General features: G+C 70.2%; 51 protein-coding genes (2 of these 51 running past the window's edge). 20 read left to right on the top strand and 31 right to left on the bottom strand.

Annotation, left to right across the window (positions count from 1 at the left end; all coding sequences use genetic code 11):
• The 3 genes in view from sdhA to sdhC are tightly spaced (at most 14 nt apart) and all read right to left on the bottom strand, a layout consistent with a single transcriptional unit that may run on beyond the window.
• On the bottom strand, nt 1–602 hold the 5' portion of the coding sequence (sdhA, locus tag PKE78_RS18335) for a succinate dehydrogenase flavoprotein subunit (protein ID WP_271202368.1). 1,234 nt of this gene lie to the left of the window's left edge; the window shows 602 of its 1,836 coding nt (coding positions 1–602); the start codon lies at nt 600–602; its stop codon lies off the left edge, out of view.
• Nucleotides 603–606: 4 nt separating this feature from the next.
• Nucleotides 607–981, bottom strand: coding sequence for a succinate dehydrogenase, hydrophobic membrane anchor protein (gene sdhD, locus PKE78_RS18330; protein WP_271202367.1), 375 nt, complete (start codon nt 979–981; stop codon nt 607–609).
• 14 nt (nt 982–995) lie between these two features.
• The gene (gene sdhC / locus PKE78_RS18325; RefSeq protein WP_271202366.1) at nt 996–1,397 is read right to left on the bottom strand and encodes a succinate dehydrogenase, cytochrome b556 subunit; all 402 of its coding nucleotides are present in this window, start codon (nt 1,395–1,397) and stop codon (nt 996–998) included.
• Between the two features lie 406 nt (nt 1,398–1,803).
• On the opposite strand from sdhC, the gene PKE78_RS18320 reads away from it, so the two are divergent.
• Nucleotides 1,804–2,523 carry a TetR/AcrR family transcriptional regulator gene (locus PKE78_RS18320; RefSeq protein WP_271202365.1) on the top strand — a complete coding sequence of 240 codons (720 nt, stop codon included), beginning with the start codon at nt 1,804–1,806 and terminating at the stop codon, nt 2,521–2,523.
• An 11-nt stretch (nt 2,524–2,534) separates the two neighbouring features.
• Here PKE78_RS18320 and PKE78_RS18315 read toward each other — a convergent pair whose 3' ends face one another.
• Together PKE78_RS18315 and PKE78_RS18310 are read right to left on the bottom strand one after the other, a co-directional pair.
• A complete protein-coding gene (locus PKE78_RS18315) occupies nt 2,535–3,527 on the bottom strand; it encodes a diacylglycerol/lipid kinase family protein (RefSeq protein WP_271202364.1) in 993 nt (330 codons plus the stop codon).
• A gap of 95 nt (nt 3,528–3,622) precedes the next feature.
• Nucleotides 3,623–4,339, bottom strand: a complete 717-nt coding sequence (locus PKE78_RS18310) for an RluA family pseudouridine synthase (RefSeq protein ID WP_271202363.1) — start codon at nt 4,337–4,339, stop codon at nt 3,623–3,625.
• Here PKE78_RS18310 and PKE78_RS18305 point away from each other — a divergent pair.
• The 5 genes from PKE78_RS18305 to PKE78_RS18285 all read left to right on the top strand — a co-directional run bounded on the left by PKE78_RS18305 (nt 4,338) and on the right by PKE78_RS18285 (nt 10,105).
• On the top strand, nt 4,338–4,667 hold the full coding sequence (locus PKE78_RS18305) for an antibiotic biosynthesis monooxygenase (RefSeq protein WP_271202362.1): 330 nt from the start codon (nt 4,338–4,340) through the stop codon (nt 4,665–4,667). The genes PKE78_RS18310 and PKE78_RS18305 overlap by 2 nt on opposite strands.
• Before the next feature lie 26 nt (nt 4,668–4,693).
• Complete coding sequence (gene glk / locus PKE78_RS18300) at nt 4,694–5,665, top strand: glucokinase (RefSeq protein ID WP_271202361.1); 972 nt, start codon at nt 4,694–4,696, stop codon at nt 5,663–5,665.
• Nucleotides 5,666–6,096: 431 nt separating this feature from the next.
• Entirely contained in the window at nt 6,097–7,650 is a 1,554-nt protein-coding gene (locus PKE78_RS18295) for a GumC family protein (RefSeq protein WP_271202360.1), read from the top strand.
• On the top strand, nt 7,647–9,122 hold the full coding sequence (locus PKE78_RS18290) for an oligosaccharide flippase family protein (RefSeq protein WP_271202359.1): 1,476 nt from the start codon (nt 7,647–7,649) through the stop codon (nt 9,120–9,122). The genes PKE78_RS18295 and PKE78_RS18290 overlap by 4 nt, the downstream gene beginning before the upstream one ends.
• Complete coding sequence (locus PKE78_RS18285; RefSeq protein ID WP_271202358.1) at nt 9,119–10,105, top strand: NAD-dependent epimerase/dehydratase family protein; 987 nt, start codon at nt 9,119–9,121, stop codon at nt 10,103–10,105. The genes PKE78_RS18290 and PKE78_RS18285 overlap by 4 nt, the downstream gene beginning before the upstream one ends.
• 184 nt (nt 10,106–10,289) lie before the next feature.
• Here the strand turns inward: PKE78_RS18285 and PKE78_RS18280 are convergent, their stop codons facing one another.
• Both PKE78_RS18280 and PKE78_RS18275 read right to left on the bottom strand, forming a co-directional pair.
• Nucleotides 10,290–11,825, bottom strand: coding sequence for a glycoside hydrolase family 44 protein (locus PKE78_RS18280; protein WP_271202357.1), 1,536 nt, complete (start codon nt 11,823–11,825; stop codon nt 10,290–10,292).
• Between the two features lie 98 nt (nt 11,826–11,923).
• Entirely contained in the window at nt 11,924–12,853 is a 930-nt protein-coding gene (locus tag PKE78_RS18275; RefSeq protein ID WP_271202356.1) for a glycosyltransferase family 2 protein, read from the bottom strand.
• Between the two features lie 123 nt (nt 12,854–12,976).
• On the opposite strand from PKE78_RS18275, the gene PKE78_RS18270 reads away from it, so the two are divergent.
• From PKE78_RS18270 to PKE78_RS18260, 3 genes are all read left to right on the top strand, one after another.
• Nucleotides 12,977–14,308, top strand: a complete 1,332-nt coding sequence (locus tag PKE78_RS18270; protein ID WP_271202355.1) for an O-antigen ligase family protein — start codon at nt 12,977–12,979, stop codon at nt 14,306–14,308.
• An 81-nt stretch (nt 14,309–14,389) separates the two neighbouring features.
• Nucleotides 14,390–15,145, top strand: coding sequence for a WecB/TagA/CpsF family glycosyltransferase (locus tag PKE78_RS18265; RefSeq protein ID WP_271202354.1), 756 nt, complete (start codon nt 14,390–14,392; stop codon nt 15,143–15,145).
• A gap of 82 nt (nt 15,146–15,227) precedes the next feature.
• Entirely contained in the window at nt 15,228–16,190 is a 963-nt protein-coding gene (locus PKE78_RS18260) for a glycosyltransferase family 2 protein (RefSeq protein WP_271202353.1), read from the top strand.
• Nucleotides 16,191–16,197: 7 nt separating this feature from the next.
• Here the strand turns inward: PKE78_RS18260 and PKE78_RS18255 are convergent, their stop codons facing one another.
• The 3 genes from PKE78_RS18255 to PKE78_RS18245 form a co-directional block, all read right to left on the bottom strand.
• Nucleotides 16,198–17,139, bottom strand: coding sequence for a DUF6492 family protein (locus PKE78_RS18255; protein ID WP_271202352.1), 942 nt, complete (start codon nt 17,137–17,139; stop codon nt 16,198–16,200).
• A complete protein-coding gene (locus PKE78_RS18250) occupies nt 17,136–18,296 on the bottom strand; it encodes a Gfo/Idh/MocA family protein (RefSeq protein ID WP_271202351.1) in 1,161 nt (386 codons plus the stop codon). The genes PKE78_RS18255 and PKE78_RS18250 overlap by 4 nt, the downstream gene beginning before the upstream one ends.
• A gap of 91 nt (nt 18,297–18,387) precedes the next feature.
• Nucleotides 18,388–19,170 (bottom strand): 3-hydroxybutyrate dehydrogenase, encoded by a 783-nt coding sequence (locus tag PKE78_RS18245; RefSeq protein ID WP_271202350.1) that lies wholly within the window; start codon nt 19,168–19,170, stop codon nt 18,388–18,390.
• Nucleotides 19,171–19,294: 124 nt separating this feature from the next.
• On the opposite strand from PKE78_RS18245, the gene PKE78_RS18240 reads away from it, so the two are divergent.
• Together PKE78_RS18240 and ispG are read left to right on the top strand one after the other, a co-directional pair.
• Nucleotides 19,295–19,831, top strand: a complete 537-nt coding sequence (locus PKE78_RS18240) for a transcriptional repressor (RefSeq protein ID WP_271202349.1) — start codon at nt 19,295–19,297, stop codon at nt 19,829–19,831.
• A gap of 12 nt (nt 19,832–19,843) precedes the next feature.
• Entirely contained in the window at nt 19,844–21,136 is a 1,293-nt protein-coding gene (gene ispG / locus PKE78_RS18235; protein WP_271202348.1) for a flavodoxin-dependent (E)-4-hydroxy-3-methylbut-2-enyl-diphosphate synthase, read from the top strand.
• A 13-nt stretch (nt 21,137–21,149) separates the two neighbouring features.
• On the opposite strand, the gene PKE78_RS18230 is transcribed toward ispG, so the two are convergent.
• Together PKE78_RS18230 and PKE78_RS18225 are read right to left on the bottom strand one after the other, a co-directional pair.
• Nucleotides 21,150–21,953 carry an exodeoxyribonuclease III gene (locus tag PKE78_RS18230; protein ID WP_271202347.1) on the bottom strand — a complete coding sequence of 268 codons (804 nt, stop codon included), beginning with the start codon at nt 21,951–21,953 and terminating at the stop codon, nt 21,150–21,152.
• Between the two features lie 292 nt (nt 21,954–22,245).
• Nucleotides 22,246–22,956 (bottom strand): outer-membrane lipoprotein carrier protein LolA, encoded by a 711-nt coding sequence (locus PKE78_RS18225; RefSeq protein WP_271202346.1) that lies wholly within the window; start codon nt 22,954–22,956, stop codon nt 22,246–22,248.
• 185 nt (nt 22,957–23,141) lie between these two features.
• Between PKE78_RS18225 and PKE78_RS18220 the strand changes: the two genes are divergently transcribed.
• Complete coding sequence (locus PKE78_RS18220; RefSeq protein ID WP_271202345.1) at nt 23,142–23,855, top strand: AAA family ATPase; 714 nt, start codon at nt 23,142–23,144, stop codon at nt 23,853–23,855.
• Nucleotides 23,856–24,039: 184 nt separating this feature from the next.
• On the opposite strand, the gene PKE78_RS18215 is transcribed toward PKE78_RS18220, so the two are convergent.
• The 4 genes from PKE78_RS18215 to tesB form a co-directional block, all read right to left on the bottom strand.
• The gene (locus tag PKE78_RS18215; protein ID WP_271202392.1) at nt 24,040–26,682 is read right to left on the bottom strand and encodes an FtsK/SpoIIIE family DNA translocase; all 2,643 of its coding nucleotides are present in this window, start codon (nt 26,680–26,682) and stop codon (nt 24,040–24,042) included.
• A gap of 322 nt (nt 26,683–27,004) precedes the next feature.
• On the bottom strand, nt 27,005–28,456 hold the full coding sequence (locus PKE78_RS18210) for an ammonium transporter (RefSeq protein WP_271202344.1): 1,452 nt from the start codon (nt 28,454–28,456) through the stop codon (nt 27,005–27,007).
• A 50-nt stretch (nt 28,457–28,506) separates the two neighbouring features.
• Entirely contained in the window at nt 28,507–28,845 is a 339-nt protein-coding gene (locus tag PKE78_RS18205; RefSeq protein ID WP_271202343.1) for a P-II family nitrogen regulator, read from the bottom strand.
• A gap of 319 nt (nt 28,846–29,164) precedes the next feature.
• Nucleotides 29,165–30,025, bottom strand: a complete 861-nt coding sequence (gene tesB, locus PKE78_RS18200; RefSeq protein WP_271202342.1) for an acyl-CoA thioesterase II — start codon at nt 30,023–30,025, stop codon at nt 29,165–29,167.
• Nucleotides 30,026–30,256: 231 nt separating this feature from the next.
• Here tesB and PKE78_RS18195 point away from each other — a divergent pair, with 231 nt between their 5' ends.
• The gene (locus tag PKE78_RS18195; protein ID WP_271202341.1) at nt 30,257–31,432 is read left to right on the top strand and encodes an FAD-dependent monooxygenase; all 1,176 of its coding nucleotides are present in this window, start codon (nt 30,257–30,259) and stop codon (nt 31,430–31,432) included.
• Nucleotides 31,433–31,594: 162 nt separating this feature from the next.
• Here the strand turns inward: PKE78_RS18195 and PKE78_RS18190 are convergent, their stop codons facing one another.
• Genes PKE78_RS18190 through trxA form a run of 3 tightly spaced genes read right to left on the bottom strand, consistent with a single transcriptional unit; the run spans nt 31,595 to nt 33,389 of the window.
• Complete coding sequence (locus PKE78_RS18190) at nt 31,595–31,801, bottom strand: Trm112 family protein (protein ID WP_271202340.1); 207 nt, start codon at nt 31,799–31,801, stop codon at nt 31,595–31,597.
• Entirely contained in the window at nt 31,798–32,469 is a 672-nt protein-coding gene (locus PKE78_RS18185) for an LON peptidase substrate-binding domain-containing protein (RefSeq protein ID WP_271202339.1), read from the bottom strand. Before PKE78_RS18185 ends, PKE78_RS18190 begins: the two co-directional genes overlap by 4 nt.
• Nucleotides 32,470–32,480: 11 nt before the next feature.
• Nucleotides 32,481–33,389 (bottom strand): thioredoxin, encoded by a 909-nt coding sequence (gene trxA, locus PKE78_RS18180; protein ID WP_271202338.1) that lies wholly within the window; start codon nt 33,387–33,389, stop codon nt 32,481–32,483.
• A 174-nt stretch (nt 33,390–33,563) separates the two neighbouring features.
• Here trxA and PKE78_RS18175 point away from each other — a divergent pair, with 174 nt between their 5' ends.
• Nucleotides 33,564–34,850: an NAD(P)/FAD-dependent oxidoreductase gene (locus PKE78_RS18175; RefSeq protein ID WP_271202337.1), complete on the top strand. Its 1,287-nt coding sequence runs from the start codon at nt 33,564–33,566 to the stop codon at nt 34,848–34,850.
• Between the two features lie 16 nt (nt 34,851–34,866).
• A complete protein-coding gene (locus tag PKE78_RS18170; protein ID WP_271202336.1) occupies nt 34,867–35,007 on the top strand; it encodes a hypothetical protein in 141 nt (46 codons plus the stop codon).
• 64 nt (nt 35,008–35,071) lie between these two features.
• Here PKE78_RS18170 and putA read toward each other — a convergent pair whose 3' ends face one another.
• The 3 genes from putA to PKE78_RS18155 all read right to left on the bottom strand — a co-directional run bounded on the left by putA (nt 35,072) and on the right by PKE78_RS18155 (nt 42,058).
• The gene (gene putA, locus PKE78_RS18165; protein WP_271202335.1) at nt 35,072–38,716 is read right to left on the bottom strand and encodes a bifunctional proline dehydrogenase/L-glutamate gamma-semialdehyde dehydrogenase PutA; all 3,645 of its coding nucleotides are present in this window, start codon (nt 38,714–38,716) and stop codon (nt 35,072–35,074) included.
• 73 nt (nt 38,717–38,789) lie between these two features.
• Nucleotides 38,790–41,378 carry an ABC transporter permease gene (locus PKE78_RS18160; RefSeq protein ID WP_271202334.1) on the bottom strand — a complete coding sequence of 863 codons (2,589 nt, stop codon included), beginning with the start codon at nt 41,376–41,378 and terminating at the stop codon, nt 38,790–38,792.
• Entirely contained in the window at nt 41,375–42,058 is a 684-nt protein-coding gene (locus tag PKE78_RS18155; RefSeq protein ID WP_271202333.1) for an ABC transporter ATP-binding protein, read from the bottom strand. The genes PKE78_RS18160 and PKE78_RS18155 overlap by 4 nt, the downstream gene beginning before the upstream one ends.
• A 94-nt stretch (nt 42,059–42,152) precedes the next feature.
• Here PKE78_RS18155 and PKE78_RS18150 point away from each other — a divergent pair, with 94 nt between their 5' ends.
• The 3 genes from PKE78_RS18150 to thpR are packed head-to-tail and all read left to right on the top strand — an operon-like array spanning nt 42,153 to nt 44,432.
• Entirely contained in the window at nt 42,153–42,791 is a 639-nt protein-coding gene (locus PKE78_RS18150; RefSeq protein ID WP_271202332.1) for an arylesterase, read from the top strand.
• A 14-nt stretch (nt 42,792–42,805) separates the two neighbouring features.
• Nucleotides 42,806–43,855, top strand: coding sequence for an aldo/keto reductase (locus tag PKE78_RS18145; protein WP_271202331.1), 1,050 nt, complete (start codon nt 42,806–42,808; stop codon nt 43,853–43,855).
• Between the two features lie 43 nt (nt 43,856–43,898).
• A complete protein-coding gene (thpR, locus tag PKE78_RS18140) occupies nt 43,899–44,432 on the top strand; it encodes an RNA 2',3'-cyclic phosphodiesterase (protein WP_271202330.1) in 534 nt (177 codons plus the stop codon).
• 16 nt (nt 44,433–44,448) lie between these two features.
• Here the strand turns inward: thpR and PKE78_RS18135 are convergent, their stop codons facing one another.
• Nucleotides 44,449–45,180, bottom strand: a complete 732-nt coding sequence (locus PKE78_RS18135; RefSeq protein WP_271202329.1) for a sulfotransferase family protein — start codon at nt 45,178–45,180, stop codon at nt 44,449–44,451.
• A 130-nt stretch (nt 45,181–45,310) separates the two neighbouring features.
• Between PKE78_RS18135 and leuD the strand changes: the two genes are divergently transcribed.
• Both leuD and PKE78_RS18125 read left to right on the top strand, forming a co-directional pair.
• Nucleotides 45,311–45,916, top strand: a complete 606-nt coding sequence (gene leuD, locus PKE78_RS18130; RefSeq protein ID WP_271202328.1) for a 3-isopropylmalate dehydratase small subunit — start codon at nt 45,311–45,313, stop codon at nt 45,914–45,916.
• Between the two features lie 178 nt (nt 45,917–46,094).
• Nucleotides 46,095–46,481 (top strand): RidA family protein, encoded by a 387-nt coding sequence (locus PKE78_RS18125; protein WP_271202327.1) that lies wholly within the window; start codon nt 46,095–46,097, stop codon nt 46,479–46,481.
• A gap of 27 nt (nt 46,482–46,508) precedes the next feature.
• On the opposite strand, the gene PKE78_RS18120 is transcribed toward PKE78_RS18125, so the two are convergent.
• The 8 genes from PKE78_RS18120 to acnA form a co-directional block, all read right to left on the bottom strand.
• Nucleotides 46,509–46,898 carry a DUF2794 domain-containing protein gene (locus PKE78_RS18120; RefSeq protein WP_271202326.1) on the bottom strand — a complete coding sequence of 130 codons (390 nt, stop codon included), beginning with the start codon at nt 46,896–46,898 and terminating at the stop codon, nt 46,509–46,511.
• 454 nt (nt 46,899–47,352) lie between these two features.
• A complete protein-coding gene (locus PKE78_RS18115; protein WP_271202325.1) occupies nt 47,353–48,438 on the bottom strand; it encodes an XRE family transcriptional regulator in 1,086 nt (361 codons plus the stop codon).
• 7 nt (nt 48,439–48,445) lie between these two features.
• The gene (locus PKE78_RS18110; protein ID WP_271202324.1) at nt 48,446–49,048 is read right to left on the bottom strand and encodes a hypothetical protein; all 603 of its coding nucleotides are present in this window, start codon (nt 49,046–49,048) and stop codon (nt 48,446–48,448) included.
• A 334-nt stretch (nt 49,049–49,382) separates the two neighbouring features.
• Nucleotides 49,383–50,216: an SAM-dependent methyltransferase gene (locus PKE78_RS18105; RefSeq protein WP_271202323.1), complete on the bottom strand. Its 834-nt coding sequence runs from the start codon at nt 50,214–50,216 to the stop codon at nt 49,383–49,385.
• A gap of 24 nt (nt 50,217–50,240) precedes the next feature.
• On the bottom strand, nt 50,241–51,611 hold the full coding sequence (locus tag PKE78_RS18100) for an APC family permease (protein WP_271202322.1): 1,371 nt from the start codon (nt 51,609–51,611) through the stop codon (nt 50,241–50,243).
• Nucleotides 51,612–52,152: 541 nt separating this feature from the next.
• Nucleotides 52,153–53,148: an alpha/beta fold hydrolase gene (locus PKE78_RS18095; protein ID WP_428981296.1), complete on the bottom strand. Its 996-nt coding sequence runs from the start codon at nt 53,146–53,148 to the stop codon at nt 52,153–52,155.
• Entirely contained in the window at nt 53,148–53,945 is a 798-nt protein-coding gene (locus tag PKE78_RS18090) for a DUF1223 domain-containing protein (RefSeq protein WP_271202321.1), read from the bottom strand. Before PKE78_RS18090 ends, PKE78_RS18095 begins: the two co-directional genes overlap by 1 nt.
• 212 nt (nt 53,946–54,157) lie before the next feature.
• A protein-coding gene (gene acnA / locus PKE78_RS18085) for an aconitate hydratase AcnA (protein WP_271202320.1) crosses the window boundary here: on the bottom strand, nt 54,158–56,286 show its 3' portion. Its footprint extends 553 nt past the window's final position; 2,129 of the gene's 2,682 nt are visible here — the last part of the coding sequence; its start codon lies off the right edge, out of view — the gene reads right to left on this strand; it ends in the stop codon at nt 54,158–54,160.

Below are 56,286 nucleotides of genomic sequence, written 5' to 3'. Positions count from 1 at the left end.
AGCGCGACCACGCCGATGCAGGCGCCGTCCTCGTCCATCATCAGGTCGATGGCGAAATACTCGATGAAGAACTCGGCCTTGGCCTTCAGCGCCGCGCCGTAGAGCGTGTGCAGGATGGCGTGGCCCGTGCGGTCGGCCGCGGCGCAGGTGCGCTGGGCGGTGCCCTTGCCGTAATGGGTGGTCATGCCGCCGAACGGCCGCTGGTAGATCTTGCCTTCCTCCGTGCGGGAGAACGGCACGCCCCAGTGCTCGAGCTCGTAGACCGCGGCCGGCGCGTTGCGCACGAGGTACTCGATCGCGTCCTGGTCGCCGAGCCAGTCGGAGCCCTTGACGGTGTCGTACATGTGGAAGCGCCAGTCGTCCTCGCCCATGTTGCCGAGCGAGGCGGAGATGCCGCCCTGCGCCGCGACCGTGTGGCTGCGGGTGGGGAATACCTTGGTGATGCAGGCGGTCTTGAGGCCGGCCTCCGAGCAGCCGACCACAGCGCGCAGGCCGGCGCCGCCCGCGCCCACCACGACCACGTCGAAGGTGTGGTCGACGAAGGTGTAGGCGCGGCCGTTGACGCCGGGCGCCGATCCGCTGGGCTTCGCTCCGTCGGCCATGGCCTCAGACTCCGAAACTGATCTTCAGCAGCGCGAACACGGCGGAAAGGCCCATCGCGATGGCGAAGAAGGTGTTGGCCATCAGCGCGAGCAGCTTGGGCAGCTCGGCGTGGACGTAGTCTTCGATGATGACCTGCATGCCGATACGCATGTGGACGGTCGCCGAGATCACGAACAGCAGCATCAGGATCGCGATCACCGGATTCGAAAGCGTCGCGGTGACCGCGGCGTGGCTGTCGCCGGCGAGCGAAATCAGCACGCTCACGAACACGATCGACAGCAGGAGGTTCGACACGGCGGTGAGGCGCTGCAGCCAGAAATGGCCGGTGCCGGAGCGCGCGGCGCCCAGGCCGCGCACCTGGCCGAGGGGGGTTCTCATCGGCTTCATCTCCCTCAGGCCGCTACGACGTAGCCGACGATCCAGATCAGGACGGTGAGCATGATGGAGCCGACGAGGCCCGCCTTCACCAGCAGCTCGCGCGAGGCGTGGTCGAAGCCGCGGCCGACGTCCCAGATGAAATGCCGGACGCCGCCGAGCGCGTGATGGATCAGCGCCCAAGTATAGCCGAACAGAACGAGCTGGCCGAGGAAGGAGCCGTAGATCGCTTGGACGTTGGCGAAGGCCGAGGGCCCCGACGCTGCGGCGACCAGCCAGATCACAAGCAGCACCGTGCCGAAATAGAGCGCGGCGCCGGTGATGCGATGCACGATCGACATCATCATCGACAGCATCGGCCGGTAGATCTGGATATGCGGGGAGAGCGGCCGGGCCGCATCCGCCTTCGGTGGCGCCATCGGTTTCTTTTGACCTCTTCGAATGTCGCTCGGATGGGTTATCCGATGGTGCGCTGCAGCGCAATGTCGCAACCGGGCCCCGGTCGTCTTCTTTCGTCATAGCGCGCATGCGCGCTCGGGCGACCGCCCTTGGCGCCCTTAACGCGACGCGTGGTCGCACACCGTTGTGGCTCGATCATTGCTTCCCTTCACATCTGCGCGATTTCGCCGGCGATGAGAGTTTGACCTGCGTACGGCGGCGTACCGACGACACAGAGAAAAGCGCGGTCGATGACGACAATTGCGCGACAAAACGTCTCTACGCGTTTCCCCGCCTGTCGCGGCCGCGGCCTCGGGGAGCATTGTGCCCGCGGAAAGACGCGGCGCGCGGCGACGCTTCGCGGACGCAAAATTAAAGGGGCCGGGCATGTCGGTGACGCAACTCGCTTCGTCTGGCCGGAGGCGCGCGCCGCGGCTGGCGGGCGACGCACGGCGCGCCCAGATCATCGGCGCGGCCTGCACCTTTTTCGCCGAGAACGGCTTCGGCGGTCCGACCCGCGACCTCGCGGCCTCGATCGGCGTCACTCAAGCTCTGCTCTACCGCTACTTCGACAGCAAGACCGACCTGATCGAGGCTGTGTTCACGGAGGTCTTCCGTGATCACTGGAGCGACGGGGCGACCGACATCTTCGCGGCGTCCGCCGGCCGGCCGATGGTCGACCGCCTGACGGAGCTTTACGAGGCGATGCTGGCGAAAGTCTCGGGCGTGGCGACCCGCCTGTTCTTCCGCGCGGGCCTCGACTCCTACCCCGACCCGATCACGCGCAGCGCCGAACGGAGCTGGCCGCTCTGGCTCGCGCTGCTGGAGCAGTGGCGCCGCGAGGAAGGGCTGCCGACGCTCGGCGATCTGCCCATGATGGAGGGCGAGCGCGCGATGGTGCTGTCGCTCCACAACGCCATGACCATGGTGCGGGTGCGCGAGCACGTGTTTCACGCGCAGCGCTTCATGAGCGACGCCGAGGAAGCGCGCCAGATCGCCGAGATCTACGACGTTGGGGCGCGCGCGCTGCTTCGCGCGCTGCATGGGGGATCGATCTCCGGCCCCCGCGTCGAGCCGGCGGGCACGGCCGCCGCCGCAGCGGCCTGACGTCGACGACCTCAGACGGCGCTCGGCCGCGGCTCGGCCGCAGGATGCTCCGCGCCCACCGCGCCCGATGCGAGAGTTTCCCCGATCGCGGAGGCCGGCACGTCCGGCTTCAGCATGCGCGCCGCCTTCGGCATGGTCTCGAAGATGATCGGCGTGTTCTCACGGGTGAGCTCGCCGTCGGTCGCAAGCCAGACCCGCCGGCGCAGCGACTTCTCGACCTTGACGTGCCGGGCGCGGAACGACTCTACCAGCGGGTTCGACCGCCAGCCGCCCGCCACCACGTCGACGCCCAGGCGCAGACGCTCGCGGACCGTGCCGGCGTGGGCGACGATCACCTCGAGTTCGCCGCCGTCGAGCCGCGGCCGGCGCCAGGCTCCGTCGCCGAGGGCGTTGTTGGTCACGAGCACCGCGGTCGCCTCGACTGTGATCGGCGCGCCGTCGATGACGAGCTGGTAGCGCGAGCGTCCCGAGCGGAAAAAGGCGCGCAGCGCCGCGAGCGAGAAGGCCGCGTAGCGCCCGAGCCCCTTGAAGCCCCGCGTCGCCTCGCGGGCGCGCGCCATCTGGGCGAAAAAGCCGAGCCCCGAGATCGAATGGAACGGCCGGCCATTGACCGAGGCGAGGTCGATCTCGGCCGGCTTCGCGCGCGCAAGCGCCGCGATCGCATCGTCCAGCTCCTGCGGCACGCCGAGGTCGCGCGCGAGCAGGTTCATGGTGCCGAGCGGCAGCACGCCGAAGGTCTTGCCCGACGACAACAGCCGGCCGAGCGAGCGCGACAACGAGCCGTCGCCGCCGCCGACGATGATCTCGTCATGCGAGTCGCCGCGGCCGATCTCGGCGAGCACGCCGCCAAGGTCCCGTGGCGGGACCATGCGCACGTCGACGTCCTTGCCGGCGGCGGAGAACGCCTGCCGCACGCGCTCCGCCGGCGGCAGCGACCCGGACGAGGCGGCGAGGTCCTTGAGCGTGCCCGCTCGCGGGTTCAGCAGAACGAGGCAGCGCGCCATGGGGACTCCGTCGGGTCTGGCGCGGTCCACGCCGCGGCTGTCCGGCATATAGCGTCCTTATTGGCGGACGACATGGCAAGCGACGCCGGCGCCGCTCAGGCGCTCCAGCCCATCGCGGCGAATGTGGCCGCCATGTGCGGCGGCGGCGGGGCTTCGGCGACCACGGGCGGCTGGCCCTCGCGCATCGGCACCGAAACCGAGCGCGCATGGAGGTGAAGCCGGGCCCCGGCCGGACCGCCGGCGGCGCCGTAGATCGGATCGCCCAGCAGAGGCATGCCGACATGAGCGGCGTGGGCGCGGATCTGGTGGGTGCGGCCGGTGAGCGGGGTGAACTCCACGAAGGCGAGGCCCGCCGCCCGCGCCAGCACCCGCCACTCCGTCACCGAGGGCAGGCCCGCCGGGTCGACCGCCATCCACCAGCCGCGCTCGGGGTCGCGCTTGGCGAGCGGGGCGTCGATCCGGCCGGCGTCCGCGTCCGGCGCGCCGCGCGTCACGGCCCAGTAGGTCTTGCCCACGCGCCCGTTCGAGAACAGCTTGCCGAGCCGCGCCAGCGCCTTGCGGTGGCGGCCGAGGACGAGGCAGCCGCTGGTGTCCTTGTCGAGGCGATGGGCCAGCGCCGGGTCGCGCGGCAGCCCGAAGCGCAGGGCGCCGAACATCTGTTCGAGATTGACGCCGCCCTTGGGACCGGCGTGGACGGGAAGGCCGGCGGGCTTGTCGACGATCAGCATCAGGCCGTCCCGGTGCAGCACGCGGGCGGCGAGATCGTCGGCGTCGAACGGTACGTTTTCGCGCATTTTCAGGATGAGGGGCATGGCTCGGTATGGGCGGGGCAGGCGCCCGCACTATGTCGCGTTCATGAAGCTTGTCGCCACCGTTTTCGAGGTCGAACCGGAGAACGTCGCCGCGTTCCGCGCGGCCGTCTTCACCGGCGCGCGCGAGATGGAGCGACGGGACCCGGCCTGCCGCGGCGTCGCGATCGCCGAGGATCCGGAGGCGCCCGGCTTCTTCCTGACGTCAGCGCTCTACGCCGACGCGGCGGCGGCCGAGGGCCGCGACGACAGCGCGGCCGTGCGCGCCTTCGAAGAGGCGGTCCGCCCGTATATCAAGCTCCGGCGCGTGCGCCTGTTCGATCTCGGCTGATTCCGCGCGCCAGAACCGGGGATCTCGTGACGCTACTCGTCGGTGACATCGGAGGAACGAACGGACGCTTCGGCCTCGTCTCGGGCGAAGATCTGCGGCCGGACGCCGTAGCGTCGCTCGCCAATGCCGATCACGACTCGTTCGAGGACGAGGTCGCGGCCTATCTCGACGGGCTCGACGACCGCCCCGACCACGCCGTGTTCGCGCTCGCGGGCCCCGTGGCCGGACGCTCCATGCGCCTGACGAACCTCGACTGGACCATCGACGCCGACGCGATCGCGCGCCGTTTCGGCTTAGCGCGGGTCACGCTCGTGAACGACTTCGCGGCGCAGGCCGCGGCGCTGCCGCACTACCGCGCGGATGAACTTTTCCCGATCGGCGCGGCGCAGGCCTCCGCCGAAGGCGCCAAGGTCGCGCTCGGGCCCGGCACCGGGCTCGGCGTCGCCGGGCTGTTGCGGACCGGGACCGGCTGGACGCCCGTGCCGAGCGAAGGCGGGCACATCGAGCTCGCCGCCGTCGACGAGCGGGAGGCCGCCGTCCTCGCCGTGCTGCGGCGCGACTTTGGCCGGGTGTCCGCCGAGCGGGCGCTGTCCGGGCCGGGCATCGCGCGCCTCCACGCGGCGCTCACCGAGATCGACGGCCGCGGCGACGTGCTCGACGAGGCGTCCGACGTCGCCGCCCGCGCGCAGGACGGCGACGCGCTGGCGATCGAGGCGATCGAGACCTTCCTGAGGCTGTTCGCCCGTTTCGCCGGCGACATGGCGCTCACCTTCGGCGCGCAGGGCGGCGCGTACATCTGCGGCGGCGTCGTGCCAAAGCTCCGCCATCTGATCGACGACGCCGCGTTCCGGACCGCTTTCGAGGCCAAGCGGCCGCATGAGGGATTGATGCGGCGAACCGCGACGCTGGTCGTCCTCTCCGAGATCTCGGGACTGCTCGGCTGCGCAGCCCTTGCGGCCAGCGCAGGCGCCTCGAAACGGGACGCCGTGCCAGCCTGACGCGCCGGCCGCCTCAGATCGGGGCAGCGCGAAGTAATCTTGCGAGAAAATTCTTCAATCTTTAACTAGTATACAAGCCGTTTCAGGCTGGATTATCGATTTGCGTCTTATTTGATGGAAACCGAACCAAGTCAGGCGTAAGTTGTCGTTGCTTCGATGAAGGACAACGCCCGTCAGCGGGCGGCCCGGCTTCGATCGTGTCATCGCTTCGGTCTCGCCATTCCCGGCCGAAGTGATCGAGCGAGACGGCGCCGCCACCCTGCGGCGTCGTCTCGCCACGGTCGCCCCTGTTCCGACGGCGCACGAAATATTAAGCTTGTTTGCGGAGTCTGGCGGACGCGGGACCGAAGTCCGTCCGACCGTCGGCGTCGCTCCGGCGACGCGCCTCCCGCCGGAATGAGGCATGACGCATCGAGCGAAGCGGGCGGATCATGGGTGACGAGGCGATCGACGGCAGGACGAGCGGCGCGCCGGCCGGCTCCGCGGTCTGGCCCTACGCCTTCGCCGTCCTGCTCGCCCATGTTCGGCGCGCGCTTTGGATCATCGTCGCGGTGGTCCTGCTCGGCGTCCTCATCGGCGTCGCGGTCAAGGCGACGCTGCCGAAGCGCTACGCCGCCACCGCGCAGCTTCTGATCGACCCTCGCGCCCTGCAGGTGTTCCCCAACGAGATGGTCAACAACCAGCTCGACGCGAACGCCGCGATCAATTTCGTCGAAAGCCAGATGCAGATGCTGACGTCGGAGCGCGTGCTCGCGCGCCTCGTCCGGGACGAAGGGCTCGACAAGGAGCCCGGCTTCGTGGCCGACGGCGAGCCCTCCGACGCAGGCCTGCGCGGACCGCTGGGTCCCGACGCGCCGCTGGTCGACAGCGCCACGCTGACGGCGCTGCGCAAGGCGCTGACCGTCAAGCGCGGCGAACGCAGCTATCTCGTCGACGTCACCGCCACGGCGAGCTCGCCCGACCTCGCGACCCGGATCGCGAACGGAACCGTCAAGGCCTTCATGGCCGAGGACGCCGAGAGCCGGGCCGATTCCGGACGCCGCCTCACCAAGGAGCTGACCGGCCGGCTCGAGACGCTGCGCGCGCGCCTCGGCGCCTCCGAGGCCAAGGCCGAAGCGTTCCGGCGCGACAACGGCCTGACCGCCTCCGGCGACAAGCTCGTCATCGAGCAGCGGCTCGAGGAGGCCGTGACCGAGGCCGGCGCCGCGCAGGCCCGCCTCGCCCGGGCTGAATCCCGCGCCCAGCAGCTCGACCGCGCCAACCGCGACCTCGGCTCGCTCGGGTCGCTGACCGCGACCGAGGACATGCGCACGGTCTCCTACCTGATCGAACGCTTAAGCGCCGCGCGCGAGAACATGGCCGAGCTCAATCTCAACCTCGGGCCGCGCCACCCGGCGCTCACCAGCGCCCGCAGCCGCGTCGACGAGATCGAGCGCCGCATCCGCGGCGAGCTCGATCGCATCCGGCAGGCGGCGCAAGCCGATCTCGTGCGCGCGCGGGCCGAGCAGGACGACGTGACGAAGCGCGTCGCGAGCCTGACCGCCGACCTCGGCAAGGCGCGGCAGGCGCAGATCGAGCTCGGCGCGCTCGAACAGGAGGTCAAGGCCAACCGCGACCTGCTCACCTCGTTCGAGACCCGTTCGCGCGAGGCGGACGAGTTCGGCCGCATCTCCGCCGTCAACCTGCGGGTCGCGTCCGGGGCGGTGCCCGCCCGCGCCGGCTCGCAGATCGTGGCCACGGCGGCCTGGGCCATCCTCGGCGGCGCGCTCGGACTGCTGGTCGCGCTCGGCGGCGTGGCGCTCTGGGCGATGATCTCGGTCGGACGCGTCGCGAAACGGCGGGGCGGCGCGGCAGCGACCCCGACCGCCGCGGCCTCGGGACCGGCGCAGGCGCCGGCGAACCCCGTCCGCGCCGCGGCCGCCGCCGCCAAGGCCGGAGCGAACCCGCCCGGACGCGGCGGCCGGGACCTGTTGCAGGCCGGGTGACCCGCGCGCAGTCCACCGCCGGCCCCGCGGCGCGGGTCTTCGGCTGGATCGGCTGGGCTGGCGCGGACGCGGTCGGCCGCATCCTGCTGCTCACCGTCAGCACCGCCGTGCTGTCCCGCCTCGCGAGCCCGCGCGAGTTCGGCGTCACCGCGCTCGTGCTGACGGTCGTCGCGGTGATGTCGGTGTTCGTCGGCGCCCCGTTCGAGGAGGCGCTGGCGCAGCGGCGCGGCCTGCGCCGCGGCCATCTCGAGGCGGCGCTCGCCGCCTCATGGGCCGCCGGCCTCGCCCTGCTCGCCCTGACGATCCCCGGCGGCTACGCGCTCGGCGCGTTCTATGACGCGCCCGAGATCGGACTGCTGCTGCCGATCGCCTCGCTGGCCATGTTTTTCAGCGGCCACACCGACATCGCGACCGCGCTCGCCCGACGGCGGCGGCGCTTCAACGACGTCGCCTACGCCAATCTCGTGGGCCATGCGATCGGCGTCGGCGTCGCGCTTGTGGTCGCGTTCCTGGGGCACCCGGCCTGGGCGCTGATCGGCGTGCGGCTGTTCGTGATGATCGCGCGCGCGATTCTGCTGCAGGCGCGGCTCGGCGCGCTGATCCGCCCGCGCTGGTCGGGCGCGCGGCTGCGCGAGCTCGGCCGCTTCGCGGGCTTCTCCTTCCTGGAGCGGCTCGCCGACAACCTCACCTATCTCGCCTTCAACAACGTGGTCGGCGCGGTCTACGGCGTCACCACGCTCGGCTACGTCAACATGGCGATGCGGCTGATCGAGCCGATCCGCGGCGCGGTGATCGCGACCGCCCACAACCTCGCCTTCTCGTTCTTCGCCGCCGCCAACGCCGACCGCGCCAGCCTGACCGCGAGCGCCGAGACGGTGGCGGCGCGCGCGGCCTACGTCATCACGCCGATCTTCGTCGGGCTCGCGGCGGTAGCGCCCGCGCTGCTGCCCGCCGTCGCCGGCCCCGGCTGGGATCAGGCCGCAGAGATCGCGGTGTTCCTCGCGCTCGGCGGCGCGCTCGCGGTGCCGGCGCGGCTGGTGTTCACCGCGCTGTCGGCGAGCGCGCGGCCGGAGTTCGGCCTCGCCTCCAGCGTGCTCGGCTTCGTCGCCACCGTCGTGACGCTGGTCGGCGCGATCGCGCTCGGGCCGCTCGCGGTGGGTCTCGCGCGGCTCGTCGGCGACGGCGTGCAGGCGGCGATCGCGATCGGCCTGCCGACGCGGCTGCTGGGCTGGTCGCGGACGGCGCGGCTCAAGGCGTTCCTGCCGCCCTGGGCGCTTGCCGGCCTGATGGGGCTCGCCGTCGCCGCCGCGACCGCGGCGCTGCGGCCGTTCGGCGACGTGTCGGCGCTGGCGATCGCGACGCCGGCCGGAGTCGCGACCTATATGGCGCTGCTCGCCCTGTTCGCCCGCCCGACGCTGCACGCGCTCGCGGGCGGCGTGCTGAAGCGCAAGTCGAAAAGGACGGGGACATGAGCGAACACGGCGTCGCGCTCGTCACAGGGGCGGGCGGCTTCATCGGCTCAGCCGTCGCGACGCGGCTGGCGGACGTCGGCTATCAGGTGCGCGCCGGCCTGCGCAGCTCCGCGCTGCCGGAGACGCTGCGTCGGCGGGAGGGCCTCGTCGCCACCCCGTGCGACCTCGACCAGCCTGGCGACCTGCGCGCCGCGGTCGACGGCGCCGACGTCGTGGTGCATGCGGCCTACGGCCCGGACGCCGAGATGGAGCCGCAGTGCCGGCGCCTGCTCGCCGCGATGGCCGAGGCCGGCTGCGGCGCGCTGGTCCACTTCTCCTCGATCGCCGTCTATGGCGAGCGCGAGGGCGCGATCGTGGAGAGCGACGGACCGGTCGGATCGCCGGGCGGCTACGGCGACGCCAAGATCGCCTGCGAGGCCGCGATCGCGGCCTGGGCCGGCGAACGACCGGCAGACCGGCGCGCGCTGCTGCTGCGCCCCGGCGCTGTCTACGGACGCGGCAGCCGGTTCTGGGTCGACAAGACCCGCGCGCGCCTCGAGGCCGGCGCGCTGGGCGACCTCGGTCCGGCCGGCGACGGCGTCGCGCCGCTGATCCATGTGGACGACGTCGCCGAGATGACCTTCGCCGCCGTGCGCCGGCTCACCGACGTCGCGCCGTTCGAGGGCGTCGCCGCGCTCAATCTGGTCGGCCCCGAGACCCCGAGCTGGAACCGTTACTTCGCCGACCTCGCCGCCGCCGCAGGCCTGCTCGCGCCCCGCAGCATCGGCGCCGTCGAACGGGCCTTTCGCGCCGCCCTGCTCCGCCCCGCCCAGATCGGACGGCGCCTCGGCCTGCCGGGCCTCGCCGGCCTCGCGCTCTCGCCGGCGCCGGGCGAGCGCGCGCTGTTCGCGCGCCGCGCCGCCTTCTCGACCGAGGCGGCCGAGCGGGTGCTGCTGACGTCGGCGGTGATTGGCCTCAAGGACGGCCTCGCGCGAAGCGTGTGAGACCCGGACTGTCCGCTCGTCCTGGTCAAACGCGCCGTCATGGTCCGGCTTGACCGGACCATCCATGCCCGGCGTAGAGCTCGACGTCGGCGATGGGTCCTCCGGTCAAGCCGGAGGACGACGAGCGGAAAGGGCGGCGCTCTCTCGAACACCACGCGTCCCAGTTCACTGGGGCGGCGGCGCTTTAACGGCTCTCGCCGAAGGCGAAGCGACGGGCGGAGCGGGGCGGCAGCTCGATCCGCCCGCCGCCGTCGATGCGCTCCGGCAGCCGCTCGACCGGGCCCACGGCGCGGCCGGCGTCGAAGCCCAGTCCCGCGAGCGCGGTCCGCTCAGCCCTGGCGAAGGCGATGTCGACCACGGTCGGCGTCTCGGCCTTGTTGATCAGCACGATCCGCACCGGACCGCCCTCCCCTGACCGTGCGGCGTAGGCGGCGAGCCCCGGACCGGCGCCCTCAAGCCCGAGCGCTGCGTCGCCGAAAGCGCCGCCCGCGCCGTCCGTCGCCCGGTACAGGCGGTAGGCCTCGCCGAGCGCGCCCGAGAGCGCGCCCCAGTGGCTCGCGCACCAGACCCCGCCGGCCCCGAGCCGCCCGAGCGCGTCGGCGAGCGCGAGCCCTGCGGCGGGCAGCACGCCGGCGCCGTAGTTGAACTCGGTGACGGCGACGCGCACGCCCGGAAACCAGCGCGCGACGATCCGCTCCAGGCTTGGCAGCAGCGGCAGCGTCACCGCAGCGTCGGCCGCGTCGTCGACCCCGAGGACGTCCGTGACCCAGCTCCGCTCGCGAAAGCCCGACTCCGACAGCGAACGCGGCGCGTCGAGCAGCGCGGGACCGAGCGCCGGATCCTTGGCGTGCAGCAGATCGCCTGCGCGGGAATAGGGATACCAGTGCACGTCGAGCGCATCGATCAGGCGGACGCCCGCCTCTTCCGACGCGCGGCGGAAGGCGTCGAGATAGGCCGCGAGGAAGCTGCCGTAGCGGCGGAAGGCGCTCCAGTCCGGCGCGTCCTGAAAGGTCGCGAACTCGGTCGCGCCCCAGCTCGCCGGACCGAACACCTGCGCCTTCGGATCGAGCGCCTTCACCGCGCGCGCCGCGGCGATCGAGCGCTCGATCAGCGCGGCGACGGTGGGATTGGCGCGCACCACCCGCGGATGGGTCTCGGGCCACAGGCCGGGCTCGTTGTCGAGGGAATAGCCGAAGATACCGTCGGCGGAGCCGGCGTCGCCGTAGCGCTCCAGCAGTTTCGCCAGGAGATGGGGGACGTCGCAGACGGCAGGGTCGATCGGGGCGCCGGCCGGGGTTCGGCCGTCCCAGCGCACCGGCTTGAAGCGGCGCGAGGGCGCAGCGTCGGCTGGCGCGACGTCGCCATCCGCGTCGGCCGCCACGTAGCCCGCGAGCGGCAGCGTCACGAGGCTCTTCGCGCCCATTGCGAGCGAGGCGCGGTGCATGACGTCGATGACCGAGAACGGCTCGGAGCGGCGTTCGCCCTCCATGCGCAGGGCGTCCGGCAGGAACAAGAGGTTGGCGTGCCGCCAGTCTTTGCCCGCGTTCGAGGCGTTGCTGGCCCAGTCGTAGGTCGTCATGAGGTTGCCGCCAAGGCGGCGGAAGGCGACGCCGGCCGCCCGGTCGAGATCGGCCGAGAGCGCGCCGCCCTCCATCGCGCCGATCTCGTTGGAGCCGTAGACCAGCGGACTGATCGCCCGGCCGGGAAGATCGTCGCGCACGCGCAACGTCGCCCGCGACGCAGACCGCGCGAGGGCCGGGGGACCTGCGAGCGCGGCGGCCAACCCGCCGGCGAGCGCCGCGCGGCGGGTCGGCCCGGTCACGACACGAGGCCCGGCCCGTAGAGCGAGGGCCGGAAGCGCTCGGCCCACAGCACCTTGCCGAGCCCGCCATAGGCCGCGGCGAGCGCCTTCTGTGAACGGTCGCGGTCGATCGGCGCGAAGGCGGCCGCCGCGGCGCCGGCGGCGAGGCTCTGGGCCGCGCCCGCCGCCATCCAGAACGCGATCCGCCCCCATTGCGGCGGCGAAACCATGTGGTGGGTGAAGGTGCGGACCTGACCGCTCAGGAACTTGCGCTTGCGCACATAGGCCCAGGTCAGCCGCCGTTCCGGCGTCCACTCGATCACCGTCGCGCCGGCCGCCCAGCCGAAGCGGCGACCCGCGAGCGTCAGCCGCTTCAGCAGCAGGCTGTCCTCGCCGCCGCTCTCGTTCAGGCGCGGATCGAACGGCGGCTCGTCCGACAGGCAGCGCGCGCGGTCGAACATGGAGTTGTTGGTGCCGAGATAGGCGGCGATCGCGGTCACGTCGTCGGCGTCCGGCCGCTCGATCCGGCGCGAGAAATAGGGCTCGAAAGGCCCCATCGACGCCCCGTCCTCGGCGCGGCCCTCCACGGGGCCGAAGGTGGCGTCGGCTCCGCTCGCCCGCGCGGCGGCGACATGGGCGGCGACCCACCCGACCGACGCCTCCTGGTCATCGTCGAGGAACGCGACCCAGCGCCCCGCGGCCGCGGCGACGCCGGCGTTGCGGGCGTTGGCGACGCCCGGCCGAGGGGCGGCGAGATAGCGCACCGGCCGGTCGGCCGGCCCCGTCAGGCCCGCGACCACGGCCGCCGCGTTGCCGTCGGCCGAGTTGTCGACCACGAGCACCTCGACGCCCACGTCCGCGCCCTGCTGCGCCAGCGCGCTCGCGACCGCGCGCCTCAGCGGCTCCGGCCGGTTCAGGGTCGGGATCACGATCGAGACGAGGTCCACGGGCGGCGGCTCCCAAGCGAATTCCCACAACCGGACGAGCCCGCTTAATTTGACATTAAAATCCCTGCGGCGAGTGTGCGCTCAGGCGCCGCGCGAGCCCGGCGGCAGCCACCGGAGACCGGTATGGTCGACGCCCCGATGACCGCGACGCAGGCGGATCGCGCGCACGCCCTCGCCGGCTGGCGCGACCGGCTGCACGCGGCGCTGCTCTACGCCTTCCTGTTCTATGTGCTGATCGGCGCGCAGCCCTTCGCCGATCCGAGCGCCGCTCAGCGCGTCGAGGGCAACGTGGTGGACCGCTTCGGCGTGCTCGCGCTGTTCGGCCTCGCGCTCATCGTGCTCTGGACCAACCGCCGCGCGATCCCCGGCATGATCCTGCCGGGGCTCGGGCTCGCGACGATCGTCGGGATCTGCCTCGCGAGCCTGCTCTGGTCGGATTTCCCCGCCCTGACGGCGCGCCGCTCGCTGCTGCTGTTCTTCCTCACGACGATCGCGTTCGCCTGCGCCGCGGGCCTGCCGAGCCTCAGGCGGCTGCACACCGCCATGTTCGTCGCCTGCGCCGTGGTGATCGCGCTCAACCTCGTCGGCACGGCGCTGCTGCCCGGGATCGCGATCACCGAGCTCGGCGTCCGCGGCATGTATTCGCAGAAGAACGTGGCCGGCATCGCCTCCATGGTCGCGGTGATCGTCACCGTCACCTGGATGCTCGGCGCGCGGCGGGGCCGCGACGTGGCGATCGGGCTCGCGGCGCTCATGCCCGCGCTGCTGTTCCTCATGCTGACGCGCAGCAAGACCTCGATCGCGCTCACAGCGCTCGCGCTCGCCGTCGTCGCGGCCTTCGCGTTGTCGGAGCGGCTCGGCGCGCGTTTCGTGCTGCTGCTGGTCGGCGTCGGCCTGCTCGGGCTGGTGGGGGTCCTCGTCCTGTTCGCGGCCTATGATTTCGACCTCGCGCAGTTCTCGGCGCTTTTCACCGGCGACGCCTCCTTCACCGGGCGCGACGAGCTCTGGGCCTTCGCGCTCGGCGCCGCGCAGGAGCGGCCCTGGCTCGGTCACGGCTACGGCGCGTTCTGGGACGTCGGCGCCGACAACGATCCGCTCAACCGCCTCGATCCCGGCACCTGGCTCGGCGACGTCGAAGTCGGCACGATCAACCAGGCCCACAACGGCTATCTCGAGCTCTGGCTGCACATCGGGCTGCCGGCGACGGCGCTCGCGAGCCTCGTCGTCGTCGGGCACCTGCTGCGGGGGACGCGCTGGGCGGTCTCGGCGCTGCCGCGCCCGGAGCGGGCCGCGGCCGGCGCCTTCGGGCTGATCCTGCTGATCTACCTGCTGCACAACCTCACGGAAGCGACGCTGTTCGTGCGGGGCATCCCCTTCTGCAACATCGCGATCTTGTGCATGGCGGGCCTGACGCGCGCCCGGTCTTTTGCGATTGCGAAGACGCCGGTCGGATGATGTAGCTGTGAGCGTGACCGTCCGACCTGATCACCCCACGCGGCTCACGCCGGCCGCGCCGCGCGAGCGGCGGCGCGCCGCATGACGCTGACGCCGAACGATCCGCCGCGCACCCGCTTCCTCGGCGTCGACTACGATCCGCTGGAGATGGACGCGGTCGTGAGCCGGCTGCTGGAGCGGCCCGCGGAGGCGCCCTTCGCCGCTCTGGTCACGCCCAACTCCGCTCACGTGGTGCGGCTCGCCGAGGGCGACCCCGCGATCGCGCGCGCCTATTCCCAGGCGTGGCTCTGCGTCAACGACAGCCGGGTGGTCCACTTCCTGGCGAAGTCGCGCCGCGTCGAGCTTCCGGCGACCCCCGGCGCGGATCTCGTGATCGAGCTGCTCGGCGATCCGCGGTTCGACAGAAGCTCCCCAGTGCTGCTGGTCGGCGGCGACACCGAAACGTTCGACGCGCTGGTGACGAAAGCCTGCCTGACCGCCGCGCGGCATTTCGAGGCGCCCATGCGGCTGCTCTCGGACCGCCTCGCCTTCGACCAGACCGTCGCCTTCGTCGAATCCAACCCGTCGCGCTACGTGTTCCTCGCCGTCGGCTCGCCCCAGCAGGAGCTCCTCGCCGAGGACCTGCGCCGCCGCGGCGAGGCGACGGGCGTCGGGCTCTGCATCGGCGCGGGCGTCGAGTTCCTCACCGGCCGCCGGAAGCGCGCGCCGGCCTGGCTGTCCCGCATCGGCATGGAGTGGCTGTTCCGCCTCGCCAGCGAGCCGCGCCGGCTGTGGCGCCGCTACCTGGTGGACAGTCCCCGGATTTTGAGACTCTATCTCAAGGAATTCACGCGCTGATCCGCCGGGTCTGCAGCGAACCCTGGCGCGCGAAGGGCTCGGGCGTCGGCGCCCCTCCCGATCGAGCACAGACCGCCAGAGCATGACCGCCGATCTTTCGATCATCGTCTGCACCTACAGGCGCGCCGAGCCCCTGCGCCGCGCCCTCGACAGCGTCATCGCCCAGCGCGCGCCGGACGGCGTCCGCGTCGAGCTGATCGTGGTCGACAACAGCGACGACCGCTCCGCCGAGGCGATCGTCGCGGCCGAGGCGGCGCGGAGCCCGTTCCCGATCGTCTACATCGAGGCCCATCCGCCGAACATCTCGGTGGCGCGCAACGCTGGCGTCGCGGCCGCGACGGGTCCCGTCATCGCCTTCCTCGACGACGACCAGCAGGTCGACAGCGACTGGCTGGCGCAGGCGCTGCACGGCGTCGCGACCCATGACCACGACGTGCTGTTCGGGCCCGTGACGCCGGTGTTCGAGGCGCCGGAGCGCACCACGGCCGCGATCCGCGCGCTGTTCTCGCGCGGGCTCGCCGCGCCGGCGGGCGCGGAGCTGTTCGCCATGGGGCCGCGCAAGACGCCCGGCATCACGCTCGCGACCAACAACTCGTTCTTCCGCACCGCGGCGTTCCGCGAAGCTCGCTTCGACGAGGCCTTCGGCAACGCCGGCGGCGAGGACTACGACCTGCTGTGCCAGCTTCAGGCGCAGGGGTTCCGTTTCGGATGGCTGCCGAGCGCGCGGGTGTCGGAGGAGGTGCCGGCGCGGCGCTGCGACGTCGGCTATCTCAGGCGCAGGCTCTACGCCGGCGGCCAGGCCTTCGCCGCGGCCGTCGCGCGCGCCTCGCCGTCGCCGTTCGCGACGCGCTGGGCGATCCGCGCCAAGGCCGCCGTGCAGGCGGTCCTGATGGCTCTCGCGACGCCGGTCGCGGCGCTGCGCGGTCGGGAGGCCTGGACCGACCACGGCTTCCGCTTCGCCGGCGTGCTCGGCAAGCTGTCCTTCGGACGCCTCTATCCGATCTACCGCCACGAGAACGACGGCGGGAAGCGGGCGCGAGGTTGAACGCCGCTCAGGCCAGTCCGGCCCGGTCCTGACGTGCCGCCTCCGCCTCGACCCGGCGGTAGATGTCGAGCCGGCGGTCGAGCGACAGGTCGATGGTGGACTGGATCAGGCACGAGACGTGGGCCGGCCGGACGCCGCGCACGAAGGCGGCCTCGTCGGCCGGCCCCGCGAAGTCGCCGGTCCAGCGCGAGTGGCACAGCGAGCGCGGCTCGGGGTAAACGCCGGCCGCGTCGAACCCCGTCACCTTGTCGGCGTGCACCCCGTAGAGGACGTACTCCGCGAAGTGCGGCGTACGGGAGAGCGCGACCTGCCACGACACGCCCATGGTCGCCTCGATCCGCCGGGTCATCGCGACGAGCGCCGAGCGCCGCCACACCACCAGCGCGTCGATGTATTCGGCGTCGTAGAAGTCGCTCGGCGGCAGGCCGAGCAGGCGCCCCGCCGCCGCGTGCCACAGCCTGTGGCCTTCGCTCGCGGCCGGCTCGGGGTCGCGGTAGAGCCGCACGCGGCCGTCGCGGGCGAGATGCCCGAGGGTCAGCGGGCGGATGAAGGCGTTGTCGCTGTCGACATGCACCACGATGTCCGTGGTCGCCGCGGCGGTGGCGGCGATCTTCATCATCTGCTGCGCGATCCAGCCGCGCACCGGCGGGCTGAACGGCGTGAGATAGACGTTGCGGCGCGGCAGCCTCAGAATCCGACGATAGCGCTGCGGCGGCATCGGCGCCTTGAAGAAGCCGCGCGGCAGGAAGGCGTCCTCGGCCACGACGCGCCGGCGGCCGCCCGCGAGCGGCGCGAACAGCGGCATGTCTTTCTTCGGCACGATCAGCCAGTGCTCGATCGCCTCCGGCACGAAGCGGTCGACGCTCTCGCACAGGGCGCGGCAGGCCTCGACGTCGCCGCGGAACGAACAGGTGCTCAATCTGGCGGACAGCGGGGCCGGCTCGCTCATCCCGCCCAATCCATCGGCGCGATCGGCGCGAAGCTCGACCGCACCGTCGCCGGCCGCTCGAACCGCTCGGGGTGCTGCAGCATCTCGGTGACCTCGGTGACGTGAACCGCGAAATCCTCGTCGAGCCGCGGATTGCGGCCGGACGCCACCGCGGAGGCGAGCTCCGCGACACCACGCATGAAGTCCATCGTCGGCTTGCCGCGGCCGCCGCGGAACGGCGTCGCGCGCACCGGGGCGATGCGGCTGGCGAGCGCGCCGCCGAAGCGGCGCTCCATGAGCCGCCCGAGGCGCCCCTGCGCCGCCTTGCGAAGGCGCACGGGCGAAGCGTAATCCCAGGGCTCCTTGATTTCGAGCGTCCCATCTTCGCCGATGATCCGCATGCGGTGGTCGTAAGGCGCGACGATCGAGTTGGTGATCCGGGCGACCACGCCACCGTCGAACTCGAGGCAGCCGACCGAGAAGTCCGGCGCCGGATGCGGCAGCGGCGGATCGGTGCGCTTGTCCGCGATCAGCAGCGAGGAGAACGCCGTCACCCGCCTGACCGGGCCGAACATCGCCGCGAACACCGTGATCGCGTAGCCGGCGTGCTCGAAGGTGCAGCCGGTCTCGAACTCCCCGCGAGCAGGCCAGGGACGCCCGCTGCGGCTGATCCAGCTCCGGTAGTCGGCGCGGTGGATCATGCCGTCGTCGAGCTCGGCGTAGGCCAGCGCGACGCGCCCCACGGCGCCCCGGCGCACCGCCGACCACGCCGTCTGCGCGCTTTCGCCCAGCACGTTGCACGGCGCGGCGGAGAGCCGCACCCCGGCCTCGCGGGCCGCCGCGCGCATGCGCTCGGCCTCGGCGAGCGTCATGCCGAGCGGCTTCTCGGAATAGACGTGACGGCCGGCGGCGATCGCCTGCGCGGTGACCTCGGCGTGGCTCTCGGGCGTCGTCAGGTTGACGACGAGCGCGCAGCTCCGGTCGTCCAGCAGATCGTCCATCGAGCGGTAGGCGCGGTCGCCCCAGCACGACGAGAAGGCTGTGAGCCGCGCCGGATCATGGTCCCAGACCCCGGTGAGACGCAGCACGCCGTCGTGCAGGCCGAGGCACTGGCGGTAATAGTCCGCCACATAGCCGCAGCCGACGATCGCAATGCCCGTCGCTTCGCCTGTCGCCACCCGCTCCGTCCCCCGCCTCGACGCCGCGGGAAGCATCCGCTCGCCGGGTTTCGGAAGGGCTAAGAGCCGGGCGGAAAACCGCTTCCGGACGTCACGCCGCGGTCCAGCCGCCGTCCATGGACAGCACCGCGCCGGTGATGTTCGCGGCGGCGTCCGAGCACAGGAACAGCGCGAAGGCGGCGACCTGGTCGACCGTCACGAACTCCTTGGTCGGCTGGGCCGCGAGCAGCACGTCGCGCTTGACCTCTTCCTCGGTCATGCCCCGCGCCTTCATGGTGTCGGGGATCTGCGCCTCGACCAGCGGCGTCCAGACATAGCCCGGACAGATCGCGTTGACGGTGATCTTCGCCTGCGCGACCTCGAGCGCGGCCGACTTGGTGAAGCCGGCGATCCCGTGCTTCGCGGCGACATAGGCCGACTTGTAGGGCGAAGCCACCAGCGCGTGCGCCGAGGCGGTGTTGATCACCCGCCCCCAGCCCTTGCGCTTCATGCCGGGCAGCGCCGCCTTGGTGGCGTGGAAGGCCGACGACAGGTTGATCGCGATGATCTGGTCCCACTTGTCGTCCGGGAACTCGTCGACCGGCGCCACATACTGGATGCCGGCGTTGTTGACGAGGATGTCGACCGCGCCGAAGCGCTCCTCCGCGCCGCGGATCATGCCGGCGATCTCGGCGGGCTTCAGCATGTCGGCGGGATCGTAGGCGACCTCGACGCCGAACTCGTCGGCGACGCTCGCCCGCGTCGCCTCGATCGCGTCCTTGTCGCCGAGGCCGTTGATCACGACCTTGGCTCCGGAGGACGCGAACGCGCGCGCGATCGCAAGCCCGATTCCGCTGGTGGAGCCGGTGACGACCGCAGTCTTGCCCTCGAGCATGCTTCTGCCTCCCTGCGACGCCGCCGCGGCGCCGCGACCACAATTGGCGCAGGCCCGGCGGCTCCGCAACGGTGCGTCATACGTCGCGCGAACGTCGGCCAATCGTGCTAAGAGGAGCGCGCCGATGACCCATTCGCATTCCCACGCCGAGCCTTTCGCCGCGCCGGGCCACGACCATGACGCCTGCGCGCAGGACGTGATCGCGCGCGCCGAACGGCTGTGCTCGGCGCGCGGGGCGCGGCTGACCGACATGCGCCGCCGCGTGCTCGAGGCGCTGGCCGCGGACCACGCGCCGGCCGGGGCCTACGAGGTGATCGAGCGGGTGACGCGCGCCGGCGAGCGGGCGCCGGCCCCGATCACCGTCTACCGCGCGCTCGACTTCCTGCTGGCGCACGGCCTCGCCCACCGCATCGAGAGCCGCAACGCCTTCGTCGCCTGCAACCACGAGCACGGCGCGGGCGGCTCCGAGCCGGTGGTGTTCCTGATCTGCGAGCGCTGCGGCGCCGTGGGCGAGGCGTCGTCGCCCGGCTTCTCCGCGGCGCTCGAGGCGCTGGCGCGCGCCGCCGGCTTCCACGCCCGCGCGCCCGTGATCGAGATCGCCGGCGACTGCGCGCACTGCCAAACCGAAGCCAAGAACGAAGCCAAGACCGCCGTGTCCTGAGGACATCCTGAGATGAACGCCCCCGCCGCCGCCGTCCCGGTCTCCTGCCCGTCCGCGCTCTCCGGACGGCGGGCGTCGCACGCGGTGCGGGTCGGCGAGGTCGCCGTCGGCGGCGGCGCGCCGGTCGTCGTGCAGTCGATGACCAACACCGACACCGCCGACATCGACGGCACCGTCGCCCAGGTCGCGGCGCTGGCGCGCGCGGGCTCGGAGCTGGTGCGCATCACGGTTGACCGCGCGGAATCGGCCGCCGCCGTGCCGCACATCCGCGACCGGCTCGCCGCGCGCGGGATAACGACGCCGCTCGTCGGCGACTTCCACTACATCGGCCACACGCTGCTCTCGGAGCACCCGGCCTGCGCCGAGGCGCTGGCGAAGTACCGCATCAACCCTGGCAACGTCGGGTTCGGCGCCAAGAAGGACAAGCACTTCGCCCAGATCATCGAGATCGCGGCGAAAAACGACAAGCCGGTCCGCATCGGCGGCAACTGGGGTTCGCTCGACGGCGAGCTGATGACCGCGCTGATGGACGAGAACGCCGCCGCGGCCCAGCCGAAGGACGCGCGCGAGGTGACCCGCGAGGCGCTGATCCGCTCGGTGCTGCTCTCCGCCGCCCGCGCCGAGGAGCTGGGGCTCGGCCGCGACAGGATCATCCTGTCGGCGAAGGTCTCGGCGGTGCAGGACCTGATCGCGGTCTATCTCGAGCTCGCGCGCCGCTCGTCCTACGCGCTCCATCTCGGCCTCACCGAGGCGGGCATGGGCTCGAAAGGCATCGTGGCCTCTTCGGCCGCGCTCGGCGTCCTGCTGCAGCAGGGCGTCGGCGACACGATCCGGATCTCGCTGACGCCCGAGCCCGGCGGCGATCGCACGCTTGAGGTCAAGGTCGCGCAGGAAATCCTGCAGACCATGGGCTTCCGCACCTTCGTGCCGCTCGTGGCCGCCTGCCCCGGCTGCGGCCGCACCACCTCGACGGTGTTCCAGGAGCTCGCCCAGGACGTGCAGAGCTACATCGTCGAGCGCATGCCGGAGTGGAAGACGCGCTACCCCGGCGCGGAGGCGCTGAACGTCGCGGTCATGGGCTGCATCGTGAACGGGCCGGGCGAATCCAAGCACGCCGACATCGGCATCTCGCTGCCCGGCACCGGCGAGGTCCCGACCGCGCCGGTGTTCATCGACGGCAAGAAGGTCAAGACGCTCCGCGGCCCGAACCTCGTCGCCGAGTTCAAGGCGATCGTCGAGGACTACGTCGCCCGTCGCTTCGGGGGGGCCGGGCAGGGCGCGGCCGGTCAGGACGCCGCGGAGTAGGCGTCCGCGCCTCTCAGGCGATCGTGACGATCACCGGCACATGGTCGGACGGACGCTCCCAGCCGCGGGCGTCGCGCAGCGTCTCGACCGAGGTGGTGCGGGCGGCGACGTCCGCGCTCGCCCAGATGTGGTCCAGCCGGCGCCCCTTGTCGGCGGCGTTCCAGTCCGCGGCCCGGTAGCTCCACCAGGAATAGAGCTTCTCGGGGTAGGGCACGTGGGCGCGTACCGCGTCCACCCAGCGGCCGGCGAGGCGCATCGCGTCCATGCCCTCGGTCTCGACCGGGGTGTGGCTGACGATCTTGAGCAGCTGCTTGTGGCTCCAGACGTCGTCCGGATGCGGCGCGATGTTGAGGTCGCCGACGAGGATCCGGCCGCCGGTGTCGGCGATCCGCGCGGACCAGTCGGTCAGCTCCTTCAGGAACTGCAGCTTGTGCGCGAATTTCGGGTTGATGATCGGATCGGGCTCGTCGCCGCCGGCCGGCACATAGAAGTTGTGCAGCGTGACGCCCTCCAGCGGCCCGGCCGCGAAGGTGGTGGCGAGGTGCCGGGCGTCGTCCTTGTCCGCCCAGCGCTCGCGCGCCGTCGTTACGAACGGCAGCCGCGAGAAGGTGGCGACGCCGTGGTAGCCCTTCTGCCCGTGCATCGCGACGTGCTCATAGCCGAGCTTGCGCACGTCGGAGAGCGGGAACTTGTCGTCGGGGCACTTGGTCTCCTGCAGGCACAGCACGTCCGGCGCATGCTCGCGTACGAGCTTCTCGACCAGCCCGATGCGCAGGCGCACGGAGTTGATGTTCCAGGTGGCGATGCGGATGGGCATGGGGACTGGCGCCGAACAGCGGAGGAGAGAGCCGTCCGTGTAGGCGATCCGGGCCGTCGGCACGACAAAAAAAGGCGTCCGACCCCGGGGGAAAGGTCGGACGCCCGCGCTTGACGCGCTTTACACCGGCGCAGTTGGCCGGCGCCACGAGACCCCGCGAAAGGCGCGACGGGGGGAACGCGACCTGTGTCGCAGAAGCCTCGCTCAAGCACCGAAATGGCCCCGCAGCGGGCGACCGTCAAGGGCACGTATGCGTGATATTACGGACCCGCGAAATCTTTTCGTTCCGGGTTCACTTCGGCCCGCCGCGGCTCACGCCCTGGCGGTTGATGCGGAAAATCCGCGGGTCCGGCTTGCGGCCAGTGTCGAGGTCGGAGAGCGCGACCGTCGTCTCTCCACCCTGCGCGTCGGTCACCGTCCAGCTCTGAAGCTGGTAGTTCGGGCCGCCGAACATGAGCTGGAGCTGCGCCTTGCCGCCGATGGCGCGCTTTTCCTCCAAGATCACCGAGACGAGCTCCGGCTCCTGGAACACGCCGAGCACGTTGGCGTCGGTCAGCAGGTTGATGCGGTCCTGCAGCAGGAAGCGCAGCGGCGTCTGGCTGAGGGGATAGAGGTCCTGCGTGTTCAGCTTGCTGTTGCGCACCGCGACCGAGTTGCCGTCGGCGATGATCTCGAGCGGGCTCGGCCGGTCGTACTGGAACCGGATCTTGCCGGGCTTGTCGACATAGACCGTGCCGGTGGTGCGCCGGCCGTCCGGCCCGACCTGCTCGAACTTCGCCACCAGCGTCTGGATCGCGTTGAAATACTCGTTAACGCGGGAGAGCGTCGCGCGCTGGGCGGCGTCGAGCCGGCCTACGGGCACCCCGCGATTGGCGGCGGCCGGCTGCGCGCCGGAAAGGCCGGGCGGCGGCAGCGCGTCCACCGGAGCCGCCTGCTGCTGCGCAAGCGCCGGCGCGGCGAAGGAGGCGGCGGCCAGAAGGGCGGCGAACAGGCGGGCTGTCATCGGCGAAAGGCACCTCGTCAGGGACGCGCTCCGGACCGCGCGCGTCGGCAGATAATCGGGTCAGGCGTCGATCCCGGGCTCACGCCCGGTCGCGCCGGCTCGCCGGACGATGTAGGGCGCGTTCGTGGCGGTTTGAGGTTTCGGCGCCGCGGCTTCGCGTTCACTCTGCGGGCCGGGAGGCGTTCATGCTGCTTTCGCTGCGCATCGACTGGGACCGCGTCGTGGACCGCGACGTCTACCCGTTCAACCTGCCGGCGATCGCCGGCGTCGACGAGATCGACCTCGACGCGCCCGTGGTGACGTTCGTCGGCGCGAACGGCTCGGGCAAGTCCACGTTGATGGAGGCGATCGCGGCGCAGATCGGCTGCAATCCGGAGGGCGGCTCGCCGAACTTCCAGTTCGACGCCACGAACACCCTGTCAGACCTCCACAAGGCCATGCGGCTCCCCCGCCGCATCCGCCGCAACACCCCGCGCTATTTCTATCGAGCCGACGCCTTCCACGCGCTCGCGACCGAAATCCGCCGCCTTGAAATTTCCGACCTCTACGGCGATCGCGACCTGCACGAGATGTCTCACGGGCAGTCGGTGATCCATCTCATAGACATGCGCTTCCGTCCGGGCGGAATCTATCTGATGGACGAGCCGGAGGCCGCGCTCGCCCCGGAAACCCAGCTCGAGGTGATCGCGCGGATCATCGCGCTGGCCCGCGACGGCGCCCGCTTCGTGATCGCCACCCATTCGCCGCTGCTGATGGCGATCCCCGGCGCCCTGATCTACGAGCTCGGACCGGACGGACCCGTGCGGCGCGCCTACCACGAGCTCAACCATGTGCGGCTCTACAAGCGGTTTCTGAGCGATCCGCAGTCGGTGATGTCGAGGCTGACGGAGGACGAGTAGGGCCGCTAAGGACGCGGCCGCGCCACCCTCCACCGTCGTCCTCCGGCTCGACCGGAGGACCCATAGGCGAGGCCAAGCTCGAGGCCGCATGGGTGGTCCGGTCAAGCCGGACCACGACGCCGCGGGCGTAGGGATGATGGCGAAGGCTCTGTGGACGCGCCGGCGGGGCGGCGCGCTCCGCCGCTCACGCCGCGTCGTCGTCGCGGTCGGCGCCTTCCAGCAGGATCTCGCGCTTGCCGGCGTGGTTGGCGGGGCCGACCACGCCCTCCTTCTCCATCCGCTCCACCAGCGAGGCGGCGCGGTTGTAGCCGATCTGCAGCCGGCGCTGGATGTAGGAGGTCGAGCACTTCTTGTCGCGCAGCACAACGGCGACCGCCTGGTCGTAGACGTCCGCGCTCTCGTCGCCGAACGCGCCCTTGTCGAACACCGCGCCGTCCTCGCCCAGGGCGTCCTCGTCGTCCTCGGCCAGCACCGCGTCGAGATAGTCGGGCTGCCCCTGCGCCTTCAGATGCGCGACGATGTCCTCGACCTCGCCGTCCGAGCAGAACGGGCCGTGGACGCGGCTGATGCGGCCGCCGCCGGCCATGTGCAGCATGTCGCCCTGACCGAGCAGCTGCTCCGCGCCCATCTCGCCGAGGATGGTGCGGCTGTCGATCTTGGACGTCACCTGGAAGGAGATGCGGGTCGGGAAGTTCGCCTTGATCGTGCCGGTGATCACGTCGACGGACGGCCGCTGCGTCGCCATAACTATGTGGATGCCGGCGGCGCGCGCCATCTGCGCCAGGCGCTGGATCGCGCCCTCGATCTCTTTGCCCGCGACCATCATCAGGTCGGCCATCTCGTCGACGATGACGACGATGTAGGGCAGCTTCCCGATCTCCATCACCTCCTGCTCGTAGATCGCCTCGCCGGTGTCCTTGTCGAAGCCGGTCTGGACCGTGCGGGTGATGGCCTCGCCCTTGGCGAGGGCCTGCTCGGCGCGGGCGTTGAAGCCGTCGATGTTGCGGACGCCGAGCTTCGACATCTTGCGGTAGCGGTCCTCCATCTCCCGGACCGCCCATTTCAGCGCGACCACCGCCTTCTTCGGATCGGTGACGACGGGCGTCAGCAGATGGGGGATGCCGTCATAGATCGACAGCTCCAGCATCTTGGGGTCGATCATGATCAGGCGGCACTCCTCCGGCTTCAGCCGGTAGAGCAGCGACAGGATCATGGTGTTGATGGCGACCGACTTGCCCGAGCCGGTGGTGCCGGCGATGAGCAGATGCGGCATGCGCGCGAGCTCGGCGATCACCGGCTCGCCGCCGATCGTCTTGCCGAGGCAGAGCGGCAGCCGCATCTTGGCCTTCTCGAAGTCGGCCGAGGCCAGCAGTTCGCGCAGATACACGGTCTCGCGGCGCGCGTTCGGCAGCTCGATGCCGATGGCGTTGCGGCCGGGGATGACGGCGACGCGGGCCGCGACCGCGCTCATGGAGCGGGCGATGTCGTCGGCGAGGCCGATGACGCGGCTCGACTTGATGCCGGGCGCAGGCTCGAGCTCGTAGAGCGTGACCACCGGGCCCGGCTTCACGTTGATGATCTGGCCGCGGACGCCGTAGTCCTGCAGCACCTCCTCCAGCATGCGGGCGTTCTGCTCCAGCGCCTCCGCGCTGACCTGCGGCGCGACGCCTTTCTTCGGCTCCGCGAGCAGCGTGAGCGGCGGCAGTTCGTAGCCGTCGCGGTCGAGCAGCGAGGGCTGCGCCTCGCGGGCGAGACGGCGGCCGGGCCGAGGGGCCGTCGGCGCCGGGGCGACGCGGCCGGCCGGCCGCTCCGCGACAAGCTGCTGCGGCGCGCCGCCGAGCACGCCGGGGCCAAGCGCAGGCTCGCGGCGCATGCGGTCTCCGGCTTCCGCCCCCGCGAAAGCGGGCTCCCGCCGCGCCGGGATCGGGCCGTCGCCGTCGTCCTCCGCCGCGCGGGCGAGGATGCGCGACAGCGCGCGTTCGTCGTCGGCGTCGTCCGAAGAGCGGCGCGCGAAGGTCCGGCCGACCGCGGCCTTGGCCGAGAGCGCCCAATGCGTCAGCAGGCCGAGCGAGATCAGCCGGCGATCGTCGTCCTCCTCGTCGTCGTCACCTACCTCGTCGCGGTCGGCCGTCACGGGCGGGGCCTGGCGGCGCGGCTCGCGCGACATCACCGGCTCCGCGCGCTCGAGCGAGCCCTGCTTCGCGGCGCGGCGGGCGGCGTCCGTCGCCGGCAGGCCGTCGTCGTCGCGCGGCGCGAGCAGGCCGATCGCGACCGCGAAGGTCCCGGCGCCCGCAAGCGCCAGCACGCCGGCGGCGGCCCAGCGGCCGACGCCCGCGGTCATGCCCAGCGAATCGGCGGCGAGCGCGAACAGGTCGCCGAGCACCCCGCCGAGGCCGGCCGGCAACGGCCAGCCCGCGGTGGTCGGCATCAGGCCGCAGAAGCCGGCGAGCAGCATGGCCGCGACCGGCCAGGCCGCGAGCTTCAGCCGCTCGCGGGCGATGGCGCGGTGGGTGAGCAACCGCCAGCCCCAGATCGCGACCGGCAGCACGAAGGCCGCGGCGGCGAGGCCGAACAGCTGCGTCAGGAGATCGGCGACGACGGCGCCGGCCGCTCCGAGGGCGTTGTGGACCGGGGCGTCGGTGGCGTGGCTCAGGCTGGGATCGAGCGCCGACCAGGTGGCGAGCGCCACCGCCGCCAGCGCGCCGAGGGCGACCAGAAGAAGGCCGCCGAGCTCGGTCGCCCGCCGCAGCAGCGTCTCGCGCAGGCTCTCGGGCAGCACCGCGACCGGCTGGAAGCCGCGCGGCCGGGTCGTCCTCAGCGTCCGCATCGTCACCGCGGCCTCCGGCCGCCGGAGACGCGCGACGCGATCGCGCGGGCGGCCTGGACCGCCGCGTCACCGTTCCCGCTTCGCACCGGCATGAACGACGCAACCCTCATGAACGCTCGACCGACAAGGCGTCGATCCTTTCCCCAAAGGTTAAGAGCGGAGGGTTAAGGGGGCCTTACCCGCAACGCGGAAAGACGATCCGGACGCGCAGCGGAGCGGGTTAAACCGCTGGTCCGTAACCGCAAACGAAAAGGGGCCCCGGCGAACCGGGACCCCCTGAAGATTGACGTCGGGGGTTCCGCGTGGAGCCCCGGCGCCAGGATCACATGTTGTAGGCGCGCTCGCCGTGCTCGGTGACGTCGAGGCCTTCGCGCTCCTTCTCCTGCGTGACCCGCAGACCGACGATCAGGTCCACGATCTTGTAGATGATGAAGGAGCCGATGCCGGACCACAGGATCGTGACGCCCACGCCCTTGAGCTGGGCGATGATCTGGGCGCCGAAGACGTAGGCGCCTGCGGTGCCGGCGCCGTTGTCGAGCGTGTAGTCGACGATGCCGGCGCCGCCGAGGGCCGGGTTCACCAGGATACCGGTCGCGATCGCCCCGACGATGCCGCCGACGCAGTGCACGCCAAAGACGTCCAGGCTGTCGTCGTAGCCGAGCGCGTTCTTAACGCTGGTGCAGGCGATAAAGCAGATGATGCCTGCGGCCGCGCCGAGCACGAGGGATCCCATCGGGCCGGCGAAACCGGCGGCCGGGGTGACGGCCACGAGGCCGGCGATCGCGCCCGAGACCGCGCCGAGCAGGCTCGGATGTCCCTTGGTCATCCACTCCACGAACATCCAGCCGAGCACAGCCGCGGCGGTGGCAGCGAAGGTGTTCAGCATCGCGAGGGCGGCGTAGCCGTTGGCCTCGAGGTTCGACCCGGCGTTGAAGCCGAACCAGCCGACCCACAGGAGCGAGGCGCCGACGAGCGTGAGCGTCAGCGAGTGAGGCGGCATCGCCTCCTTGCCGAAGCCGATGCGGGGGCCGAGGACCAGCGCGCCGACAAGCGCGGTGATGCCGGCGTTGATGTGCACGACGGTGCCGCCGGCGAAGTCGATCGCGCCGAAGGACCAGATCAGGCCGGCGCCGGCGACGGTCGCCTCAGCGGGGTTCGTCGCGGCGAACTCCGGTCCAGGCCACCACCAGACCATGTGGGCCATCGGGAAGTAGATGAACGTCACCCAGAGCACCGTGAACAGGAGCAGGGCCGAGAACTTGATGCGCTCGGCGAAGGCGCCGACGATCAGGGCCGGCGTGATCGCCGCGAAGGTCATCTGGAAGCAGACGAACACGATTTCAGGAATCACGACGCCGCGCGAGAAGCTCTCGACGGTGGTGGTCACGTCGACGCCCGACAGGAACGCCTTCGAGAAACCGCCGACGAAGGAGTTCAGCGATCCGCCGTCGGTGAAGGCGAGGCTGTAGCCGTAGACGAGCCAGATCACCATCACGAGCGAGGTGATGACGAACACCTGCATCAGCACCGACAGCATGTTCTTGGTGCGCACGAGACCGCCGTAGAACAGCGCGAGGCCAGGAACGGTCATCAGCAGCACGAGGACGGTGGACAGCAGCATCCACACCGTATCGCCCTTGTTGGGCGTCGGCGCCGCCGGCGCGGCGGCCTCGGCGGCGGGCGCCGCGGCGTCCTGCGCGTAGGCCGCGACGGCCATCATCAATCCGGCGGTCAGGGCTGGCGCTCCCCAGCGGAGCACGGAACCGAGTTTCATCGAGCAAACTCCCGAAGACATCGTGAAAGGATTAGGGCGTCGACCGCGGCTCAGAGCGCGTCGCCGTCGGTCTCGCCGGTGCGGATGCGCACCGCCTGGTCGATCGAGTAGACGAAGATCTTTCCGTCGCCGATCTGGCCGGTCTTCGCGGCGGCGGCGATCGCCTCCACGACCTTGTCGACCGAGCCCGCGGCGACCGCGACCTCGATCTTCAGCTTCGGCAGAAAGCTCACGGCGTACTCCGCGCCGCGATAGATTTCGGTGTGCCCCTTCTGGCGTCCGTAACCCTTCACTTCGGTGACGGTCAGGCCGTGAACGCCGATGCCGGTGAGGGCGTCGCGCACCTCGTCCAGCTTGAACGGCTTGATGATGGCCATCACGAGTTTCATGCGTCGCTTCCCCGTTGGCCCACCGACCTCTCGCGCCTTCCAGAAAGGCCCATTCGGTCGATCGACAGTTGCGTGGTTCGAGACGCGGAAAAAACGGATACGCCGCCGCCGGGCCTCGCCGGCGCCATGAATTCAAGGGTCGTGCCAACTCGCGGCGAAGCCCGGAACAGCTTGATTCCGAACGCGAAGCAGGCGTGCGCCGCTCGCGTGCCGTGCGCGCCGCTGCATCAATGATTATTTTTTGGACTGAATGTATATTTTCTGAGCATTCAATTTGGGCCGTCACATGGCCACGCATAGGAAATAAGCAAGTTAGCGCTCAATCTGGCCTGCGCCGGCGGATCAGCCCCTCTTGAGCCACCGACGCCACCAGCTCCCCGGCCTCCGTGTAGATGCGGCCCCGGGTGAACCCGCGCGCCCCGCCGGCGAAGGGGCTGTCCTGGGTGTAAAGAAGCCACTGGTCCGCCCGGAACGGCCGATGAAACCACAGCGCGTGGTCGAGGCTCGCCGCCTGGATCTCGCCGGAGAACACCGTGCCGCCATGGGCGACCAGCGCGGTGTCGAGCAGCGTCATGTCGGAGGCGTAGGCGAGCACGCACTGGTGGATCGCGGCGGCGTCCGGCAGCGGCCCGGTGGTCCGGATCCACACGCTCTGGAACGGCGGCCGCGGCTTGCCGTCGAGAAAGCGCATTGGGTCCACATGCCGCAGCTCGATCGGACGCTCGCGTTCGAAGTAAAGCCGGATCGCCTCCGGCATCGTCGGCATCAGCCGCTCCTTGAGCGTCTGCTCGCTCGGCAACTGGTCCGGCCGGGGCACGTCGGGCATGTCCATCTGATGCTCGAAGCCCTCCTCGTCGAGGTGGTACGAGGCGGCCATGGAGAAGATCGCCTTGCCGTGCTGGATGGCGTTGACCCGGCGCGTCACGAAGCTGCGGCCGTCGCGGATCGGATCGACCTCGTAGATGATCGGCGCCTTCGGATCGCCCGGCCGCATGAAGTAGCCGTGCAGCGAATGCGGCGGCCGGCCGTCCACCGTGCGGGTCGCGGCGACCAGCGCCTGCCCGACCACCTGCCCGCCGAACACGCGCTGCCAGTTCGTCTGCGGGCTCCGGCCGCGGAACAGGTTGCGCTCCAGCGTTTCGAGATCGAGGATCGTGAGCAGTTCGTCGACGGCGGACATGCGGACTCCCTTGGCGTGCGGTCGAGCATCGCCGCCCCGCCCCGCGCGTCAACCCGGCAGATCGGTCCGCCGCGCGACCGGACGGGACAAAGGTGTGCATCGCCACGTCCTTTCCCTCCACCGCAGCCCAGAGCGCGGGTTTTCTGCGCGGTGGTGGCGCGGCGAGTGGGACGACCTGCATCCGCCACCAAGGCGGTTCAGCTTCGCCGGACGACGCGCTAGAGATAGGCAATGATCAACCGCCCCTCCCCGCCGTTCGATGTCGCGATCGCCGGCGCCGGCGTCGCCGGCCTCGCGCTGGCGCTCGCTCTCGTCGACGAACTGGGGCCGCGCCTGCGGGTCGTCGTCGTCGATCCCGCGCTCGACCGCCCGGTCCGGGACGACGGCCGCGCCTCGATGATCGCGGCCGACGGCCGCCGCCTGTTCGAGCGGCTCGGCGCCTGGCCTGCCTCCGCCGCGCCGGTCGCGGGGCTCCGCATCACCGACAGCCGCCTCGACGACGCCATCCGCCCGACGTTCCTCGAACTCGGGGAGCGCGCCGACGACGAGCCCTTCGCGCATATGGCGTTCGACGCCGAGCTGCGCGCGGCGCTGCGGTCCCGGGCGGAGGTCGCCGGAATCGCGCTGGCGCCGCTGGCCCTGCGCGCGCACGCGGCGTCGGCGGGCGGCGTGACGCTCGCGTTCGACGGCCATGAGCCCGTCCGGGCGGCCGTCCTGATCGGGGCCGACGGGGCCGCCTCGGCCGTCAGGACGCGGGCGCGCATCGCCGCCCACGCCTTCCCCTACGATCACGTCGCGCTCGTCGCGACGCTGGAGCACGACGCGCCGCACGGCGGCGTCGCGGTTCAGCATTTCCTGCCCGGCGGGCCCTTCGCCATGCTGCCGCTTGGCGGAAACCGCTCCTCGCTGGTGTGGAGCGAGCGCCGGGACGCGGCGCGCACCGTGGCCGCGTCAGACGACGCGAGCTTCCTGCGCGAGGTCGAACGCCGGGCGGGACCGGACTACGGCGCGATCCGGCTCGCCGGTTCCCGCGGCGCCTTCCCCCTGCGCTTCCTGCTCGCGCGCAGCTTCGTCGGCGACCGCGTGGCGCTGGTCGGCGACGCCGGCCATGTGGTGCATCCGCTCGCCGGTCAGGGGCTCAACATCGGCCTGCGCGACGTCATGGCCCTGACGACGATCCTGGCGACGGCGGCGCGGGCGGGCGAAGACCTCGGCTCGCCGGCGACGCTCGCCCGCTACGAAGGCGCGCGCCGCTTCGACGTCGCGAGCGTCGCCGCCACGACGGATGCGCTCTACCGCCTGTTCGGACACGAGGCGACCCGCGCGGCCCGCGACGTCGGGATGGGGCTGGTCGACCGCGCCCCCGGCCTCAAGCGCCGGATCGTGGAGGCGGCCTCAGGGCTCTGACGCCCACGGTCTTGACTCACAGTGAGGCTCGCCGAAGGAACCTCGTCGTCCTCCGGCTTGACCGGAGGACCCATCGTGGGCGTCGAGCTTGACGCCAGACATGGATGGTCCGGTCAAGCCGGACCATGACGAAAGCCGCAGGCATGATGTCCCCGCCGAACGTCAATCCTCGATCGGGCGCGCCTCGTCGGGCAGCATGATCGGGATGCCGTCGCGGATCGGATAGGCGAGCTTGGCCGGCTTCGAGATCAGCTCCTGCCGCTCGGCGTCGTAGGTCAGGGTCGCCTTGGTCAGCGGGCAGACCAGGATCTCGAGCAGCTTCGGATCGACCCCGCTCGGGCGGCGGGCGTCTTCGGTCGCGTCGGTCATTGCAGGGACGAGCTCGCGTCGCCGCGCGCACGGGCCAGCTCCATCTCGGTCACGGCGACCAGGATCTCAGCGCGGGCCTTGAGATCCGAAGCTTCAAGCAGCGCCTGCTTCTCGCGCGGCCCGAACGGGCTCATCATCGCGAGCGCGTTGACCAGCGCCTCGTTGGGGGCGCGGCGGATGCCGTCCCAGTCCGCCTCGAGATTGTTGGCGGCCAGATAGTCCTTCAGCGTCTTGAGCAACGCCTCGCGGTCGACGTCCTCCTGGCCTTCGCCCGGCGCGAGGTCGATCGCAAACTCCTCGAACGCCGCGCGCACCTGACGGTAGGGCGTCTTGACCTTCAGCTCTTCGGCCAGGCGGAAGCGCGCGACCCCGGTCAAGGTCACGAGGTAGCGACCGTCGCCGGTCTCGGCGAAGGCGGTCAGCCGCCCGGCGCAGCCGACCTGCACCAGCAGGGGCCGCTCGGCGTCCTCGGCCTCCTCGGGATCGGGCTGGATCAGCCCGATGATGCGGCCGCCGCGGAGGGCGTCCTCGATCATGGCGAGGTAGCGCGGCTCGAAGACGTTGAGCGGCATCTCGCCCCGCGGCAGCAGCAGCGCGGCGCGCAGGGGGAACACCGGGATCACGCCCGGCAGTTCGTCGATCTTGTGGTAGATGACGTTGGAGGCCATGGCCTAACCTGTCACGAGAACAGCAGCGACGACAGGCGCTTTCGGCCCGCGATCGTGTGCTCGTCCTTCGGCCCCCAGGCCTCGAACAGCCCGACGAGCTCCTTGCGCGCGCCGTCGTCGTTCCAGGCGCGGTCCTTGCGGACGATCTCCAGCAGGTGGGCGACGGCCTCCTTGCGGTAGCCGGCGGCGGCGAGACCGACCGCGAGGTCGAAGCGGGCCTGGTGGTCGAGCGGATCGGCGGCGATCCGCGCCTCGAGCGGAGCGAGGTCGCCGACGGCGGCGGCCTTCTCGGCGAGATCGATCTGGGCCTGCACGCCGGCGATCGCGGGATCGGAGGCCTTGGCGGGCGGGACCGCGGCGAGCATGCCCTTGGCGCCTTCGAGATCGCCCATGGCGAGCCGGACTTTGGCGAGGCCGGCAAGCGCCGCGAGGTTGTCCGGCTCCTCGGCGAGGATGGCGGCGAAGGCCTCGGCGGCGAAGGCGGAGTCGCCGGCCTCGAGCGCGGCCTCGGCCTCCGCAAGCACGTCGGCCTCTTCGTCGCCGACCGCGCCGCCCACGAGACGCTCGACGAAGGCCTTCACCTGCGCTTCGGGAAGCGCGCCCATGAAGCCGTCGACCGGCTGGCCGCGGGTGAAGGCGATGACGGCCGGGATCGACTGGATGCCGAGCTGGCCCGCGATCGCCGGGTGCTCGTCGATGTTCATTGTCGCAAGCTTAACCTTGCCTTGCGCGGCCTTAACCACCTTTTCCAGCACGGGGGTCAACTGCCGGCACGGCCCGCACCACGGCGCCCAGAAGTCCACGAGCACCGGCACGGCGTTCGAGGCCTGCACCACGTCGGTCATGAAGCTCTGCGTGGTGGTGGCGACGATCAGGCCGTCAGTGGCGGCGGCGGGCGTAGCCCCGGCTGCGAACGTCATGCGATTGTCCTCGATGCGGCGGCGCTGTCGGCGTCACAGATGGGGGAAGGCGAGCGCGATTGCAAATCGCGGCCGGCCCCCGAGACGTCACATGGTCGCGGCGCCGGGACGGCCGGCGCGAACTGGAAGCGTGCTAGACAAGCAGCCAGACCAGTCGAAAAGGATGCGCTCCTCATGACCGACACGACTCCCGTTCCCGAAACCCCGAAGCGCCGCCGCAAGGTGGTGATCGTCGGCGCCGGTTTCGGCGGCCTGACGGTCGCCCGCGGGCTCGCCAAGGCGGACGTGGACGTGACCGTGCTCGACCGGCACAACTACCACTGCTTCCAGCCGCTGCTGTACCAGGTCGCGACCGCCGAGCTGTCGCCGGCCGACATCGCGTGGCCGATCCGCCATGTGCTGAAGGACCAGGCCAACGCCCGCGTTCTGCTCGGCGCCGTCACGAGCGTCGACGTCGCGAACCGGAAGGTCGTCGCGGACACCGTCACGCTGCCCTACGACGAGTTGGTGCTCGCGACCGGCGCGACACATTCCTATTTCGGCCGCGACGACTGGGCCCCGGTCGCGCCGGGCATGAAGCGGATCGAGGACGCGACCGTCATCCGCCGGCGGTTGCTGATGGCTTTCGAGCGCGCCGAGCTCGCCGCCGACCCGGCCGAGCGCGAGCGGCTGCTGACCTTCGCGATCGTCGGCGCCGGACCGACCGGCGTGGAGCTGGCGGGCGCGATCGTCGAGGTGGCGAAGAAGGTGATGCCGGCCGATTTCCGGCTGATCGATCCGCGTACCGCCAAGGTCATCCTGATCGAGGCCGGCCCGCGCGTGCTGCCAGCCTTCCCCGAGGATCTGTCGAACTACACCAAGACGGCGCTCGAGAAGATGGGCGTCGACGTGCGCGTGAACACACGCGTCACCAACTGCGACGCCGCCGGCGTCGACCTCGAAAGCGGCCGGCTCGACGCCGCGACGATCGTCTGGGCGGCCGGCGTCGTCGCCTCGCCGGCGGGCGAGTGGATCAGCGCGGAGCGCGACCGCGCCGGCCGCGTCGTCGTGGGCCCCGACCTGTCCGTGCCCGGCCAACCCGATATCTTCGTCATCGGCGACACCGCCGCTGTGATGCGTCCAAACGGCCAGCCCGTGCCCGGCGTCGCGCCCGCCGCCAAGCAGATGGGCGCCTACGTCGCGGACGTCATCGCCTGCCGGGCCCGAGAGGCCGTTCCGCCGCCGCCGTTCGCCTACAAGCATCAGGGCGACTTCGCCACGATCGGGCGCAAGGCCGCCGTGGTGCAGTTGCCGTTCATGAACATGCGCGGCTTCGCGGCCTGGCTGCTGTGGTGCGTCGCCCACATCTACTTCCTCATCGGAGCGCGGCACCGCATCGCCGTCGCCTTCAAGTGGGCGTGGGACTTCGCCACCTTCCAGCGCGGCGCCCGCCTGATCACCGACCAGAAGGACCAGCTTTGAGCCAGGCCTTGCCGGGATGGAACCTCGCGTTCGCGCCGCGGGTTACTCCGCTGCGCGACTGCAGGAGGACACCATGTTCAAAGGCGGATTGCTCTGGCTGATCGGAATCCCGCTGCCGATCATCCTGATCCTCTGGTTTCTGGGCTATCTGAGCTGAGTTCGACCGAACCGTCGGGGCCGGCGCTTGTGGGTCCCGGCGGTCGCGTCGACCACGCGAAGCGTCAGGCTCGCGCCATAAGTTCCGCGTTTCCGCCGGCCGCGGCCGTGTTGATCGAAACCGAACGCTCCCGCAGCAGGGCCGTCACGTCGTAACGAAGCTTCCCATCGGCCGCACCGGCGGTCGCCACATGGACCGTCGTGACCGCGCCCGGCAGCTCGGAAAGCTCGCTCTGCAGCTTTGTCAGCGCGTCATCTCTGCCCTGAAACAGGGCCGAGGCGATCTCGGCCTTCCGCCATTCCTCGACGATGCGCACGCTGGGCGCGAGGCCGTCCGGTAGCCCCGCCAGCCGCGCCGCAGCCGGTGACCGGACCTCCACGATCGCGACGCCGCCGGCGGCCAGCACGGCCGCCACCTGCGCGAGTTGCTCGCTCTCGTCTTCCGCCCGGGTCAGCGCATGGCCGCAAGCCGCCATCTCGTATCGATTGCACTCGCCGACGGGCCCCGGCAGGTCGCCCATGGCTCCAATCGGGACGTCCAGCCCCCGCACACGAGCGAGGATCGCCGACGGGTCCAGTCCCTCGATCGCGAGCCAGTCCGAGTAGGCGTTGACTGCTCCTCCCGTGACCGCGGAGGCGGCGGGGACGGGATCGGAAGCGAAGGCGCAAAGCCGGCGCAGGTAATGCGGGCCTCCCGCCTTGGGACCCGTTCCCGAGAGGCCCGAGCCGCCGAAAGGCTGCGAGCCGACGACGGCGCCGACGATGTTGCGGTTTACGTAGACGTTGCCGGCCGCCGCCCGCTCGACCACCCGCGCCGCCGTTTCGTCGATACGGCTGTGCAGCCCGAAGGTTAGCGCGTAACCGGTGGCGTTGACGGCGTCGACGACGCGGTCGAGATCGCGGGCGTCGTAGCGCAGCACGTGCAGGACCGGTCCGAACACCTCGCGCTCCAGATCGGCGAGGCGCGCGATCTCGATGATCGTCGGCGCGACGAAGCGGCCGTCCTTCGCTGCGGCGGGAAGAGGCAGCCGGTCGATCCGCGCGCCCCGCGCCCGCATCGCCGCCACATGCGCCTCGATCCGTTCGCGCGCCTCTTGCGTGATGACCGGGCCGATGTCGGTCGACAGCCTGTCGGGCCGGCCCACCTCGAGTTCTTGGAAGGCGCCCTTCAGCATCCGCAGTGTGCGGTCTGCGATCTCGTCCTGCAGGAACAGCGCCCTCAGCGCCGAACAGCGCTGTCCCGACGAATCGAAGGCCGACTGAAGGACGTCCGCCACCACCTGTTCGGGCAGAGCGGTCGAATCGACGACCATCGCGTTCTGCCCGCCGGTTTCGGCGATGAACGGAGCCGGCCGGCCGTCGCGCGTCCGGCGCCCCACGAGCGCGCGCTGAATGCTGCGCGCGGCCTCGATCGAGCCCGTGAACACGACCGCCTCCACGCGCGCGTCCGAAACCAGCGCCGCGCCGACCTTGCCATCCCCGGTGACGAGATGAAGCGCGTCCTCGGGCACGCCGGCCTCGTGCAACAAGCGCGTGGCCCAAGCTGCGGTCAGCGGCGTCTCCTCCGCGGGTTTCGCGACCACCGCGTTCCCCGCGGCGAGCGCCGCCGCCACCTGCCCGGTGAAGATCGCGAGCGGAAAGTTCCACGGGCTGACGCAGGCCCCGACCCCGATGGGCTCCGCATCGCGAAGACGGCGCTCGGCCTCGACAGCGTAGTAACGGAGGAAGTCGACCGCCTCGCGGACCTCGGCGACCGCGTTCGGGACCGTCTTGCCCGCCTCCCGCACGATCAGGCCCGCCAGCCCCGGAAGCTCGCGCTCCATCGCGTCGGCGGCCGCGCGCAGGCGCGCGGCCCTCTCGGACACGGGCGTTCGACGCCAGCCCGTCGACGACGCCAGCGCCAGAGCGCGCTCAATGTCGGCGGGCGCCGCGTCCGCCACGTAGCCCACGACGTCCCTTCGATCCGCGGGGTTCACGACCGGCCTGCAAGTCGCCGCCTCCGTTGCGCCCGTTGGCTTCGCGCGCAAAGGAGCGGCGGCGCCTTTCCGTGCGGCCGCCGCAAAATCATCGAGAGCGCGATCGTCGACGAGATCGACTCCCCGGGCGTTTCGCCGCTCCGGCTCAAACAGGTCGAGCGGAGCGACGATGCGCTCGTGCGGAGCTCCGAGCGGCTCGCGCGCCCACACCGCGGCGACGGGATCGGCGACGAGGCCTTCGATCGTCTCCGTTTCATCGGCGACGCGGTTGAGGAAGGACGAGTTCGCGCCGTTTTCCAACAGCCTTCGAACGAGATAGGCGAGGAGCGCCTCATGCGGGCCGACCGGCGCATAGATGCGGACCGGCCGTTTCTCTCCCTCCTGCGAAAGCGCGGCGTAGACGGGATCGGCCATCGCGTGGAGCGCCTGAAACTCGTAATCGCCGTCCCGGAATCCGGGGCCGGCCATAGCGAGCACCGCCGCCACCGTCTGAGCGTTGTGGGTGGCGAACTGAGGGAACAGCCGCTCGGTCGCGCTTAGAAGCTTGCGGGCGCAGGCGAGGTAGCTGAGTTCCGTGTGCTCCTTGCGGGTGAACACCTTGAACCCGTCCAGACCGGCGATCTGGGCGCGTTTGATTTCGGCGTCCCAGTAGGCGCCCTTCACCAGCCGGACCATCAGCCGCCGCTGCGAGCGCCCGGCGAGGTCACCCAGCCAGTCGACCAGCCGCGAGGCCCGTTTGCCGTAGGCCTGAACGACGAAGCCGAGCCCCTGCCAGTCCGCGAGCGCCGGGTCGAGTGCCAGCGCCTCGAACAGGTCCAGCGACAGGTCCAGCCGGTCGGCCTCCTCGGCGTCGACATTGAGCCCGATGTCGTAGGCTTTCGCGAGACCGGCGAGCCTCGCCGCGCGCGGCAGCAGCTCGGCCATGACGCGCCCGCGCTTGGCGCGTTCGTATCGCGGATGAAGCGCCGACAGCTTGATCGAGACGCCCGGGCCCGCATAGGGGCCCCGGCCCGCCGACGCCTTGCCGATCGCGTGGATGGCGGTCTCGTAGGTCGCGAGATGGCGCGTGGCGTCCTCAGCGGTCATCGCGGCTTCGCCCAGCATGTCGTAGGAGTGGAGGTACCCCTTCGCCTCGCTCGCCCGTCCCCGCTCCAACGCCTCGTCGATGGCGCGTCCCGCGACGAAATGGTCGCCGACGCGCCGGACCGCATGGACGACGCCGAAGCGGATCAGCGGCCGCGCAAGCCCGGCGGCCGCGCGGATGAGGGACGGGGTCCTCCCGGAGCCGGCGGCGGCGGAAATCGCGGCCGCCGTCATCAGGCCGAGCGTCGCGGCGTTTACCGACCAGGGGCGGCCGCGGCCGAGATGCGCCCGCCAGTCGCGCCCCCTGAGCTTGTCCTGAATCAGCAGGTCGCGGGTCGGGGCGTCCGGCACGCGCAGCAGCGCCTCGGCGAGTTGCATCAGCGCGAGGCCTTCCGGCGTCGACAGGTCGTATGCGCGCAGCAATCCGGCGACGCCGCCGGGCGGCGTTTGCGCGCGCATCCTCGTCACGAGCCGCAGCGCGAGCGCGCGGGTCCGCCCCGCCTCGTCCGGCGTCCAGCGCAGTTGATCGAACAGCGCCGGAACGAGCTCCTGCTCCGGACGCAGGCCGTCCGCCGCGATCGCCGCGCGAAGCGACGCCTCAGGCTTTGAAACCAGATCGTCGAACGGCGCCGGCGGCGGATCGGCGGCCATGGCGGCTCCTGCTTCGGCTCACATCCCATGAACCTCGGTCGGGACCGCCGCTTCGCAAGGGCGTCGTCGCCGCCTACAGGTTCCGCAGATGTCGCGCCGGCGTCTCGCCCAGGACGCGCCAGGCGCCGATCAGCCCGAGCGTCACGGTGAGCATGAGCGAAACCAGCGCGGCGAACCCCGCGCCGAGGGGGTCAAAGGCGAAGTCGATGCGCATGATGTTCGACGTGACGCCCCAAGCGGCCAGAGACCCCACCACCAGGCCGAAGACCGCGGTGACGAGACCCAGCAGGGCGTACTCCGCCGCAAAGGCCGCGAGCAGCCGCCACCTCGTCGCGCCAAGCGTCTTCAGCACAACCGCCTCATAGACGCGGCGACGCCGGCCGGCGGCGAGCGCCCCCGCGAGCACCAGCACGCTCGCGACCAGCGTCACCGCGCTCGCGGCGCGGATGGCGAGCGCCAGATTGCCGACGATGACGTTGATCGAGGCGAGCGCATCCTTGACGCGCACCGCCGTGAGGCTCGGAAACGCCTTCGTCAGGTCCCGCAGCAGGCCGAGCTCGCGGGCGTCGTCCGCGCCTCCGGGGAAGGCGACGGTCGCGAGGTTCATGTAAGGCGCGCCAGCGAAGGCGTTGGGCGAGAACACCATGAAGAAGTTGATGCCCATCGTCTCCCACGCGATCTCGCGCAGGTTCGCCACCTTCGCGCCGATCGTGCGGCCGAGCACGTTGACCTCGATCTCGTCTCCGATGACGAGGCCGAGGGCGTTGGCGAGCCTTCGGTCGAACGACACCAGCACGTCGCCGGCATGGTCTTTCGCCCACCATTCGCCTTCGACCACCTTCGAACCCTCGGGCGGCGTCTCGGCGAAGGTGACGCCCCGGTCGCCGCGCAGCGCCCAACGGAATTCGGGATCGACCGAGACCTCGTCGACGGGCTGGCCCTTGATCGAGACGAAGGAGCCCCGCAGCATCGGCACGCTGTTCAGCTCCGCGTCCGGCGCGTCGCGGCGCACCGCCTCGTCGAAGGCGTCGCGCTCGGCGGAGGGAATGTCGAGGAAGAAGAACGCTGGAGCTTTCTGCGGCAATTCGTTCGAGAGCTGCCGTCGGATCGAGGAATCGATCAGCGTCAGGGCGACGAGAAGCACGAGGCCGAGGCCGAGCGACAGCACCACCGAGGGCGTCAGCGCGCCGGGGCGATGGATGTTCGCGAGCGCGAGCTTCAGCTCCACCGTTTTCGGTCGCGGCAGGCGCGCCGCCAGCGCCATGACGCCGCTCGCCACCAGTCGCAGCGCGACGAAAGCCGCGATCGCCGCGACCACGAAGATTCCCGCGATACGCCGATCGTAGGACGCATAGACCGCAAGCGTCGCGAGCGCCGCCACGGCGAGAACGGTGGCGACGATGTAGGCGGATCTCGGCCAGCGCCGGCCTGGATCGACCTGATCGCGGAACAGCGCCGCCACCGGCACGTCATGCGCGCGCCCGAGCGGCCAGAACGTGAAGGCGAGCGCCGTCAGCGCGCCGTAGGCGAAGGCGAGCGCCAACTCGCGCGGAAACACGGAGGGCGCGAGCGGCAGCGGCAACAGGTCCTTGAGCGCCCAGGCGGCCGCGAACGGGATAGCGGCGCCCGCGGCGAGGCCGATGGCTATGCCGAGCAGCCCAAGCGCCGCGACCTCCGCGAGGTGGATCAGGAAGACCGTGCGGCCCGACGCGCCGACGCTCTTCAGCGTTGCGATGGTCTCCCGCTTGCGGTCGACGAACGCCGCCACCGCGTTCGCGACGCCGACGCCGCCGACGATCAGCGCGGTCAGACCGACGATGGTCAGGAACTGCGTGAAGCGGTTGAGGTTTCGCTCGAGTTGCGGCGCGGCGTTGAGGCGCGAGCGCGCTTCGAAGCCGGCGTCCTTCGCCTCACGCTCGACATCCGCGATCAGCGCGGCGACCTGGTCGTCGCTCGCGGCGCCGGGCAGGACGACGCGGTAGGTCCAGCGCACCAGACTACCGGGCTGCAGAAGCTCCGAGGCCCGCAGCGCAGCGTCCGACACCAGCACGCGCGGGCCGAATCCGAGGCCGGCGGAAAGCTGGTCAGGCTCACGCTCCAGCGTCGCGCGAAGCTCGAAGGTCGACACGCCGAGCTCGACGCGGTCGCCGACCTTCAGATTCAGCCGGGCGAGCAGGGCCGGATCGACCACCGCGCCATAGACGCCGTCGCGTTCGGCCAAGAGGTCGGCCAGCGGCCGCGCAGGATCGAGCGTCGCGGCGCCCACCAGAGGCCATGCGCCGTCGACGGCCTTGAGTTCGACAAGTGTTGAATCGCCCGACGGCGCGCGCGCCATGGCGCGCATCGCGGCGATGCCGGACACACGGCCCTTGGCGTCGAGCGTGGCGCGCTCCTGCGCGGTCGCCTCGCGATGAATCAGCGAAAAGGAGGCGTCGCCGCCGAGGATGACCCGGCCCTCGCGCTGCAGACCTTCGGTCAGGCCGCGGGCGAGCGAGCCGACGCCCGCGATAGCCGCGACGCCAAGCGCGAGGCAGAGCAGGAACACGACGAAACCCTGCACCCCGCCGCGCAGCTCGCGCGCCGCGATCCGCAGAACGACGCCGGGGAAGGCGGAGCCGCCGGCACGGGCCGCGGCTCCGCCCGTCGCCGCAAGGTCGCTCACGCCGCGGCCTCGGTCGTGGTCTCGATGCGGCCGGAGCGCAGGCGGATGGTGCGGTCGCAGCGCGCCGCGAGCGCCGGATCGTGGGTGACGAGCACCAGCGTCGTCCGCCGCTCCGCGCTCTTCGCGAACAGCAAGTCGACGATCTGGCCGCCGGTGCCCTCGTCGAGATTGCCGGTCGGCTCGTCGGCTACGAGGAGTTCGGGTCGCGGCGCCAGAGCCCGCGCCAGCGCCACGCGCTGCTGCTCGCCGCCGGAAAGCTGGGCCGGGTGATGGTCCATCCGATGGGCCAGTCCGACCGCCGAGAGCTCGGCCCGAGCGCGCTCGAAGGCGTCGGGAGCGCCGGCGAGCTCGAGCGGGGTCGCGACGTTCTCGAGCGCGGTCATGGTCGGGATGAGATGGAAGGACTGGAACACGACGCCCACATTGCGGCCTCGGAAGCGCGCGAGACCGTCTTCGTCGAGCGCGCCGAGGTCCTGGCCGAGCACCTTGATGGTCCCCGCATCCGGGCGTTCGAGGCCGGCGATCGTCATGAGAAGGGTCGACTTGCCAGAACCCGAGGGCCCGATCATGCCGACGCTCTCGCCGCGACCTATTTGAAGACTTACATCTTTCAGGATGTGCACTCGGGCGGCCCCCCGGCCCAACGCCAAATTCACGCCATGGAGTTCGATCGCCGTCATGAAGCCGTGGGCCTTCCAGAAAACTGCGCCTGTGCGGCGCAACATCGGGTCAGATAGCGACGCGAATGCGGCGCGCCAGCCGTCGCGGCGCGCTGTGACCGCACTGACCGTCGCGGCTCTCGCAAGCGTGATCCTTCGATCAGGCCCGGCGGCCGCTCAGAGCCGGCCGATCCGGCTCGTCGCGCTGGGCGACAGTCTGACAGCCGGCTACGGCCTCGGCCCGCGCGAGGGTTTCGCGCCGCGGCTCGAAACTGCGCTGCGCGCGCGCAGCCACGACGTCCGCGTCGCGAACGCAGGCGTCTCCGGCGACACCGCCGAAGCCGGCGCTCAGCGCGTCGACTGGTCCGTGCCGGACGGGACCGACGGCGTGATCGTCGAACTCGGCGCGAACGACATGCTGCGGGGCCTCGATCCGGCCCGCACCCGCGCGGCGCTGACCCGCATCCTCGATCGGCTCAAGCAGCGCAACATCCCCGCCATGCTCGCCGGCATGCGCGCCTCGCCCAATCTCGGCGCGGACTACGTCAGGCGTTTCGACAGCATCTATCCCGACCTTGCCCGCGAGCGCGGGCTGGTGCTGTATCCGTTCTTTCTGGAGGGAGTGGTCGGCGACCGAACGCTCAACCTCCAGGACGGCATTCATCCCACCGCGCGCGGGATCGACATCGTGGTCGAGAAGATCACGCCCTCCGTCGAACGCTTCCTCGCCGAGATCGCCGCGCGCCGATCCTGAAGGCACATTGACCAATGGAATATCGCAAGCTCGGGCGCACGGGGCTCGACGTCAGCCTCGTCTGCCTCGGCACCATGACCTTCGGCGAACAGAACACCGAAGCGGAAGGCCACGCCCAGCTCGACATCGCCCGCGACCGCGGCGTGAATTTCCTCGACGCCGCGGAGCTGTATCCGATCCCGCCCAAGCCGGAGACGCAGGGCCGCACCGAAGAGATCGTCGGAACCTGGCTTGCGAAGGACGGCAACCGGGCGCGCACGATCGTCGCGACCAAGGTCGTCGGCCGCACCGTGATGGACTGGTTCCGCAAGGACGGCTCCACAGGAGAGCTCTCGCGCGCGCAGACCCGCGAGGCGGTCGAGGGCAGTCTTCGCAGGCTCCGGACAGATTACATCGACCTCTACCAGCTCCACTGGCCCGACCGTGAGGTCAGCCAGTTCGGCTCCAACCCAACGGTGTTCCGGCCGGCGACGTCCGAGGCCGAGCATCCGATCCACGAGACGCTGGAGATTCTCGGCGAGTTGGTGACGGAGGGCAAAATCCGCCATGTGGGCCTGTCGAACGAGAGCGCGTGGGGAACGATGCGCTTCGTCGCCGAAGCGGAAGCCCGCGGCCTGCCGCGGCCGGCCTCGATACAGAACGCCTACAACCTCCTGAACCGCACCTTCGAAACCGGCCTCGCCGAAATCGCGCTGCGCGAAGACGTCGGCCTGCTCGCCTATTCCGCCCTGGCGCAGGGCTACCTCACCGGCAAATACGCGGACGGCGCGCTGCCGGCGGGCGCCCGCAAGACGCTGTTCGACCGTCTGCAGCGCTACGAGACTCCCGGGGCGGAAGGGGCGATCTCGGCCTATCTCGATCTTGCTGGGGAGATCGGCTGGAGCCCCGCCCATCTCGCCTTGAAGTTCGCGGCGACCCGGTCCTTCATGACCTCGGTGATCATCGGGGCGACCACCACGGACCAGCTGGCGCACGATCTCGCGGCCTTCGACCAGCCATGGTCGGAGGACATCGAGGCGCGGGTCGACGCGATCCACAAGGTCCGCACTAGCCCCTGTCCCTGAGGGCTCCGGCCGTCAGGCGCGTTGGTTTTTGAGGGCGCGGGCGATGCCTCGGCTGTTCACCGCGATCGAAGTGCCGGACGAGATCGGCCTGGCGCTGGCCGGCTACCGCGGCGGGCTCTCAGGAGCGCGCTGGATCGACGTGGAGAACTACCACATCACGCTGCGTTTCCTCGGCGACATCGACGAGGAAACCGCGCAGGAGGCCGCCTACCTGCTGGGCCAAGTGCGAAGGCCGCCGTTCGAAGTGACGATCACCGGGCCGGACGCTTTCGGAGGCGGGCGGCCGCGGGCGCTCGTCGCCAAGGTTTCGCCGTCGCCTGCGATCCTCGAACTTCAGGCCGAGCACGAACGGCTTGCGCGGCGCGCCGGGTTGCCCGCTGAATCCCGCAAGTTCGCGCCGCATGTGACGCTGGCGCGGCTCAGGGACGCCTCGCCCCGCGCCGTCGCGGACTATCTCGGCCTCAGAGGCGGGCCGCCGGGGCTGTCCTTCCGCGCGGAGCAGTTCGTGCTGTACTCGTCGCGGGATTCCGTCGGCGGCGGCCCTTATGTTGTCGAGGCCGCCTATCCGCTGCGCTAAGGCGCGGCGTTCGCCGTCACTGCACCTTGCGGATGAGCCGCTTCACCAGGCTCGCCCCTGCTTTGTCCGGCCGCGCCGGCGTGACGATGTCGCGGCTCGCGGCGACCCGGTCGATCAGCGTCCGGGCTGCGCGGCCGTAGAGCTTATAATCATCGAGATTGAGCGCGTGAATGCGGTCGCGCGTCGCCTCGTCGGCCTCCAATTTGTCGTCCGTGGCGTTGTAGCGCCGGGGCAATTGCGGCGCGTCCTCGCCGAACAGCATGCCCAGACCAAGCTCGAACCGCTCGGACAGACCGACGAAGCCGAACTCTTCGATGTCGATCCCGCGAAGATACTGGGAGTGCAGGTTTCGGAACCTGCGCATGGCGGAGAACTTCAGCAAGGAAAGTTCGCCGGCCTTTATTTCTTCGTCAAAAGACCATTTCGTCGGGCGTTCGCGGATGTAGGAGTAGTGCGAGATGATCCGCTCCACGGGATCCCGCAGCCATGTCCAGAGCTGTTTGGAAGGATCCGTCACAGCCGTCTCGACCAGCGGCAGGACGTAATGTCCGTGCAGCACCTCGATGCCGTGATCTTCGAGCCGCGGCACATGGGCGGCGAGGCTCTTGCGCGAGGCGCGCCGCAACAGCGGATGAGTCGCCGGGTCGTTCGGCCCGTAATAGAGCGCGAGCCGGTCGCCGTAGCGCGCCTGGAGCGCGTTGCGGAAGCTGGTGCCGGCGGTTTTGGGAATGTGTATCGAGAAGATCATGCGGCGAGGCGCCCCCGTTTCGCGCCGGAACCACGCGGTTTTGCGCGCGTGGCGTCCCTATATCAGAACTCGCGAGCGCCTTGACCGATCTTTCCGGCGGGAGCATGACAGCGCGCGAAGGAGACGTCCGATGCAGAAGTTCGAGACCCTGACCGCGATCGCCGCGCCGCTGCCGATGATCAACATCGACACCGACATGATCATTCCGAAGCAGTACCTCAAGACGATCAAGCGCACCGGCCTCGGCCAGGGCCTGTTCGCCGAGCTGCGGTACAACGCGGACGGCAGCGAGAACCCGGACTTCGTGCTGAACAAGCCGGCCTACGCCGACGCCGAAATCCTTGTGGCCGGCGACAATTTCGGCTGCGGCTCCTCGCGCGAGCACGCGCCCTGGGCCCTGCTCGACAAGGGCATCCGCTGCGTGATCTCGACCTCGTTCGCGGACATCTTCTATAACAACTGCTTCAAGAACGGCATCCTGCCGATCGTGGTCTCGCCGGAGGACCACGCCAAGCTGCTCGACGACGCCGAGCGCGGCGCCAACGCTAGGCTGACCGTCGACCTGGCGGCCCAGGAGATCCGCGGCCCCGACGGCGGCGTGGTGAGGTTCGAGATCGACCCGTTCCGCAAGCGCTGCCTGCTGGAGGGGCTCGACGACATCGGCCTCACCATGCAGAAGGCCGCGGTGATCGACGGCTTCGAACAGAAGCTCGCGGCCGACCGCCCCTGGGCCTGAAACGGCCTGCGCGGCCGGTTAACGCACGCGCGAATCCCGGGTGAACCGCGCCCTGAAATGAACCGGATCCGGTTCATTTCAGGGCAATTCCGGGGTTAACGCCGCGCGGACGCCTCCTCGCCGCGCGCAAAGCCCCGCTCCCCCTTCTCCGCCCGTCATCGAGAGCCTCGTTCGCCCCATGTCCCGCCGCCTGATCTCCACCGGCTCCCCGTTCGAGAAGACCGCCGGCTACAGCCGCGCCGTGATCGACGGCGAGTTCGTGTTCGTCTCCGGCACCACCGGCTACGACTACGAGACCATGACCATGCCGGAGAGCGTGGAGCAGCAGACCCGCAACGCCTTCGCGACCATCGAGAAGGCGCTCCGTCAGGCCGGCGCCACTTTCGCGGACGTGGTGCAGACCCGCTACTACCTGACCGACCCCGCGACGGCGAACGAGCTGTTCAAGGTCACCGGCGAGATTTTTGGCGAGATCCGACCCGCGAACACGCTGATCGTGTGCGGCCTGCTCAAGCCCGAGATGAAGGTCGAGGTCGAGGTCACCGCCCGCGTCCGGGTCCGCTGAGGAGGCGGCCCCCTTCCCGCTCCGCCGTCAGGTGGCGACCAGGCGGAGCCTGCGGTCCAGCACGTCGAGCACGCGGGCGAGGTCCGGCCCGCGCTTCAGGATCAGCCCGGTCGTGGTCACGACCGCGTAGGCGCCCTGCCGGCGCGCGAGCCTCGGCGTCTTCTCGATGCGGTAGAGCGGCGCCTCGCTCGTGCGCCGGAACACCGAAAACACCGCCTGCTCCCTCAGAAAATCGATGGCGTAGTCCCGCCATTCGCCGGCGGCGACCATCCGTCCATAAAGGTTCAGTAGCGCGTTGAGCTCCCGGCGGTCGAACGAGACCTGCTGCGGCGGAGCGCCCGGCTGGGACGACGGCGGCGCGCCCGCGGCGGACGGGCCGGGCCGGGGCACGAAACGTATGGGCTCCTGATCGCTCATGGCGCCTCCTTCATCGGGGCGTCATGATCGCCCCGTGGGCAAGCCCGCGCAAGGCGGACTGTTGAAGGTCTTGCGCGGACGCCGGCGCCGGCTTGGCTCCTGCGTCATGGGGCGGCTCGACTGGACCATCCCTGGATGAACCGTTCACCGGCCGCCTCGAAGGCCAGCCGAAGCGTGCGTCCCGTGCCAGGACCTATAGGAATGTCGTGATCGCTCTGGTCGAGCGCGGCGGCTCCAGCTGCATGATCCATGTCGAAGGCACTATCGCGACAAGGACTGCGCGCAGCGGCACGCCCTCAAACACAATGGCAAGAAATACGCGCCGCTTGATCTCCACAAACCAAGCTGACTGCTCATTTTCGACCTTCGAGCGCGGGTTGATCGGACGTCCATCAGCGCTTTGACAACGATTTTACATATAAAATTTTGTACTTATATTCAGGCATTCATTTCATTATGAAATGATGCGTAGCTTCGGCATTGCGCGCTTGGAGGGCGCATCAACCTCCAGCCCATACATAGATACGAAATCACCTTCGCGCAAAGGCACGATACTCGCAAGCTCCTTTAATGAATATCCAAGTTCAGACAAATGCGCCTTAATCATAGACTTTAGAACAACTGTATCCTCTTGCGGAAAGTCAAGCTCTGGGGGCTCTCTCAGCCTCCATCCTCTGGAACTTATCTGCTGCCAGAGATACCGAGCCTGATTACCGTCTATGATATTTAACGCCTTCACTCTCACAAGGAGAGCTTGCATGGCAACTTTCCACTCTGGTTTCAGAGAAGCCAGAAGTTGTAGAGTGACCTTTCTTCCGGTGAAGGCCGCGCGAATATCCCTTTCGGGCATGAGCAACGCGGATGCAAATTGGTTCGCCTCATCTTCCATGGCAGGCGTCGGGAAGCGATGCATGACGATGTGGCCTAACTCATGGGCCAACGTGAACCGAAGCCTGTCGGCGGGATGGCTCTTGTTAAGCAGGACGAGTGGTGGCTGCCCTGGAACTTTGAATGTGATCCCGCTGATCGATGCGCCGGAAAAGTCGGACATCCCAACGATGATGCCCGCACTCTCCACGTATCCAGTGAGGTTCTTCAAAGGGCCAGAACCGATCCCCCAATGAGCGCGAACGATCCCAGCGATGCGCTCAGGGCTCCCGTTTTCCTCAACGTCGAGAAACGGAAAAGACCGAGACGGCTCAAAATCGACGCCCTCTAAAAAGCGCCTGATATGCATCACCCTCAAGTTTAGCTCGGCTGTCACCATGTCGAGTTCACGGCCGGTAACATCAGCCTTCGCACGCGTCATGGGATGGACGCTGACAGGCGGCCCGTAAACAGTTTCCTTGATTTGGAAAAACTCGGTTGGCACCTCGTAAACTTGCGCAGCCTTCATCAGAAGAGCGTCATCGGGCTCCGAGATGCCATTCTCATATCTAGAAAGAACCGGCTGAACGATACCCAAGCGTTCAGACGCATACTTCTGCGTGAATCCTTTTCGCTGCCGCGCGAGGCGCAGCATGTCTCCGACAGCGGACATGATCTTCTTACTGGTCTTGAGTTTTCTTAGAAGGCTTGACCTTCGGCTTGACCAGATCGTCGGAGGCCGGCGAGGAAGGCGGAGGCGACGCAGGAAGCTCGATCACCGAGCTAGCTTCGCCCTCGATCTCGTATTCCCACAAAAGCTGGTCGCCATCTCGGGCAATCATCAAAACGCGGTCGATCCTCGTCCAGAGATCGTTTGGTCGCCAGACGAACTCGACCTTGCCAGAAGCGCCTAAGCCGGGAAGCTCACCATCGGCCTCCACAAAGGCAAGTACAGCTTGCGTTGTGACGTTCTGGCCAAGCTTGTCGTCGCCAGCCTTCTTGAAGCGAGCTGCGATGCCCTTGACCGCAAACTTGAAGGTTTGCGCTTCGATGTCGACCAAGATGCCGGGCTCAGCACCAAGCCGCAAAATCGCGCGCTTCGCGATGCCGTCAAAGACCTCGTTCGATTTGGTTCGGTCGTAGAAAGACGGTCCAAAACCAGAATCGACCCGGAACGTCTCTATCGCGCGCCATTCGGCGAAGGCGTCGTCGATCGCTTTCCGAATGATGGGAAAATACGGCTCGAAAGCGGTCACCGCGTCGTCCCGACTGACCGTGCCCATCGGCGAATCTCCTGATCCTGCCATGAGCGTAGCACGTTTTTGCAAAATCCAAGAAAAATATTCAGATCCTATGCGCCACCGCTCCCCCGCCGGTCTGTCGTACCGTTCCTAGCGATCTCCGCGCGCCGTTCCACCACGGCGGCCATCTCCCGCGGCGCTTATTCTGGCCGTCCTCGGCTTCGTTCGTCAGCACCTTCAACGGGGACGGCGCCGCCCTCGCGCGGAAACGACGTCAATCGCGTCCGATCTCAAATTGATGCAGTGCCGCCGCCGCCGCTCGTTCGTCCCGCCTCGGCGAGGGGGGGCGCCGGCGCGCGGCGCCCCGTCGTCTGCGTCAGGTCTGGTTCTGGGTCGCGCTCCAGGCGCCGCCGCCTTCCACGGTTCCCGACATCGCCGCGCCGTCGACCCGACCGGTGTAGCGCTTGCCCTTCGCGGTGAAGGTGATCTCGGAGCCGTTCATCTTCGCCTCCGTGATCGGCGTGGACGTGCCGTCCTTCACCAGCGCGCCGGTCAGCATCTGGTACTTCTGGTCGAGCTTCAGCGCGCCGCCGTCCATCCGCCATTCGCCTGCGACCTTGGCGGGCACGACCCATTTCAGCGCGCGGCAGAAGCTCGAGCAGCCGCTCGCGGCCTGCGCGGTCTCGTCCGGCTGCCAGTCGCCCATGTCGAAGCTGTTCGAGACCACCCGCGTGCCCGGCTTCATCTCTAGAATGGTCGGGCGCAGGCGGATGTTGAGCTCCGTCAGCAGGAACAGCGTGACGACGGAGGCCTTGGAGAAGTCGGTCTCAAAGATGTCGCCCTGCTCAAAGGTCGCGGTCTCGGCGACGCCTTCCGCCTTCGCGGCCTTGCGGGACAGCGCCACCATGTCCGGGTTGAACTCGACGCCGTGGGCGCGGACGCCGCGCTTGGCGGCGGTGATCACCGTGCGGCCGTCGCCGGATCCGAGATCGACCAGGTAGTCGTCCTTGGTCACCTCAGCCATCTCCAGCATGCGGTCGACGAGCGCCTGCGCGGTCGGCACCCAGACGACGTCCTTGCCGTCCTGGCCGGAGGACGGCGTGTATTCGGTCGCGGCCGGGGGCGCCTCCGCCGGGGTCTGGGCGAGCGCGCCGCCGAAGGTGAGCGCGGACAGCGCGCCGGCGAGCAGGGCCGTGCGTAGCTTGGTCATGGGATGGCTCCTGGTGGGGGGATGTCAGTCGCTGAGGCCGACGGCGGCCGGCAGCGGCCCGCCTTCGGTTTCGGTCCGCGGCTCGCGCCGCCGGAACAGGAGAAGCGGCACGCCCGCGGCCAGGACGCCGAGGCCGAACAGGCCGGCGACGCCGGTGTAGGCGATGCTCGCGTGCAGCATGTAGAGGCAGGTGAGGCAGAACAGGATCGGCGTCAGCGGGTAGAGCGGGGTGCGGAACGGCAGCGCCCGGCCCGGCTCGCGCCAGCGCAGCACGAACACCGCGAGGCCGACCAGAAGCAGGAAGCCCCAGAACACGGGCGCGGTGTAGTCCACCATCGCCTTGAAGCCGTCGCGGGTCGCGGCGCCGACCGCCACCAGCGCGAGCGCCACGACGGCCTGCGCGATCAGCCCGTTCGCAGGCGTGCGGCCGCGCTCGTCCCATTGGCCCACCCGCGGCAGCAGGGTGATGTCGCGCGCCATGGCGTAATAGACCCGCGCGCCGGTGAAGATGGTGGCGTTGAGCGTCGAGACCGCCGCCACCACGATCGCGAGGCTGACCACGATGGAGCCTGCGGGGCCGGCGACGACGCGCATCATGTCGGCCGCGACCGCGTCGGACCCGCGCAGGCCCTCGAGCCCGAGGATCGACAGCAGCGCGACGTTCGCGAGCACGTAGAGCGTGACGAGCACCAGCGTGCCGAGCACCAGGACCTTCGCGATGTTGCGGGCGGGGTCCTTCAGCTCGCCGGTGAGGTAGGCGGTCTCGTTCCAGCCGCCGTAGGTCAGCAGCACGAAGATCATCGCCATGCCGAGCGAGGCGGTCCCGGGCGGGAGTGCGGCCGCCGGCGGCGGCGCCTCGGCCGAGCCGAGCAGGCCGAAGGCGATGATCGCGAGGATCGCCAGCACCTCCGTCGCGGTCATGGCGATCTGCAGCGTCTTGCTCTGGAGCGTGCCGATCACGTTGACGCCGGTGAAGACGATGATGGCGATCGCGGCGTAGAGCGCCGGGCCGTAGGGCCCGAGCGGGAGCAGTTGCGCGAGATAGTCGCCGAGCACGAAGGCGACGCCCGCGATCGCGCCGGTCTGGATGACCGAGCCGCGCGCCCAGCCGAACAGCATGGCGACCGGCTTGCCATAAGCGCGGGAGAGGAAGTGGTACTCCCCGCCCGCGTTCGGATGCGCCGCGGAGAGCTCGGCGTAGCAGAGCGCGCCAATCAGCGTGATCACGCCGCCCGCGACCCAGACGCCCACGAAGGCCAGCTCGCTGCCGACGTTCGCGGCCACCAGCGACGGCGTGCGAAAGATCCCGATGCCGACGACGAGACCGACCATGATCGTCGTCGCGTCGAACACCGACAGCGACGGGCGGGGCGTTGAATCTGGGGAAGCCGGCATTCGATCCTCGCGGGCGCGACCGCCTGCGGCGAGGCGCCCGATCGGCGTTGCGATCCGGCGGTCCCCGCCCGCGGCGGCGAATTCAGGTCGAGCGTTGTCGCGCCTGAATTTGTCCGAACGATTTTCGTGAGAACCCCTCGGCCGCTGAACTTTCCGTGAGATGTGTTGCAGACTGTGCCGGGGCTGATCCCTGACATACTTTGATACATTGGCCGACGATTTTAGGCCGGGCGCCGCAAAAGGCTTATCGCGGCGGGATTACGGGCCGAGGCGCCGTTCAAAACTGTGAATTCGGGCGGCGGGCCGTCGGCGAAGATGGCCGAAACGCGTTCGTCATGGTCCGGCTTGACCGGACCATCCATCCCGGACGTGGAGCGTGACGCCCGGGATGGGTGGTCCGGAAACTCGAATGTTTTCGAGTTTCCTTCACAGGGTGGTTCAGATCGGCAAAAGCCGTTCTGAACGCAAGCCGGAGGACGACGAGGAGCGTGGGAGGACCGGCAGAATGCGGAGAGGAGCGGTCCGGCTTTCTGCGGCGCCGCTAGCGGCCGAGCGCCTTCAGCAGCGCGGCCTCGAACTCCGCCGGGGCCTGGACATGCGGGGAGTGGCCGAGCTCCGGAAACTCGATGAGCTCGGCGCCGGGGATGGCCGCGGCTGCGGCCTTGCCGAGCGCGGGGTAGTCGCCGAGCGTCTTCGCGATCTCGGGCGCGGCGCGGTTGGCGCCGGGGGCGGTGCGGTCGGTCAGGCCGACGATCAGCGTGGTCGGGACCTTCAGCTTCGGGAACTCGTAGACCACCGGCTGGGTGAAGATCATGTCGGAGGTCAGCGCGCTCGCGCGCATCACCGCCTCCTTGCCCGGCCCGGCGTACATGCCGAACGCCATGTCGACCCAGCGATCGTAAGCCGGCTTCCATTCGCCGGAATAGTAGAACTTGAGCTGGTAGGCCTTGATCGCCTCGGGGCTGGTCTTGCGCTCGCCCTCCAGCAGCTTGTCGACGGTGGCGTAGGGCACACCCTTCGCCTTCCAGTCCTCGAGCCCGATCGGGTTGACCAGGACGAGCCGCTCGGTCGCGGCCGGGTGATCCAGCGCGTAGCGGGTCGCGACCATCCCGCCCATGGAGTGGCCGAGCACCACCGAGCGCTCGACGCCGAGGGAGGCGAGCAACGCGCGCGTGTTGGCCGCGAGCTGGTGGAAGGAATATTGGTAGCCGTCGGGCTTCGAGGATTTGCAGAAGCCGATCTGGTCGGGCGCGATCACCCGGAAGCCGGCCTTGGCGAGCGCGGCGATCGCGCTCTCGAAGGTGGCGGCGCAGAAGTTCTTGCCGTGGAGCAGCAGCGCGACGCGGCCGTTGGCGGGCCCGGTGGGGGCGACGTCCATATAGGCCATCTCGACCGGCTTCGCCTGCGAGGTGAAGGCGAAGCGGCGGACCTCGTGCGGGTAGTCGAAGCCCTCGAGCTGCGCGCCGTAGCCCTCGGCCTGCGCGGGCGCGGCGAGGACCGCGCCGAGCAGCGCGGCGGCGGCGAGCCTTGCGAAGATCACAGCGGGTCGCGCGGCAGGCGGCTGATCTGAGCGGGGGCGGACGGCGGCGGGGTCGGGCTGTCGGCCTGGGTCGCGCCGAGGATGGCGCCGGGCTGGCCGCCGCTTCCGGCCTGGACCAGCACGGCGACGCCGTCGGTCTCGGGCCGCGCGACCTCCTCGATCGGCACCTCGAACTTGGCCGGCGCGCCGTCCCAGGCGCCGAGCCGCACCATCTTCCGCACCACGTTGGCGTAGGTGACCGTGCGGCCGGCGTTCTCGCCCCGGCCGATCTGCACCGTGCGCGTGCGCTCGATCGCGAAGGCCCAGACCTCGCCGTGCCGCTCCGGGATCGGGCGGCGCGCCGCCTCGACCGCGACCGCGACGCGGCCTTCCTCGACCTTGAGGCGCACCGGCAGAGCGAACGGGTTCTCGACGGCCTCGGCGCGGGTCACGGCGCCCGCGACCGCGGCGCCGTCGCCGCCGATCGCGGTCTCGCGGCCGTTCACGACGATCTGCGGCGTGAACACCTTGCGGTCGCCGCGCGCCATGGCGTAGGCGCGCTGACGCGCGGAGTTCGCCGGGCTCGCCAGCGTGTCCTTCCAGCCAAGATAGTCCCAGTAGTCCACCGGCAGCGTCAGTACGAGGTTGGACGGGTCGCGCGCGAGCTCGGAGGCCAGCCGGTCCGCCGGCGGGCAGGACGAGCAGCCCTGGCTCGTGAACAGCTCGATCACGCCGCGCGGACGGGAGGCGTCATCGGCGAAGGCGCCGGTCGCGACGGCGAAGGTCGCGGCGAGGGCAAGGGGGATGACGCGCATGATGGAGCACCACGGGGTAGGACGGTAGGCCGCCCCAAGATAAGGCGTCCCATGTTCCGGCCGCCACTCACACTGCGGTGACGCCCAAGGACGTGATCGGAAGAGCGACGGCCGAGCGACGGCCAATCCGCCTCCCGGATTTCGCCCTAAGCGCGTCATGCCCCGGTTCAACCGGGGCATGACGGACGCTGTCGAACGTCCCAAGCGGTCCGTCAGGCGGCGAGGCTGCGCAGCACATAGTGCAGGATGCCGCCGTTCTTGAAGTAGTCGAGCTCGTCCAGCGTGTCGATGCGGCAGAGCAGCGGCACCACCTGCTTCGTCCCGTCGGGGGAGGTGATCTCGGCCTCCAGCGTCACGCGCGGCTTCAGGCCCTCGGCGAGGCCGTGGATCGTGACCGTCTCGTCGCCCTTGAGCCCGAGGGTCTGCCACGACACGCCCTCCTGGAAGGTCAGGGGCACCACGCCCATGCCGACGAGGTTGGAGCGGTGGATGCGCTCGAACGACTGCGCGATCACGGCGCGCACGCCGAGCAGGTTGGTGCCCTTCGCCGCCCAGTCGCGCGACGAGCCGGTGCCGTACTCCTTGCCGGCGAATACGACGAGCGGCACGCCCTCCGCCTTGTACTTCATGGCGGCGTCGTAGATCGGAAGCTGGTCGCCGTCGGGGAAGTGCTTGGTGACGCCGCCTTCGACGCCGTCCAGCATCTGGTTCTTGATGCGGATGTTGGCGAAGGTGCCGCGCATCATGACCTGATGGTTGCCGCGCCGCGTGCCGTACTGGTTGAAGTCGGCCGGCCGCACCTGATGGTCGCGCAGATATTCGCCTGCGGGCGAGGCCTGCTTGATCGAGCCCGCCGGGGAGATGTGGTCGGTGGTGATCGAGTCGAGGAACAGGCCGAGGATGCGAGCGTCGTCGATGTCGGTGATCGGCTCCGGCTCGCGCTCCATGCCCTCGAAATAGGGCGGGTTCTGCACGTAGGTGCTCGTGTCGACCCAGGCGTAGGTCTCGCCCTTGGGCGCGTCGACCTTCTGCCAGTTCTCGTCGCCCTTGAAGACGTCGGCGTACTTCTCCTGGAACATCGCCTTGGTGACGTTCTCGCGGATGAAGGTCGCGACCTCCTGGTTCGAGGGCCAGATGTCGCGGAGGTAAACCGGGCCGTCGGTCCCCTCTCCCAGCGGCTCGGTGGCGAGGTCGATCTGCAGCGAGCCCGCGAGCGCGTAGGCGACGACGAGCGGCGGCGAGGCGAGGTAGTTCGCCTTCACGTCCGGGTTCACGCGGCCTTCGAAGTTGCGGTTGCCGGAGATGACGGCGCCCGCCACGAGGTCGTGGGAGTTGATCGCCTCGGAGATCGGCTCCGGCAGCGGGCCGGAATTGCCGATGCAGGTGGTGCAGCCGAAGCCGACGAGGTTGAAGCCGAGCGCGTCGAGGTCGTCCTGCAGGCCGGCCTTGTCGAGATAGCCCTCGACCACCTGGCTGCCCGGCGCAAGCGAGGTCTTCACCCACGGCTTCGACTTCAGGCCCTTAGCGACCGCGTTGCGGGCGAGCAGGCCCGCCGCGATCAGCACGGAGGGGTTCGACGTGTTGGTGCAGGACGTGATGGCGGCGATCGTCACGTCGCCATGGCCGAGGTCGAAGTCCGTGCCGGTCACGGGGACCCGCTTGCCCGCCTCGCCCGGCTTCTTGAACTCGCCTTCGAGCGCGGCGAGGAAGCCGGCCTTGGTGTCCTTCAGCAGCACGCGGTCCTGCGGGCGCTTCGGGCCGGCGAGCGAGGGCTCGACCGTGCCGATGTCGAGCTCCAGCACGTCGGTGAAGACCGGGTCGGGCGTCGAGGCGTCGCGCCACATGCCTTGCGCCTTGGCGTAGGCCTCGACCAGCGCGAGCCGGTCCGGATCGCGGCCGGTCTCGTCGAGATAGGCGAGCGTCTCGGCGTCCACGGGGAAGAAGCCGCAGGTCGCGCCGTATTCCGGCGCCATGTTGCCGATGGTGGCGCGGTCGGCGAGCGACAGGTGGTCGAGGCCCGGCCCGAAGAACTCCACGAACTTGCCGACCACGCCCTTCTTGCGCAGCATCTGGGTGACGGTGAGCACCAGGTCGGTCGCGGTGATGCCTTCCTTCAGCTTGCCCGTGAGCTTGAAGCCGATCACCTCAGGGATGAGCATGGAGACGGGCTGGCCGAGCATGGCCGCCTCGGCCTCGATGCCGCCGACGCCCCAGCCCAGCACGCCGAGGCCGTTCACCATGGTGGTGTGGCTGTCGGTGCCGACGCAGGTGTCGGGATAGGCGACGGTCTCGCCGTTCTCGTCCTTCGTCCAGACCGTCTGGGCGAGGTATTCGAGGTTGA

Source organism: Methylopila turkensis (genome assembly GCF_027922325.1).
GTDB classification, from domain to species: domain Bacteria; phylum Pseudomonadota; class Alphaproteobacteria; order Rhizobiales; family Methylopilaceae; genus Methylopila; species Methylopila turkensis.
Note: the sequence above shows the minus strand (reverse complement) of the source record. Positions and strands in the feature narration are given on the sequence as shown.

Coding starts and splice junctions, on each gene's coding strand:
- PKE78_RS18105 (WP_271202323.1), bottom strand. CDS start 50,216: ATGACCAAGCTACGCACGGCCCTGCTCGCCGGCGCGCTGTCCGCGCTC.
- PKE78_RS18090 (WP_271202321.1), bottom strand. CDS start 53,945: ATGCGCGTCATCCCCCTTGCCCTCGCCGCGACCTTCGCCGTCGCGACC.
- PKE78_RS18100 (WP_271202322.1), bottom strand. CDS start 51,611: ATGCCGGCTTCCCCAGATTCAACGCCCCGCCCGTCGCTGTCGGTGTTC.
- PKE78_RS18210 (WP_271202344.1), bottom strand. CDS start 28,456: ATGAAACTCGGTTCCGTGCTCCGCTGGGGAGCGCCAGCCCTGACCGCC.
- PKE78_RS18260 (WP_271202353.1), top strand. CDS start 15,228: ATGACCGCCGATCTTTCGATCATCGTCTGCACCTACAGGCGCGCCGAG.
- PKE78_RS18315 (WP_271202364.1), bottom strand. CDS start 3,527: ATGGCGCGCTGCCTCGTTCTGCTGAACCCGCGAGCGGGCACGCTCAAG.
- PKE78_RS18195 (WP_271202341.1), top strand. CDS start 30,257: ATGATCAACCGCCCCTCCCCGCCGTTCGATGTCGCGATCGCCGGCGCC.
- putA (WP_271202335.1), bottom strand. CDS start 38,716: ATGGCCGCCGATCCGCCGCCGGCGCCGTTCGACGATCTGGTTTCAAAG.
- PKE78_RS18230 (WP_271202347.1), bottom strand. CDS start 21,953: ATGCCCATCCGCATCGCCACCTGGAACATCAACTCCGTGCGCCTGCGC.
- PKE78_RS18135 (WP_271202329.1), bottom strand. CDS start 45,180: ATGATCTTCTCGATACACATTCCCAAAACCGCCGGCACCAGCTTCCGC.
- PKE78_RS18120 (WP_271202326.1), bottom strand. CDS start 46,898: ATGAGCGATCAGGAGCCCATACGTTTCGTGCCCCGGCCCGGCCCGTCC.
- PKE78_RS18285 (WP_271202358.1), top strand. CDS start 9,119: ATGAGCGAACACGGCGTCGCGCTCGTCACAGGGGCGGGCGGCTTCATC.
- PKE78_RS18110 (WP_271202324.1), bottom strand. CDS start 49,048: ATGGGCACGGTCAGTCGGGACGACGCGGTGACCGCTTTCGAGCCGTAT.
- PKE78_RS18215 (WP_271202392.1), bottom strand. CDS start 26,682: ATGCGGACGCTGAGGACGACCCGGCCGCGCGGCTTCCAGCCGGTCGCG.
- PKE78_RS18115 (WP_271202325.1), bottom strand. CDS start 48,438: ATGTCCGCTGTCGGAGACATGCTGCGCCTCGCGCGGCAGCGAAAAGGA.
- tesB (WP_271202342.1), bottom strand. CDS start 30,025: ATGTCCGCCGTCGACGAACTGCTCACGATCCTCGATCTCGAAACGCTG.
- thpR (WP_271202330.1), top strand. CDS start 43,899: ATGCCTCGGCTGTTCACCGCGATCGAAGTGCCGGACGAGATCGGCCTG.
- PKE78_RS18170 (WP_271202336.1), top strand. CDS start 34,867: ATGGAACCTCGCGTTCGCGCCGCGGGTTACTCCGCTGCGCGACTGCAG.
- PKE78_RS18245 (WP_271202350.1), bottom strand. CDS start 19,170: ATGCTCGAGGGCAAGACTGCGGTCGTCACCGGCTCCACCAGCGGAATC.
- PKE78_RS18225 (WP_271202346.1), bottom strand. CDS start 22,956: ATGACAGCCCGCCTGTTCGCCGCCCTTCTGGCCGCCGCCTCCTTCGCC.
- PKE78_RS18155 (WP_271202333.1), bottom strand. CDS start 42,058: ATGACGGCGATCGAACTCCATGGCGTGAATTTGGCGTTGGGCCGGGGG.
- trxA (WP_271202338.1), bottom strand. CDS start 33,389: ATGACGTTCGCAGCCGGGGCTACGCCCGCCGCCGCCACTGACGGCCTG.
- PKE78_RS18240 (WP_271202349.1), top strand. CDS start 19,295: ATGACCCATTCGCATTCCCACGCCGAGCCTTTCGCCGCGCCGGGCCAC.
- PKE78_RS18185 (WP_271202339.1), bottom strand. CDS start 32,469: ATGGCCTCCAACGTCATCTACCACAAGATCGACGAACTGCCGGGCGTG.
- PKE78_RS18205 (WP_271202343.1), bottom strand. CDS start 28,845: ATGAAACTCGTGATGGCCATCATCAAGCCGTTCAAGCTGGACGAGGTG.
- PKE78_RS18145 (WP_271202331.1), top strand. CDS start 42,806: ATGGAATATCGCAAGCTCGGGCGCACGGGGCTCGACGTCAGCCTCGTC.
- PKE78_RS18175 (WP_271202337.1), top strand. CDS start 33,564: ATGACCGACACGACTCCCGTTCCCGAAACCCCGAAGCGCCGCCGCAAG.
- PKE78_RS18310 (WP_271202363.1), bottom strand. CDS start 4,339: ATGCCCCTCATCCTGAAAATGCGCGAAAACGTACCGTTCGACGCCGAC.
- PKE78_RS18320 (WP_271202365.1), top strand. CDS start 1,804: ATGTCGGTGACGCAACTCGCTTCGTCTGGCCGGAGGCGCGCGCCGCGG.
- sdhC (WP_271202366.1), bottom strand. CDS start 1,397: ATGGCGCCACCGAAGGCGGATGCGGCCCGGCCGCTCTCCCCGCATATC.
- PKE78_RS18190 (WP_271202340.1), bottom strand. CDS start 31,801: ATGACCGACGCGACCGAAGACGCCCGCCGCCCGAGCGGGGTCGATCCG.
- PKE78_RS18125 (WP_271202327.1), top strand. CDS start 46,095: ATGTCCCGCCGCCTGATCTCCACCGGCTCCCCGTTCGAGAAGACCGCC.
- ispG (WP_271202348.1), top strand. CDS start 19,844: ATGAACGCCCCCGCCGCCGCCGTCCCGGTCTCCTGCCCGTCCGCGCTC.
- PKE78_RS18255 (WP_271202352.1), bottom strand. CDS start 17,139: ATGAGCGAGCCGGCCCCGCTGTCCGCCAGATTGAGCACCTGTTCGTTC.
- PKE78_RS18305 (WP_271202362.1), top strand. CDS start 4,338: ATGGCTCGGTATGGGCGGGGCAGGCGCCCGCACTATGTCGCGTTCATG.
- PKE78_RS18265 (WP_271202354.1), top strand. CDS start 14,390: ATGACGCTGACGCCGAACGATCCGCCGCGCACCCGCTTCCTCGGCGTC.
- leuD (WP_271202328.1), top strand. CDS start 45,311: ATGCAGAAGTTCGAGACCCTGACCGCGATCGCCGCGCCGCTGCCGATG.
- sdhD (WP_271202367.1), bottom strand. CDS start 981: ATGAGAACCCCCCTCGGCCAGGTGCGCGGCCTGGGCGCCGCGCGCTCC.
- PKE78_RS18270 (WP_271202355.1), top strand. CDS start 12,977: ATGGTCGACGCCCCGATGACCGCGACGCAGGCGGATCGCGCGCACGCC.
- PKE78_RS18220 (WP_271202345.1), top strand. CDS start 23,142: ATGCTGCTTTCGCTGCGCATCGACTGGGACCGCGTCGTGGACCGCGAC.
- PKE78_RS18295 (WP_271202360.1), top strand. CDS start 6,097: ATGGGTGACGAGGCGATCGACGGCAGGACGAGCGGCGCGCCGGCCGGC.